47 protein-coding genes (2 of these 47 running past the window's edge) are annotated in these 57,671 nt (G+C 61.5%); 21 read left to right on the plus strand and 26 right to left on the minus strand.

Annotated elements, in window-relative coordinates:
• The 3 genes from ACLK1G_RS15535 to ACLK1G_RS15545 form a co-directional block, all read left to right on the plus strand.
• Positions 1-3,112, plus strand: the 3' portion of a protein-coding gene (locus tag ACLK1G_RS15535; RefSeq protein WP_420766203.1) for a transglutaminase family protein. 182 nt of this gene lie to the left of the window's left edge; 3,112 of the gene's 3,294 nt are visible here — the last part of the coding sequence; the start codon falls outside the window, past its left edge; its stop codon occupies positions 3,110-3,112.
• Positions 3,113-3,254: 142 nt separating this feature from the next.
• Positions 3,255-5,741 carry a circularly permuted type 2 ATP-grasp protein gene (locus ACLK1G_RS15540; RefSeq protein WP_420766204.1) on the plus strand — a complete coding sequence of 829 codons (2,487 nt, stop codon included), beginning with the start codon at positions 3,255-3,257 and terminating at the stop codon, positions 5,739-5,741.
• The gene (locus ACLK1G_RS15545) at positions 5,741-6,634 is read left to right on the plus strand and encodes a transglutaminase family protein (RefSeq protein ID WP_420766205.1); all 894 of its coding nucleotides are present in this window, start codon (positions 5,741-5,743) and stop codon (positions 6,632-6,634) included. The genes ACLK1G_RS15540 and ACLK1G_RS15545 overlap by 1 nt, the downstream gene beginning before the upstream one ends.
• A 121-nt stretch (positions 6,635-6,755) precedes the next feature.
• Here ACLK1G_RS15545 and ACLK1G_RS15550 read toward each other — a convergent pair whose 3' ends face one another.
• Together ACLK1G_RS15550 and ACLK1G_RS15555 are read right to left on the minus strand one after the other, a co-directional pair.
• A complete protein-coding gene (locus ACLK1G_RS15550; protein WP_420766206.1) occupies positions 6,756-6,941 on the minus strand; it encodes a hypothetical protein in 186 nt (61 codons plus the stop codon).
• A gap of 68 nt (positions 6,942-7,009) precedes the next feature.
• On the minus strand, positions 7,010-7,597 hold the full coding sequence (locus ACLK1G_RS15555; protein WP_420766207.1) for a cytokinin riboside 5'-monophosphate phosphoribohydrolase: 588 nt from the start codon (positions 7,595-7,597) through the stop codon (positions 7,010-7,012).
• 339 nt (positions 7,598-7,936) lie between these two features.
• Here ACLK1G_RS15555 and azu point away from each other — a divergent pair, with 339 nt between their 5' ends.
• Positions 7,937-8,383: an azurin gene (gene azu, locus ACLK1G_RS15560; protein ID WP_420766208.1), complete on the plus strand. Its 447-nt coding sequence runs from the start codon at positions 7,937-7,939 to the stop codon at positions 8,381-8,383.
• Positions 8,384-8,495: 112 nt separating this feature from the next.
• On the opposite strand, the gene nadE is transcribed toward azu, so the two are convergent.
• The 3 genes from nadE to ACLK1G_RS15575 all read right to left on the minus strand — a co-directional run bounded on the left by nadE (position 8,496) and on the right by ACLK1G_RS15575 (position 11,602).
• Positions 8,496-9,323, minus strand: a complete 828-nt coding sequence (nadE, locus tag ACLK1G_RS15565; protein WP_420766209.1) for an NAD(+) synthase — start codon at positions 9,321-9,323, stop codon at positions 8,496-8,498.
• Between the two features lie 4 nt (positions 9,324-9,327).
• Complete coding sequence (gene pncB / locus ACLK1G_RS15570) at positions 9,328-10,554, minus strand: nicotinate phosphoribosyltransferase (protein ID WP_420766210.1); 1,227 nt, start codon at positions 10,552-10,554, stop codon at positions 9,328-9,330.
• Positions 10,555-10,690: 136 nt separating this feature from the next.
• Positions 10,691-11,602: a LysR family transcriptional regulator gene (locus ACLK1G_RS15575; RefSeq protein WP_420766211.1), complete on the minus strand. Its 912-nt coding sequence runs from the start codon at positions 11,600-11,602 to the stop codon at positions 10,691-10,693.
• A gap of 191 nt (positions 11,603-11,793) precedes the next feature.
• Here ACLK1G_RS15575 and amaB point away from each other — a divergent pair, with 191 nt between their 5' ends.
• The 8 genes from amaB (at position 11,794) to ACLK1G_RS15615 (ending at position 21,870) form a co-directional block, all read left to right on the plus strand.
• Entirely contained in the window at positions 11,794-13,284 is a 1,491-nt protein-coding gene (amaB, locus tag ACLK1G_RS15580; protein WP_420766212.1) for an L-piperidine-6-carboxylate dehydrogenase, read from the plus strand.
• 147 nt (positions 13,285-13,431) lie between these two features.
• The gene (gene amaA / locus ACLK1G_RS15585) at positions 13,432-14,715 is read left to right on the plus strand and encodes an L-pipecolate oxidase (protein ID WP_420766213.1); all 1,284 of its coding nucleotides are present in this window, start codon (positions 13,432-13,434) and stop codon (positions 14,713-14,715) included.
• 370 nt (positions 14,716-15,085) lie between these two features.
• On the plus strand, positions 15,086-16,222 hold the full coding sequence (locus tag ACLK1G_RS15590) for an ABC transporter substrate-binding protein (RefSeq protein ID WP_420766214.1): 1,137 nt from the start codon (positions 15,086-15,088) through the stop codon (positions 16,220-16,222).
• Positions 16,223-16,475: 253 nt separating this feature from the next.
• Positions 16,476-17,390 (plus strand): ABC transporter permease subunit, encoded by a 915-nt coding sequence (locus ACLK1G_RS15595; protein WP_420766215.1) that lies wholly within the window; start codon positions 16,476-16,478, stop codon positions 17,388-17,390.
• A 2-nt stretch (positions 17,391-17,392) separates the two neighbouring features.
• Positions 17,393-18,673: a high-affinity branched-chain amino acid ABC transporter permease LivM gene (gene livM, locus ACLK1G_RS15600; RefSeq protein WP_420766216.1), complete on the plus strand. Its 1,281-nt coding sequence runs from the start codon at positions 17,393-17,395 to the stop codon at positions 18,671-18,673.
• On the plus strand, positions 18,670-19,542 hold the full coding sequence (locus ACLK1G_RS15605) for an ABC transporter ATP-binding protein (RefSeq protein WP_420766217.1): 873 nt from the start codon (positions 18,670-18,672) through the stop codon (positions 19,540-19,542). The genes livM and ACLK1G_RS15605 overlap by 4 nt, the downstream gene beginning before the upstream one ends.
• Positions 19,539-20,255: an ABC transporter ATP-binding protein gene (locus ACLK1G_RS15610; RefSeq protein ID WP_420766218.1), complete on the plus strand. Its 717-nt coding sequence runs from the start codon at positions 19,539-19,541 to the stop codon at positions 20,253-20,255. Before ACLK1G_RS15605 ends, ACLK1G_RS15610 begins: the two co-directional genes overlap by 4 nt.
• A gap of 850 nt (positions 20,256-21,105) precedes the next feature.
• Positions 21,106-21,870 carry an SDR family oxidoreductase gene (locus tag ACLK1G_RS15615; protein WP_420766219.1) on the plus strand — a complete coding sequence of 255 codons (765 nt, stop codon included), beginning with the start codon at positions 21,106-21,108 and terminating at the stop codon, positions 21,868-21,870.
• An 86-nt stretch (positions 21,871-21,956) separates the two neighbouring features.
• Here the strand turns inward: ACLK1G_RS15615 and ACLK1G_RS15620 are convergent, their stop codons facing one another.
• From ACLK1G_RS15620 to ACLK1G_RS15660, 9 genes are all read right to left on the minus strand, one after another.
• Positions 21,957-23,090, minus strand: coding sequence for an AGE family epimerase/isomerase (locus ACLK1G_RS15620; RefSeq protein WP_420766220.1), 1,134 nt, complete (start codon positions 23,088-23,090; stop codon positions 21,957-21,959).
• Positions 23,091-23,271: 181 nt separating this feature from the next.
• Positions 23,272-23,844: a HupE/UreJ family protein gene (locus ACLK1G_RS15625; RefSeq protein WP_420766221.1), complete on the minus strand. Its 573-nt coding sequence runs from the start codon at positions 23,842-23,844 to the stop codon at positions 23,272-23,274.
• Positions 23,845-23,874: 30 nt separating this feature from the next.
• Positions 23,875-24,489 carry an urease accessory protein UreG gene (gene ureG / locus ACLK1G_RS15630; RefSeq protein ID WP_420766222.1) on the minus strand — a complete coding sequence of 205 codons (615 nt, stop codon included), beginning with the start codon at positions 24,487-24,489 and terminating at the stop codon, positions 23,875-23,877.
• Positions 24,490-24,498: 9 nt separating this feature from the next.
• Positions 24,499-25,173: an urease accessory protein UreF gene (locus ACLK1G_RS15635; RefSeq protein ID WP_420766223.1), complete on the minus strand. Its 675-nt coding sequence runs from the start codon at positions 25,171-25,173 to the stop codon at positions 24,499-24,501.
• Positions 25,170-25,670, minus strand: coding sequence for an urease accessory protein UreE (gene ureE / locus ACLK1G_RS15640; protein ID WP_420766224.1), 501 nt, complete (start codon positions 25,668-25,670; stop codon positions 25,170-25,172). The genes ACLK1G_RS15635 and ureE overlap by 4 nt, the downstream gene beginning before the upstream one ends.
• A 370-nt stretch (positions 25,671-26,040) precedes the next feature.
• Positions 26,041-26,427, minus strand: a complete 387-nt coding sequence (locus tag ACLK1G_RS15645; RefSeq protein ID WP_420766225.1) for a hypothetical protein — start codon at positions 26,425-26,427, stop codon at positions 26,041-26,043.
• Positions 26,424-27,836, minus strand: a complete 1,413-nt coding sequence (locus ACLK1G_RS15650) for a PAAR domain-containing protein (protein ID WP_420766226.1) — start codon at positions 27,834-27,836, stop codon at positions 26,424-26,426. The genes ACLK1G_RS15645 and ACLK1G_RS15650 overlap by 4 nt, the downstream gene beginning before the upstream one ends.
• Positions 27,837-28,193: 357 nt before the next feature.
• Positions 28,194-28,826, minus strand: coding sequence for a TetR family transcriptional regulator (locus ACLK1G_RS15655; RefSeq protein WP_039592574.1), 633 nt, complete (start codon positions 28,824-28,826; stop codon positions 28,194-28,196).
• Positions 28,827-28,978: 152 nt separating this feature from the next.
• A complete protein-coding gene (locus tag ACLK1G_RS15660; RefSeq protein WP_420766227.1) occupies positions 28,979-29,488 on the minus strand; it encodes a hypothetical protein in 510 nt (169 codons plus the stop codon).
• Between the two features lie 389 nt (positions 29,489-29,877).
• Between ACLK1G_RS15660 and ACLK1G_RS15665 the strand changes: the two genes are divergently transcribed.
• Positions 29,878-31,953, plus strand: a complete 2,076-nt coding sequence (locus tag ACLK1G_RS15665) for an AsmA family protein (RefSeq protein ID WP_420766228.1) — start codon at positions 29,878-29,880, stop codon at positions 31,951-31,953.
• A 116-nt stretch (positions 31,954-32,069) separates the two neighbouring features.
• Here ACLK1G_RS15665 and ACLK1G_RS15670 read toward each other — a convergent pair whose 3' ends face one another.
• A complete protein-coding gene (locus ACLK1G_RS15670; protein WP_420766229.1) occupies positions 32,070-32,600 on the minus strand; it encodes a ferritin-like domain-containing protein in 531 nt (176 codons plus the stop codon).
• 56 nt (positions 32,601-32,656) lie between these two features.
• A complete protein-coding gene (locus ACLK1G_RS15675; protein ID WP_420766230.1) occupies positions 32,657-33,598 on the minus strand; it encodes a LysR substrate-binding domain-containing protein in 942 nt (313 codons plus the stop codon).
• Positions 33,599-33,728: 130 nt separating this feature from the next.
• Here ACLK1G_RS15675 and ACLK1G_RS15680 point away from each other — a divergent pair, with 130 nt between their 5' ends.
• From ACLK1G_RS15680 to ACLK1G_RS15695, 4 genes are all read left to right on the plus strand, one after another.
• Positions 33,729-34,367 (plus strand): FMN-dependent NADH-azoreductase, encoded by a 639-nt coding sequence (locus ACLK1G_RS15680; protein WP_420766231.1) that lies wholly within the window; start codon positions 33,729-33,731, stop codon positions 34,365-34,367.
• A 102-nt stretch (positions 34,368-34,469) separates the two neighbouring features.
• On the plus strand, positions 34,470-35,360 hold the full coding sequence (locus ACLK1G_RS15685; protein ID WP_420766232.1) for an alpha/beta fold hydrolase: 891 nt from the start codon (positions 34,470-34,472) through the stop codon (positions 35,358-35,360).
• Between the two features lie 151 nt (positions 35,361-35,511).
• The gene (locus tag ACLK1G_RS15690; RefSeq protein WP_420766233.1) at positions 35,512-35,784 is read left to right on the plus strand and encodes a PsiF family protein; all 273 of its coding nucleotides are present in this window, start codon (positions 35,512-35,514) and stop codon (positions 35,782-35,784) included.
• 110 nt (positions 35,785-35,894) lie between these two features.
• Positions 35,895-36,908, plus strand: a complete 1,014-nt coding sequence (locus tag ACLK1G_RS15695; protein WP_420766234.1) for an AI-2E family transporter — start codon at positions 35,895-35,897, stop codon at positions 36,906-36,908.
• A gap of 120 nt (positions 36,909-37,028) precedes the next feature.
• On the opposite strand, the gene ACLK1G_RS15700 is transcribed toward ACLK1G_RS15695, so the two are convergent.
• Positions 37,029-38,303 (minus strand): Hsp70 family protein, encoded by a 1,275-nt coding sequence (locus ACLK1G_RS15700; RefSeq protein ID WP_420766235.1) that lies wholly within the window; start codon positions 38,301-38,303, stop codon positions 37,029-37,031.
• 296 nt (positions 38,304-38,599) lie between these two features.
• On the opposite strand from ACLK1G_RS15700, the gene ACLK1G_RS15705 reads away from it, so the two are divergent.
• From ACLK1G_RS15705 to ACLK1G_RS15720, 4 genes are all read left to right on the plus strand, one after another.
• Positions 38,600-39,538 carry a DnaJ C-terminal domain-containing protein gene (locus tag ACLK1G_RS15705; RefSeq protein ID WP_420766236.1) on the plus strand — a complete coding sequence of 313 codons (939 nt, stop codon included), beginning with the start codon at positions 38,600-38,602 and terminating at the stop codon, positions 39,536-39,538.
• A 223-nt stretch (positions 39,539-39,761) separates the two neighbouring features.
• A complete protein-coding gene (locus ACLK1G_RS15710) occupies positions 39,762-40,061 on the plus strand; it encodes a chaperone modulator CbpM (RefSeq protein ID WP_420766237.1) in 300 nt (99 codons plus the stop codon).
• A gap of 109 nt (positions 40,062-40,170) precedes the next feature.
• Positions 40,171-45,225, plus strand: a complete 5,055-nt coding sequence (locus tag ACLK1G_RS15715) for an NEL-type E3 ubiquitin ligase domain-containing protein (RefSeq protein ID WP_420766238.1) — start codon at positions 40,171-40,173, stop codon at positions 45,223-45,225.
• A 242-nt stretch (positions 45,226-45,467) separates the two neighbouring features.
• On the plus strand, positions 45,468-50,426 hold the full coding sequence (locus ACLK1G_RS15720; protein WP_420766239.1) for an NEL-type E3 ubiquitin ligase domain-containing protein: 4,959 nt from the start codon (positions 45,468-45,470) through the stop codon (positions 50,424-50,426).
• A gap of 45 nt (positions 50,427-50,471) precedes the next feature.
• Here the strand turns inward: ACLK1G_RS15720 and ureC are convergent, their stop codons facing one another.
• From ureC to urtC, 9 genes are all read right to left on the minus strand, one after another.
• Entirely contained in the window at positions 50,472-52,172 is a 1,701-nt protein-coding gene (ureC, locus tag ACLK1G_RS15725) for an urease subunit alpha (RefSeq protein ID WP_420766240.1), read from the minus strand.
• A 140-nt stretch (positions 52,173-52,312) separates the two neighbouring features.
• A complete protein-coding gene (locus tag ACLK1G_RS15730) occupies positions 52,313-52,618 on the minus strand; it encodes an urease subunit beta (protein WP_420766241.1) in 306 nt (101 codons plus the stop codon).
• On the minus strand, positions 52,615-53,148 hold the full coding sequence (locus tag ACLK1G_RS15735; RefSeq protein ID WP_420766242.1) for a GNAT family N-acetyltransferase: 534 nt from the start codon (positions 53,146-53,148) through the stop codon (positions 52,615-52,617). The genes ACLK1G_RS15730 and ACLK1G_RS15735 overlap by 4 nt, the downstream gene beginning before the upstream one ends.
• Positions 53,149-53,153: 5 nt before the next feature.
• Complete coding sequence (locus tag ACLK1G_RS15740) at positions 53,154-53,687, minus strand: GNAT family N-acetyltransferase (RefSeq protein ID WP_420766243.1); 534 nt, start codon at positions 53,685-53,687, stop codon at positions 53,154-53,156.
• A gap of 9 nt (positions 53,688-53,696) precedes the next feature.
• The gene (gene ureA, locus ACLK1G_RS15745; RefSeq protein ID WP_420766244.1) at positions 53,697-53,999 is read right to left on the minus strand and encodes an urease subunit gamma; all 303 of its coding nucleotides are present in this window, start codon (positions 53,997-53,999) and stop codon (positions 53,697-53,699) included.
• Between the two features lie 154 nt (positions 54,000-54,153).
• A complete protein-coding gene (locus tag ACLK1G_RS15750; RefSeq protein WP_420766245.1) occupies positions 54,154-54,996 on the minus strand; it encodes an urease accessory protein UreD in 843 nt (280 codons plus the stop codon).
• Positions 54,997-55,168: 172 nt separating this feature from the next.
• Complete coding sequence (gene urtE, locus ACLK1G_RS15755; protein WP_420766246.1) at positions 55,169-55,867, minus strand: urea ABC transporter ATP-binding subunit UrtE; 699 nt, start codon at positions 55,865-55,867, stop codon at positions 55,169-55,171.
• A gap of 208 nt (positions 55,868-56,075) precedes the next feature.
• Positions 56,076-56,948 carry an urea ABC transporter ATP-binding protein UrtD gene (urtD, locus tag ACLK1G_RS15760; RefSeq protein ID WP_420766247.1) on the minus strand — a complete coding sequence of 291 codons (873 nt, stop codon included), beginning with the start codon at positions 56,946-56,948 and terminating at the stop codon, positions 56,076-56,078.
• On the minus strand, positions 56,945-57,671 hold the 3' portion of the coding sequence (gene urtC / locus ACLK1G_RS15765; protein ID WP_420766248.1) for an urea ABC transporter permease subunit UrtC. 353 nt of this gene lie beyond the right edge of the window; 727 of the gene's 1,080 nt are visible here — the last part of the coding sequence; its start codon lies beyond the right edge, outside the window; it ends in the stop codon at positions 56,945-56,947. Before urtC ends, urtD begins: the two co-directional genes overlap by 4 nt.

The raw sequence follows: 57,671 nt of genomic DNA on the forward strand, positions 1-57,671 counted from the left end.
TTACCTCGCGCGGCTGGTGTTCCCGGAAAAGACAGATGAGCTGCGGGTGGAGGTCGATCTGGTCGCCGAGATGGCGGTGTTCAATCCGTTCGATTTTTTCCTCGAGCCTTACGCCGAGAAAATCCCGTTCACCTATGCGGCTGACGAAAAACACGAGCTGATGCCCTACCTGGAAAAGCTTCCGCTGACGCCGAAATTCAAGGCGTATCTGGACGGCGTCGACCGCACGCCGTTGCCAGCGGTGGACTTTCTGGTGGCGCTCAACCAGCGCCTGAGCGAAGACATCAACTACCTGATCCGCATGGAGCCGGGCGTGCAGACGCCGGAGCATACGTTGGAGCACGCGTCCGGCTCCTGTCGCGACTCGGCCTGGCTGCTGGTGCAGCTGTTGCGTCACTTGGGCCTGGCGGCGCGTTTTGTCTCCGGTTACTTGATCCAGCTGACCGCCGATGTGAAAAGCCTCGACGGCCCGTCCGGTACGGAAGTGGATTTCACCGACCTGCATGCCTGGTGCGAAGTGTACCTGCCCGGCGCCGGATGGATCGGCCTCGATGCCACGTCCGGGTTGTTCGCCGGCGAAGGGCATATCCCGTTGGCGTGTAGTCCTGATCCGTCCTCGGCGGCGCCCATCAGTGGCCTGGTGGAACCGTGCGAGTGTGAGTTCAGCCACGAGATGTCCGTCGAGCGAATCTGGGAAGCGCCACGGGTCACCAAACCCTACACCGAAGAACAATGGCTGGCGATCCAGGCGTTGGGTCGGCAGATCGATGCGGACCTGCAGGAAGGTGACGTGCGCCTGACCATGGGCGGTGAGCCGACCTTCGTTTCCATCGATGACCCGGACGGCGCCGAGTGGAACACCGCGGCGCTTGGACCGGACAAGCGCCGCCTCAGCGCCGAATTGTTCCAGCGCATGCGCGAACATTACGCGCCGCAGGGGCTGGTGCATTTCGGCCAGGGCAAGTGGTACCCCGGCGAGCAATTGCCGCGGTGGTCGCTCAACTGCTATTGGCGGCGTGACGGGGTGCCGATCTGGCACGACAGCGCGTTGATTGCCGACGAGAAAAAAGACTACGGCGCCGATGGCGAATTGGCTGGGCGTTTTCTGGCGAGTGTCGCTGAACGCTTGAAAATTCCCACGCAATTCGTGTTTCCCGCCTACGAGGATAATTTCCATTATCTCTGGCGCGAAGGCTCGTTGCCTTCGAACGTGACGGCTGAGGATTCCCGTCTGGAAGACCCGTTGGAGCGGGCGCGATTGCGCAAGGTCTTCAGTCAGGGGCTGGGCAAGGTGATCGGTCAGGTCCTGCCGCTGGCACGCACCGCCAAGGGCGACCAATGGCAAAGCGGGCGCTGGTACCTGCGCGACGATCATTGCCGGCTGGTGCCGGGGGATTCGCCACTGGGCTACCGTCTGCCGCTGGCGTCTCAGCCGTGGGTGACGGCGGCCGAATATCCGTTCATCCACCCCACCGACCCGAACCAGGATTTGCCCGAGCTACCCGACACCGAGCAGTTGAAGCATCACGGCGAGCCGGCGCTGGAACAGGAGCGCGTGCCAAAGGTCGACGAATCGGCCGATTGGCTGACCCGCACCGCCTTCTGCGCAGAGGCCAGGGAAGGGCGGCTGTACCTGTTCATGCCACCGCTGGAGCGGGTCGAGGATTACCTGGAGTTGGTCAGCGCCATCGAAGCGACGGCGCAGGAACTGGGTTGCCCTGTTTTGTTGGAGGGCTACGAGCCACCGAGCGATCCGCGCCTGAGCAATTTTCGTATCACGCCAGACCCAGGTGTCATCGAGGTCAACGTGCAGCCTTCGGCAACTTGGGAAGAATTGGTCGAGCGCACCGAGTTTCTTTACGAGCAAGCGCGACTGAACCGGCTGACCACCGAGAAATTCCTGATCGATGGCCGGCACACCGGCACCGGTGGCGGTAACCATTTCGTACTGGGCGGCGCGACACCGGCAGATTCACCGTTCCTGCGGCGCCCGGACTTGCTGCGCAGCCTGATCAGCTACTGGCACAACCACCCGTCATTGTCCTACCTGTTTTCCGGATTGTTCATCGGCCCGACATCCCAGGCACCGCGCGTGGACGAGGCGCGCAACGATGCGTTGTATGAGCTGGAAATAGCCTTCGCGCAAATGCCACAGCCCGGCGACGAATGCCCGCCGTGGTTGGTGGATCGGCTGCTGCGCAACCTGCTGATCGACGTCACCGGCAACACCCATCGCGCCGAGTTTTGCATCGACAAGCTCTATTCGCCGGACGGCGCCACCGGACGGCTCGGCTTGCTGGAGCTGCGCGCTTTCGAAATGCCGCCCCACGCGCGCATGAGCCTGACCCAGCAATTGCTGTTGCGGGCGTTGGTGGCGCGGTTCTGGCGCGAGCCCTATGCACCGGCCAAACTGGCGCGCTGGGGCACCGAGCTGCATGATCGTTTCCTGCTGCCGCACTTCATCGAGCAGGATTTTGCCGAGGTCATCGAAGAGTTGAATGGCGCCGGCTACCCGCTGCGTGCCGAGTGGTTCGCCGCGCACCTGGAGTTTCGCTTTCCCAAAGTGGGCGACTACGCAGTCAACGGTGTCGAGCTGCAGTTGCGCCAGGCGCTGGAGCCTTGGCATGTGCTGGGGGAAGAGGGCTCGGCGGGCGGCACGGTGCGTTATGTGGACTCGTCCCTGGAGCGGTTGCAGATCAAGCTTACGGGGCTGGCGCCACAACGTTACCTGCTGACCTGCAATGGCGTGCCGGTGCCGTTGCAGCCCACCGGCCGGGTGGGGGAGTTTGTCGCCGGGGTACGTTTCCGTGCGTGGCAACCGTTCAACTGCTTGCAGCCGACCATCCCGGTCCATGCGCCGTTGGTCTTCGATGTGCTCGACACCTGGATGCAGCGCTCCCTGGGCGGCTGCCAATACCACGTGGCGCATCCGGGCGGGCGCAACTATGACAGCCTGCCTGTCAACGCCAACGAAGCGGAGAGCCGGCGGATGGCGCGATTCTTCCGTATCGGACATACGCCCGGAAAATTGCCGATACCCAGCCTGGCGGTGGATGACGAGTTTCCCTTCACGCTCGATCTGCGACGCTTTCACCGGACCTCAAAAAGCTAGCTGGACCTTCTGGCGGGGGGATAAATCCCCTCGCCACGATTGCACTCTGAAAACCCAGGTCGGATCCAACACAAACACACCTATCCGGGCGTCATGCGCTTGCGCTAGTCTCACCTATCATCGCTGTCCTGCCGAGCTTTCCATGCCTGACCTGCTTGACCGTTACCCGCTGACGACGGGCACCTATCACGAACTGCTGGACGGCAGCGGTGCGGTGCGTGCGCACTGGCAACGGCTGTTCGACCAGTTGCAGCGCAGCACGCCGGGCCAATTGGTCCAGCGCCAGGCACTGCTGGCAAGGCAGATCCAGGAAAACGGTGTCACCTATAACGTCTATGCCGACCCTAAGGGCGCCGACCGGCCGTGGGAGCTGGACCTTCTGCCCCACGTCATCGACGCCCAGGAATGGAAGCAGTTGTCGGCCGGCATTGCCCAGCGCGCGCGTTTGCTCAATGCGGTACTGGCCGACCTGTACGGACCGCAGCGGCTGATCAGTGAAGGGCTGCTGCCAGCGGAGCTGGTCTTCGGACACAACAATTTCCTCTGGCCTTGCCAGGGCATCGCTCCGCCGGACGGTGATTTCCTGCACTTGTATGCCGTGGATCTGGCGCGTGCGCCCGACGGCCGCTGGTGGGTCACCGCTGATCGGACCCAGGCGCCCTCAGGGGCGGGTTATGCGCTGGAAAACCGCATGATCGTCTCTCGTGCCTTTCCCGATCTCTATCGCGACCTGAAGGTGCGGCATCTGTCCGGTTTCTTCCGCACCTTGCAGGAAACCCTGGCGCGACAGGCCCCCAGCGATGGCGAGCCGCCGCTGGTGGTATTGCTCACGCCGGGACGATTCAACGAAAGCTATTTCGAACATCTCTACCTGGCGCGCCAACTCGGCTATCCCCTTGTGGAGGGCGGTGACCTGACCGTTCGGGACGCCACGGTGTACCTCAAGACCCTCAGCGGCCTGCGCCGGGTTCACGCGATCATGCGTCGGCTCGACGACGATTTCTGCGACCCCCTGGAGTTACGCACCGATTCGGCCCTTGGCGTACCCGGATTGCTGGACGCGGTGCGCCAGGGCCGGGTACTGGTGGCCAATGCCCTGGGCAGTGGCGTGCTGGAGTCGCCAGGTCTGCTGGGCTTCCTGCCGCGGATCAACCAGTATCTGTTCGGCGAAGAACTGCTGCTGCCCTCCATCGCCACCTGGTGGTGCGGCGAGCCGCCGGTGCTGGCCCAGGCGCTGGAGAAATTGCCCCAGTTGTTGATCAAGCCGGCGTTTCCTTCCCAGAGTTTCGCACCGGTGTTCGGCCGCGATCTGAACGAGGAGCAGCGCGGCCAGCTGGCGGCGCGCATGCAGGCGCGGCCCTATGCGTATGTCGCGCAAGAGTTGGCGCAACTATCCCAGGCTCCGGTGTGGCAGGCCGAACACGGTCAGCTCCAGCCCCGGGCGATCGGCATGCGCGTGTATGCCGTAGCGGGAAAAGACGATTATCGGGTCTTGTCCGGCGGCCTGGCCCGAGTGGCCGCCGAGGCCGATGCCGAAGTGGTATCGATGCAGCGCGGCGGTGCCAGCAAGGACACCTGGGTGCTTGGAGAGCAGGCACCCGGCGGCGAGCAATGGAAGGCCCAGCGTACCGTGGGTGTTCACGACCTGGTGCGGCGTGATCCATACCTGCCCTCCCGGGTGGTGGAAAACCTGTTCTGGTTCGGTCGCTACTGCGAGCGTTGCGATGACAGTGCGCGTCTTTTGCGGATCATGTTGGCGCGGTACGTCGATGGCGATGACCCCCAGGCCTTGCAATCGGCGGTGTCTCTGGGCGAAAGCCTGATGTTGTTGCCTGAGGAGGGGGCATTGCCCGAGCGCTTGCTGGCTGCAGTTCTGGGGGATGACTGGTCGTTCAGCCTGCGCTCCAACCTGCAGCGCTTGCAGTGGGCGGCCTCGCAGGTGCGCGGCAAGCTGTCGCGGGAGAACTGGCAGGCACTGGTGGAGTTGCAGCGTGAAGCCATGGAGCTGGAAACCAGCGAGCCGGATTTCGGCGAGCTGTTGGATTTCCTCAACCGCCTGGTGATGTCCCTGGCCGCATTGTCGGGGTTCGCCCTGGACGACATGACGCGCGACGAGGGTTGGCGTTTTCTCATGATCGGCCGACGCCTGGAGCGCTTGCAATTTCTCAGCAGCAGCCTGGCGGCGTTCCTGCGGGGCGAGGCGGTATTCGATCAGGCCGGGCTGGAATGGTTGTTGGAATTGGGCAACAGCAGTATCACGTACCGCTCGCGTTATCTGGCGGTGGCGCAGTTGATTCCGGTGCTCGACCTGTTGTTGCTGGACGAACAGAACCCCCACGCGGTGCTCTTCCAATTGAAACTGGTGGCGCGCACCCTCAAGCGCTTGAACGATGATTTTGCCGCGCCGAGGGAAACCGCCCTGCCGGAGTTGGTGGCGCGCCTTTCGCGGTTCGACTTGCGGTGCCTGGAGAATCCGCTGTTCGGTGAGGCCAGCTTGCGCGCGGCGGTCGATGGCCTGGCCGATCTGTTACAGGAAGTCGCCGACGTCAGCGCCCAGGTCTCCGATCGCCTGGCCTTGCGACACTTCGCCCACGTTGACGATGTCAGCCAACGCACGGTATCCGTCTGATGAGTGCCCGTTACCAGATCCTCCACGACACCCATTATCACTACGACAGCCCGGTGTCCCTCGCGCAGCAACTGGCTCATCTATGGCCGAGACACTGCGAATGGCAGCGCTGTACCGAGCAACAGCTGTCCATCAGCCCGGAGCCGACGACCCGCCGTGACGAACACGATGTATTCGGCAACCCGCTGACCCGCCTGGCTTTCGAGCGGCCTCACGATGAGCTGCTGGTCAACGCCCGGCTGAGCGTCGAGGTGCTGGCGCGGCCCGCGCTGGATTTCAACCTGTCGCCGGCCTGGGAGTCGACCGGTAACGCCCTGACCTACAGTGGCCGGCCCCTGACGGCACAATGGATGGACGCGTGCCGCTACCGTTTCGAATCACCCTACGTGCATCTCAAGCGCAGCTTCGTCGAGTTTTCCGAGAGCTGTTTCCCGGCCGGCCGACCGTTGATGGTCGGTGTGCGGGCGCTGATGGAAAAAATCTTCGAGGAGTTCACCTTCGATGCCGAGGCCACCCAGGTCGCGACACCGCTGGTAGAAGTGCTGGAGCGACGCCGGGGTGTCTGTCAGGACTTCGCCCATCTGATGTTGGCCTGCGTGCGTTCCCGCGGGTTGGCGGCGCGGTATGTCAGTGGCTACCTGCTGACCCAGCCACCGCCCGGCCAGGCCCGGCTGATCGGCGCCGATGCGTCACACGCCTGGGTCTCGGTGTTCTGCCCGGTGCTGGGCTGGGTGGACTTCGACCCGACCAACAACGTGCAGCCGGCGCTGGAACACATCACCTTGGCCTGGGGGCGGGATTTTTCCGATGTGTCGCCGCTGCGCGGGGTGATCCTGGGGGGCGGTACCCATGATCCGGATGTTCGGGTGACGGTGATGCCGCTGGAGTCATAAGAAGATCCATCGTGGGAGCGAGCCTTCTCGCCAAAGCGGCGGTTCAGCCAGCATGGAAGTGCCAGGCAAACCGTCATCGCGAGCAAGCTCGCTTCCACAGGGCATCGGCGGATCGCTGGATTCAGGCGTCGGGTGCCTGGTCTTTCGGCGCATCCACATCGTGTTCGGCCGCCACGTCGCCGTCGCTGTCCGGGTTCAGGGCCGCTTCTTCGGCCGAAGCCTTCTTGCGCTGGAGCTTCTCCTCTTTCTTCTGCTCCTTGGCCAGGTCTCTTTGACGTTTGGCGAAGGAATAATTGGGTTTAGCCATGGGCGATCCTCTGGGGTCGAAGGTGAGGTTGAGCGGCGCGTATTCTGCCCTGTATCGGGACCGAGCCGTTAGCTTGGTTTTTGTTCGGCCCACTTTGGCTGCACGGACGGTTGCCATTCGTCCAGCGCATCGAGCAGTGTGTGCGTAGATTCGCTCACCTGCAGCATGTCACGATGCGGCGCGCGGACGAAGCCTTCGCCGACGATATGATCGAGGAAACCGGTGAGCTTGCTGTAGAAACCGTTCACTTCCAGCAGCCCCAGCGGCTTGCCGTGATAACCGAGCTGACCCCAGGTCCAGACTTCGAACAGTTCCTCCAGGGTGCCGAGCCCGCCGGGCAAGGCGATGAAGGCGTCGCTGAGCTCAGCCATGCGGGCCTTGCGCGCGTGCATGCCGTCTACCACTTCAAGGCGCGTCAGGCCGCTGTGACCGATTTCCTTGTCTTTCAAACTTTGCGGGATGATGCCAATCACTTCGCCGCCAGCGGCGAGGGCTGCATCGGCAACGACACCCATAAGACCGACCGCGCCACCGCCGTAGACCAAGGTGAGTTTTCGTTCGGCCAAAGCACGGCCCAGGGCCTGGGCCGCTTCCAGATAGGCCGGGTGGCTGCCGGTGCTGGCGCCGCAAAATACACAAACAGACGCTATGGACATGCTTCACTCCGCGATTCGATGACCGGACCAGGGTAAAGCCTGCCCTTTGTTGCGCAAAGAATTAAACCTCGCGGCGAGGTTTTTCATAGGTGCCACTGGCACCGCAGGCGTAGGCGGCGAGCAAGCTGAATAACAGGCTGTTGAGGTTCATGACCAGCACTCCAGGGTTGATGGGACAGATCTTAGAGGTGCGTCATACTTCTGGCCGGTTGATTCTGTCCATCAGGCTGATAGTCTTAAGTTGTATACAATCTTTGACTCAGGTCATAGGAACTTGCCAGAAAATCAGGCAGTCTTCCCCTCTGACGGATTTCGTTAACCATGCTTTGGAGATTCATGATGTTCGCCAAACTTGTAGCAGTATCCCTGTTGACGCTGGCCAGCAGCCAACTGATGGCAGCGGAGTGCAAGACCACCATCGATTCCACCGACCAGATGACCTTCAGCACCAAGGCCATCGAAATCGATAAGAGCTGCAAGACGTTCACCGTTGAGCTGACTCACTCGGGTAACCTGCCGAAAAACGTGATGGGTCATAACTGGGTGCTGAGCAAAGAGGCCGACATGCAGCCGATCGCCACCGATGGCCTGGGCGCCGGTATCGACAAGAACTATCTCAAGGAGGGTGACGCCCGCGTTATCGCACACACCAAGGTTATCGGCGCCAAGGAAACCGACTCGGTGACTTTCGATGTCTCTAAGCTGGACGCTGCCGAGAAGTACGGTTTCTTCTGCTCGTTCCCGGGCCACATCTCGATGATGAAAGGCGCGGTTACCCTGAAGTAACAAATTTCAGGCAGAAAAAAGCGCCCCCGTGCAGGGCGCTTTTTTTATACCAGGCAAATAACCTTTGTGGGAGCGAGCTTGCTCCTACATGAGGCTGTCCACCAAATGGTGGTCAAGGAGCGTACGGCATCACTCGCTTGTGCTCGGTCTTGCGGTAGGTGTCGCAAATAATCTTCGCCGCTTCTTCGCGAATCGGTTGGCCATGCAGGAACGCGTCGATCTCGGCGTAGGTCACGCCGTGGGCCGCTTCGTCCGGCTTGCCAGGCGACAGGTCTTCCAGGTCGGCGGTGGGGACTTTTTCCACCAGCGATTCCGGCGCGCCAAAGTCACGGGCGATGGCCCGGACCTGGTTTTTCACCAGCCCGCTCAGCGGCGCCAGGTCGCAGGCGCCGTCACCGAACTTGGTGAAGAACCCCATCACCGCTTCGGCGGCATGATCGGTGCCGATCACCATGCCCTGTTCGGCGCCGGCGATGGTGTATTGCGCCACCATGCGCATCCGCGCCTTGGTATTGCCCAACACGAAATCCCGCGAGCCCGGCGCCTTGCCCTCGAACGCGAGGACTTCCTTGGCCAATGCCTTTACCGCCGGGCCGATATTGACGGTATGGCGCTCGTCTGGCTCGATGAAATCGACACAGGCCTGGGCTTCGTGTTCGTCGAACTGGGTCTCGTACGGTAAGCGCACGGCAACGAACTTGTACGCCGCATTGCCGGTTTTTTCCCGCAACTCGCGCACGGCACGCTGGGCCAACAGGCCGGCGGTCAACGAGTCGACCCCGCCGCTGATGCCCAGTACCAGGCTCTTGAGCCCGGAGTTGACGAGGCAGTCCTGGATGAAGCTCACCCGACGAGCGATTTCGGCCTTGAGGGCGGCGTCATCGGCAAATGGCGGTTGGACCTTGAGCTGTTCAGCAATCTCACGCTGTACGGCTTGCATGAATTCACTCCTTGCTTGATGTGCCAGAAAGGGCGGCAGGTACTTGGAAAACATGTCGCATATAGGCGACGAAATTCGGGTCCTTGCAGTGGGTCTTACCGGGCTCGTCTGAAATCTTGGCCACGGGTTGCCCGTCACAACTGATCATTTTAAGCACGATGCTCATGGGCTCCACGCCTGGAATGTCACAGGTCAGGTTGGTCCCGATACCAAAGCTCACATTAATGCGACCACGCAAGGCGCGGAAAATCTCCAGGCATTTTGGCAATGTCAGGCTGTCGGAGAACACCAGGGTCTTGCTCATCGGGTCGATACCCAGCTTGTGATAGTGGGCAATGGCTTTCTCGGCCCAGATGACCGGGTCACCCGAATCATGGCGCAAGCCGTCAAACAGCTTGGCGAAGAACAGATCGAAATCCTTGAGGAAGGCGTCCATGGTGATGCAATCGGTCAGCGCGATGCCCAGCAGCCCTCGGTATTCGCGCACCCAGCAGTCGAGCGCGGCGATCTGACTGTCGATCAGCCTTGGGCCCAGTTGCTGGTGAGCCATGATCCACTCATGGGCCATGGTGCCCAAGGGTTTCATGTCCAGTTCACGGGACAGATGCACGTTGCTGGTGCCGACGAAGCGTCCCGGAAAGTCGTGCTTGAGCACGTTGACCACTTCTTCCTGGGTTCGGTAGGAGAACCGACGGCGGGTGCCGAAATCGGCCACTTGCAGTTCGGACAATTCCTCGGCACTGGCATTGGCGTTCAGCCAGTCGAACTTGCGATAAAGCTGTTCCCGCGCCTGTTCCAGAACGATTTCACGGTAGCGATAGCGGTTGCGCACTTCGCTGACAATGGCCAGCAAAGGCACTTCGAACAGGATGACGTGCAGCCATGGCCCGCGCAGGCGGATAAACAGCTCGCCGTTTTCGATGCCCGTGTGCACATAGCGCAGGTTGAAACGGAACAGGCCCAGAAAGCGCAGGAAATCCGGTTTCAAGAAGCAGATGCGTTCGAGAAAACCCAACTGGTCGGCGCTCAGGCTCAGCTCGGCCAAGCGTTCGATCTGGAAGCGTATCTCCGCCAGGTAGGGCCGCAGGTCTTCGCTGTTTCGGCAGCGGAACTCCCACTCCACTTCGACGTTGGGGTAGTTATGCAGCACCGCCTGCATCATCGTCAGCTTGTAGAAGTCGGTGTCGAGCAGGTTCTGCACGATGCGATCGGCAAATACACTCTCGCTCATAACGTGAATCTCCAGACAGGTGGCTGCGGCGGGCAGCGGCGTACGGCAGTTCGTAGTGAAAGGGCTAGTGGCGCATAACCGTGGTGGGTTTTGCCAGTGTTTTTTGCCTTACACGCCTTCGTGGCGAGGAGCCCTCTTATTGTTGCGCAATATCAGCACCGTCGATCTGCTCCAACATCCACTCCACGAACATCCGCACTTTAGGCACTTCCGCCGAATGTTCCGGATAAGCCAGATAATAGGCATTGGTGCTGGGCATCGCATGCTGCCAGGGAATGACCAGCTTGCCGTCGGCCAGTTCTTCTTCCACCAGAAACCTGGGCAGCAGGGCCACGCCGCAGCCGACCTGGGCTGCGCGGATGCACATATAGAAGGTTTCGAAGCGCGGCCCGTGGTAGCTGTGTTCGGTGTGATAACCCAGGTCTTCGAACCAGTCGTGCCAAGCCTGTGGGCGCGAGGCGTTTTGCAGCAGGACCAGATCGGTCAGTTGCGTCGGGTCGGTGAAAGGCTGGTCCGGCAGGCTGCCCGGCGCGCAGACTGGCACCAGTTCTTCGCCGAACAGTTTCAAGGATTCAGTTCCGGGTCGTGAGGCTTGGCCAAAATAGAACGCCAGGTCACTGCGACCTTGCTGTAGGTCATCGGCCTCTTGCTCGCTGCACAGGTCCAGATGAATGCTGGGATGGCGCAGGCGCCAGCCTTTGAGCCGTGGGACCAGCCAGCGCGCACCGAACGTTGGTGGCGTAGACACGCGCAGGACTTCGGTGTCACCACCGTAGGAACGCAGGTAATGAGTGGACATCTCAACTTGGGTGAGGATTTTTCGTACTTCCCCCAGGTACAAATCCCCTGCGGGAGTCAATTGCAGGCGTCGACGCACGCGACGGAACAGCAAGTGCTGGAGCAACTCTTCCAACTGCGCGACCTGTTTGCTGACGGCGCTCTGGGTCAGGTTCAATTCTTCGGCGGCGCGGGTGAAGCTCAGGTGACGGGTCACCGCTTCGAAGCACTGCAGCGCGGTGATCGACGGCAAATAGCGTTTATTGAGCATGATGGAGCCTTATTTTTTGTCGCTCTGCTTTTGTGCTGAAGAGTCTGCTTCAGTGGCAGCATGAATAAACGGAATGATATCTCGCTTAAAGGTCGTTTGTTGGCAAGTCTCGGGCCAGCTACAACTACAGGTCTGATCAGCCGTGTTCGTCCGGCTGCCAACTCATTGTCTTTCGCTTGAGGAATTTACCCATGGTTGCTGCATTGCTTGATCGTCTGGGTGTTGACCCGGCCCTGTACCAGAACGGCACACAGCCAGTGCATTCGCCCATCGATGGCAGTCGCATCGGCGCGGTGAACTGGGAAGGCGCCGCCGAGGTCGAGCAGCAGGTCAGCCGGGCCGAGCATGCCTTTGACCTGTGGCGCAAGGTGCCGGCCCCCCGTCGTGGCGAGCTGGTGCGCCAGTTCGGCGATCTGTTGCGTGAATACAAGGCCGACCTCGGTGAACTGGTGTCCTGGGAAGCCGGCAAAATCACCCAGGAAGGCCTGGGCGAAGTGCAAGAGATGATCGACATCTGCGATTTCGCCGTCGGCCTGTCCCGCCAGCTTTACGGCCTGACCATCGCGTCGGAGCGCCCCGGCCATCACATGCGTGAGACCTGGCACCCGCTGGGCGTGGTCGGCGTAATCAGCGCCTTCAACTTCCCTGTTGCAGTCTGGGCCTGGAACACGACGTTGGCCCTGGTCTGCGGCAACCCGGTGATCTGGAAGCCTTCGGAAAAGACTCCGCTGACCGCCCTGGCGTGCCAGGCCTTGTTCGAGCGCGTACTGAAGAACTTCAGCGACGCGCCACCGTACCTGAGCCAGGTGATCATCGGCGGTCGCGATGCCGGCGAAGCCTTGGTGGACGACCCGCGCGTGGCGTTGATCAGCGCCACCGGCAGCACCCGCATGGGGCGTGAAGTGGCGCCAAAAGTCGCGGCGCGCTTCGCCCGCAGCATTCTCGAATTGGGCGGTAACAACGCCATGATTCTGGCCCCGAGCGCCGACCTGGACATGGCGGTGCGCGCGATCCTGTTCAGCGCCGTCGGCACCGCCGGCCAGCGCTGCACCACCTTGCGCCGGCTGATCGCCCATGAGTCGGTGAAGGAAGAAATCGTCACCCGGCTCAAGGCTGCCTACTCGAAAGTGCGCATCGGTCATCCGTTGGAAGGCAATCTGGTGGGCCCGCTGATCGACAAGCAAAGCTTCGAGAACATGCAGGACGCACTGGAGCAGGCCCTGAGCGAAGGCGGGCGGGTGTTTGGCGGCAAGCGCCAGCTCGAAGACCAGTTCCCGAATGCCTATTACGTTTCGCCCGCCATCGTCGAGATGCCGGAGCAAAGCGACGTGGTGCGCCATGAAACGTTCGCACCGATCCTTTATGTGGTCGGCTACAAGGATTTCGCTGAAGCGCTGGACTTGAACAACTCCGTGCCCCAGGGCCTGTCCTCCTGCATTTTCACCACCGACGTGCGTGAAGCCGAGCAATTCATGTCGGCGGTGGGCAGCGACTGCGGCATCGCCAACGTCAACATCGGCCCGAGCGGCGCGGAAATCGGCGGCGCCTTCGGTGGCGAAAAGGAAACCGGCGGCGGTCGCGAATCCGGCTCCGATGCATGGCGCGCCTACATGCGCCGTCAGACAAACACCGTGAATTACTCGCTGGAGTTGCCGTTGGCGCAGGGGATTACGTTCGACTGAGAACCGGTCAAGTGTCCCTGTGGGAGCGAGTCTGCTCGCGATAGCGGTGTGCCAATCACTTCTGATGTGACTGATTCGCCGCCATCGCGAGCAGGCTCGCTCCTACATTGAATTGTGTGTTTGTTGGGTTTCTGTTGGAGTCTGGCAATGCCGTTACGCGAAGAATGTCTGTGGGAAAAACTGACGCCGCAAAGGCCTGAAAACACTGCGCTCATTGGCGAGATCACGGTGGACGTCTGCGTCATCGGCGCAGGTTTTACCGGCCTGTCGGCGGCGGTGCATTTGCTGGAGCAAGGCAAGCGTGTCGCGGTGCTTGAAGCTCATCGGGCCGGGCATGGCGGATCGGGGCGTAACGTTGGGCTGGTGAATGCCGGTCTGTGGATTCCACCGGACGAGATCGAGGCTGGGTTTGGCGCGGCAGTGGGCAGCCAGCTCAACCGTATGCTGGGCGCCGCGCCGGCGTTGGTATTCAGTCTTGTCGACAAGTACGCCATCGATTGCCAGCTGCGCCGCGAAGGTACCTTGCACATGGCCCATAACGCCCGGGGCGAGGCGGACCTGCGCAGCCGCGAAGAACAATGGAAGCGCCGTGGCGCGCCGGTTGAGCTGCTCACCGGCCAAGCCTGTGTCGATGCCACCGGCACCGACAAGATCGCCGCGGCGTTGCTCGATCGCCGGGCCGGCACGCTCAATCCGATGGCCTATGCCAGTGGATTGGCCAAAGCCGCCAAGGATCTTGGCGCCCAGATGTTCGACCATTCGCCGGTGACGCGGTTGGAGCGCCAAGGCCAGCGTTGGTCGGTTCAGACCGCCCAGGGCTCGGTGCTGGCCGAGCAAGTCGTGATCGCCTCCAACGCCTATACCGAGGGCGACTGGACCGAATTGCGGCGCAATTTTTTCCCCGGTTATTACTACCAGGTGGCCTCGGTCCCGCTGGACGACGAGGCGGCCCGACGCATCCTGCCGGGCGGGCAGGGCTCTTGGGATACCCGCCAGGTGTTGAGCAGCATCCGCCGGGACAAGGACGGTCGCCTGCTGCTGGGCAGCCTGGGCAACGGTAACCGCAAGCCAGCCTGGTTCCTCAAGGCCTGGGCTGACCGAGTGCAGCAGCACTATTTCCCTTACCTGAAGCCGGTGGAATGGGAATGCACCTGGACCGGTTGCATCGCTTTCACGCCTGATCATTTGATGCGTCTGTTCGAACCGGCCCCCGGCCTGGTGGCAGTGACCGGTTACAACGGACGGGGCGTGACCACCGGCACTGTCGTGGGCAAGGCATTTGCCGATTACCTGTGCCACGGCGATGCCAAGGCGCTGCCGATCCCCTTCGCGCCGATGCAGCCTTTGGCGGGTGTCGGCCTGCGCAGCTGTCTGTATGAAGCGGGCTTTTCGCTGTACCACGCGGGCCAGTGCTTGCGCATCGTCATCTGATTGTTGAAAAGTGTTTCGGATGGCGGCGTTTTTTAGTTGAACGTCTAGCCTGTTATGGTGCGGGTTGTAGCAGCCGCGCACCGACAGTGTGCAGTTCGGTGACGTAGGTTGTTACACAGTGGTTGCACGCCGTTTCATGCGGCGGTTGCAATGATGGCTCATGGAGGGTTTTACCTACTTTTAAATCAGGTTGCACCTCGTGCGGTTTAGACGGTTGCACGCCCTGTGAAAAAGGGCCCGAAACAGTCGAAATAACAATAAAGCAGCGACTTTTTTAAGAATAAAAAACCGATGGCACGGCCCTTGCTCTGAGCTTTTCAGTGAAGTGAAGTCGCAGTGCCAACTAAAAAAAACCTTGGAGCACCACCTCATGTCCCAGACGTTTTACAAGAAAGGCTTTCTGGCCCTCGCAGTGGCAACTGCGCTGGGTGTTTCTGCGTTTGCTCAAGCTGATGTGAAATTCGGTGTGGCGGGGCCGATGACCGGTGCCAACGCTGCGTTTGGCGAGCAATACATGAAAGGTGCGCAGGCAGCGGCCGATGTCATCAACAAAGCGGGTGGCGTCAACGGCGAGAAAATCGTACTGGTAGCCGGCGACGACGCCTGCGAACCCAAGCAAGCCGTGGCCGTGGCCAACCGTCTGGTTGACCAGGACAAGGTCATCGGTGTGGTCGGGCACTTCTGCTCGTCCAACACCATCCCGGCTTCCGAGGTCTATGACGAAGCCGGCGTCATCGCCATGACCCCCGGTTCGACCAACCCGGCCGTGACCGAGCGTGGCCTGAGCGCGATGTTCCGCATGTGCGGTCGTGACGACCAGCAAGGCATCGTGGCCGGCGACTACATCGTCGATGTCCTCAAGGGCAAGAAAGTCGTCGTGCTGCACGACAAGGACACCTACGGCCAAGGCCTGGCGGATGCCACCAAGGCACAACTGGCCAAGCGTGGTGTGACCCCGGTGTTGTACGAAGGCCTGACCCGTGGTGAAAAAGACTTCAGCGCCGTGGTCACCAAGATCCGTTCGGCCGGTGCCGACGTGGTCTACTTCGGCGGCCTGCACCCGGAAGCCGGCCCGCTGGTTCGCCAGTTGCGCGAGCAAGGCCTCAAGGACGTGAAATTCATGTCCGATGACGGCATCGTCACCGACGAACTGGTCACCACCGCTGGCGGCGCGCAATACGTCGATGGCGTGTACATGACCTTTGGCGCCGACCCACGCCTGCTGCCCGACAGCAAGGCCGTAGTAGACGCTTTCCGTGCCCAGGGCGTCGAGCCTGAAGGCTACACGTTGTACGCCTATGCGTCGGTCCAGGCCTTGGCCGCCGGCTTCAACGGCGCCAAGTCCAACAAGGGCGAAGACGCTGCCAAGTGGCTGAAAGCCAACCCGGTGAAAACCGTCATGGGCGAAAAAACCTGGGATTCCAAGGGTGACCTGAAAGTCTCCGACTACGTGGTCTACCAGTGGGACAAGGATGGCAAATACCACCAGTTGGAAAAACAGAAGTAATTTGAAGGGATGACTAGCCTGTGGCGAGGGAGCTTGCTCCCGCTGGGGCGCGTAGCGGCCCCAAAAAGGGGACTGCTGCGCAGTCCAGCGGGAGCAAGCTCCCTCGCCACGGAGACTGTGCTCACCCTGTCCTGATTGGCATTAGCCAACGGCCCGTCTGTTTTTTTCTACGAGCCGCACATTTTTGGGCGCTGGGCTTCGAACCCGTCGTCGCGTCCCCGGGATGTGCTGTCTCACTGCGTGAGATTGCGTTATGGATGGTATTTTCCTGCAGCAACTGATCAATGGCCTGACCCTCGGGTCGGTCTATGGTCTGATCGCCATCGGCTACACAATGGTCTACGGCATCATCGGCATGATCAACTTCGCCCACGGCGAGGTTTACATGATTTCCGCTTACCTCGCGGCAATCAGTCTGGCTCTGCTGGCTTACTTCGGTATCGAATCCTTTCCGCTGATGATCCTTGGCACCCTTGTGTTCACGGTCGTGGTCACCGGGGTCTACGGCTGGGTCATCGAACGCGTCGCCTACAAACCCCTGCGCAACTCGACCCGGCTGGCACCGCTGATCAGTGCCATCGGCATTTCGCTGATCCTGCAAAACTACGCACAGATCAGCCAGGGCGCCCGCCAACAGGGTGTTCCGACACTGCTTGAAGGCGCCATGCGCGTCGACATCGGTACCGGTTTCGTGCAGCTCACCTACACCAAGATCTTCATTCTGATCGCCGCGTTCGCCGGCATGGCGCTGCTGACCTACATCATCAAGTACACCAAGCTCGGACGCATGTGCCGCGCCACCCAGCAAGACCGCAAGATGGCCTCGATCCTGGGGATCAACACCGACCGGGTGATTTCCTACGTGTTCATCATCGGTGCAGCCATGGCGGCCCTGGCCGGTGTGCTGATCACCATGAACTACGGCACCTTCGACTTCTATGCCGGCTTCATCATCGGCATCAAGGCGTTCACCGCGGCGGTACTCGGCGGCATCGGCTCCCTGCCTGGGGCGATGCTCGGCGGGATCATCCTCGGGATTTCCGAGTCGCTGTTCTCCGGTCTGATCAACTCCGACTACAAAGACGTGTTCAGTTTCTCGCTGCTGGTGCTGATTCTGATCTTCCGTCCCCAAGGCCTGTTGGGTCGCCCACTCGTGGCGAAGGTGTAAGTATGTCTGCTGCCAATAAACCGCTTGATATCAAACAGAGCGTCATCGACGCGATCCTGGCCGGCCTGATCTCGCTGATTGTGTTCGGGCCGATCGTCGGCGTGGTGCTCGATGGCTACAGTTTCAACCTGCAGCCGGCCCGCGTCGGCTGGCTGGTGGCGATCGTGATGGTCGGGCGCTTTGCCCTGAGCCTGTTTCTGCAAACCCCCAAGGGACTCAAGATTCTCCAGGGTTTCGAGAGCACCGGCTCCGGCGTGCATGTGCTGCCTCCGGACTACAAGTCGCGCCTGCGCTGGATCATCCCGGCGCTGATCGTGATCGCCATCGTGTTTCCATTTTTCGCCAACAAGTACGTGCTGACGGTGGTCATCCTCGGGCTGATCTACGTGCTGTTGGGCCTGGGCCTGAACATCGTGGTCGGCCTGGCCGGGCTGCTCGACCTGGGTTATGTGGCGTTCTACGCCATCGGTGCCTATGGGCTGGCGCTGGGCTACCAATACCTGGGGCTGGGTTTCTGGACCGTGTTGCCGCTGGCCGCCATCGCAGCGGCGATGGCGGGGTGCATATTGGGCTTCCCGGTGTTGCGAATGCACGGCGACTACCTGGCCATCGTGACCCTGGGGTTTGGCGAAATCATCCGGTTGGTGCTCAACAACTGGCTGTCGTTCACTGGCGGACCGAATGGCATGCCGGTGCCTTCCCCGACCTTCATGGGCCTGGAATTTGGCAGGCGAGCGAAGGACGGTGGGGTGCCGTTCCATGAGTTCTTCGGCATCGCCTACAACCCCAACGTCAAATTCCTGTTCATATACATCGTGCTGTTCATCACCGTCCTGTTGGTGCTGTATATCAAGCATCGCCTGACCCGCATGCCGGTCGGTCGCGCCTGGGAAGCCTTGCGCGAAGATGAAATTGCCTGCCGCTCCATGGGCCTGAACCATGTGCTGGTCAAGCTCTCGGCCTTCACCATCGGTGCCTCCACCGCGGGCCTGGCGGGTGTGTTTTTCGCCAGCTATCAGGGCTTCGTCAACCCATCCTCGTTCACCTTCTTCGAGTCGGCGCTGATTCTGGCCATCGTCGTTCTGGGTGGCATGGGATCGACGGTGGGTGTGGTGATCGCAGCATTCGTGCTCACCGTGGCACCGGAGCTTCTGCGCAGTTTCTCTGAATACCGGGTGCTGCTGTTCGGCGTGTTGATGGTGCTGATGATGATCTGGCGCCCGCGCGGCCTGATTCGTATCAGCCGTACCGGCGTGACGCCGCGCAAGGGGGTAGCGCCATGAGCGAAGTCGTACTCAAAGTCGAAAACCTGATGATGCAGTTTGGTGGCATCAAAGCCCTCAGCGACGTGAGCCTGCAGGTCGAGCGCAACTCGATCTTCGCCCTGATCGGCCCCAACGGCGCGGGCAAGACCACCGTGTTCAACTGCCTGACCGGCTTCTACAAGGCCTCGGGCGGCAAGATCGAACTCAACGTACGCGGCGAACAGACCAACGTGATCAAGCTGTTGGGCGAAGCGTTTCGTCCTACTGATTTTGTCTCGCCGAAATCCTTCGCCAGCCGGCTGTACTACAAGATGTTCGGCGGCACCCACCTGGTGAACCGCGCCGGCCTGGCGCGCACCTTCCAGAACATTCGCCTGTTCAAGGAAATGTCGGTACTGGAAAACCTGCTGGTGGCCCAGCACATGTGGGTCAACCGCAGCCTGATCGCGGGCATCCTCAACACCAAGGGCTATCGCAAAGCTGAAAGCGACGCCCTGGACCATGCCTTCTATTGGCTGGAAGTGGTGGACCTGGTGGATTGCGCCAACCGCCTGGCCGGCGAGCTTTCCTACGGCCAGCAGCGCCGCCTGGAAATCGCCCGGGCCATGTGCACGCGTCCGCAGATCATCTGCCTCGACGAACCCGCCGCCGGCCTCAACCCCCAGGAAACCGAAGCGCTGAGCGCAATGATTCGGCTGCTGCGCGACGAGCATGATTTGACCGTGGTGCTGATCGAACACGACATGGGCATGGTGATGAGTATTTCCGACCACATCGTGGTGCTGGACCACGGCAACGTGATCGCCGAGGGTGGTCCCGAGGCGATTCGCAACGATCCGAAGGTGATCGCGGCCTACCTGGGTGCCGATGAAGAGGAACTGGTATGACTGGACCTATCCTCGAACTCAAGGAATTGGATGTGTTCTACGGGCCGATCCAGGCCCTGAAGAAAGTCTCGATGCACATTGGCGAAGGCGAGACCGTGAGCCTGATCGGCTCCAACGGTGCCGGCAAGTCCACGCTGTTGATGTCGATCTTCGGCCAGCCCCGCGCGGCGGGCGGGCAGATCATCTACCAGGGCGTGGACATCACCCACAAGTCCTCCCACTACATCGCCTCCAACGGCATCGCCCAGTCGCCGGAAGGGCGGCGGGTTTTCCCCGACATGACGGTCGAGGAAAACCTGCTGATGGGCACCATTCCCATCGGTGACAAATACGCCAGCGAAGACATGCAACGCATGTTCGAGCTGTTCCCGCGGCTCAAGGAGCGCCGCAACCAGCGGGCCATGACCATGTCCGGCGGCGAGCAGCAAATGCTCGCCATCGCCCGGGCATTGATGAGCCGCCCGAAGTTGTTGCTGCTCGATGAGCCGAGCCTGGGGTTGGCGCCGATCGTGGTGAAACAGATCTTCGCCACCCTGCGTGAATTGGCTTCCACCGGGATGACTATTTTCCTGGTGGAACAGAACGCCAACCACGCCCTCAGGCTGTCGGACCGGGCTTACGTGATGGTCAATGGTGAAATCCGCCTGACCGGCACCGGCAAGGAACTGCTCGCCAACGAAGAGGTGCGCAACGCATACCTGGGCGGGCATTGAGGCGGTTGAAGCAATGAAAAAAACCGGCGAGTGAATCGCCGGTTTTTTATTTCCCCAATTCACCTTCGGCCTCTGTGGGAACGAGCCTGCTCGCGAAAGCGGTGGATCAGCTGACATCCACTTATCTGACACGCCGCCATCGCGAGCAGGCTCGCTCCCACAGGGGGAATTTGTATGGTTTCAGGAATTGTGGACAACAATCCTGAGGCCCTGCGAAACCGCGACATAAAGTCGCCGCAAACAGTTGTTTTGTCACGGTTTTGACTTGTCCCCGTTTGCTGTGGAACTGGCTGTGGGTAACGTGGGAGTAGCTGGCTGAAAGCCTTTGAATACGTGGCCTTCAGGGCTGTGATCGTTTTTTGATCAGGCGTTTTTGGTCAAGCGGCACCGGCTGTTGTCAACAGTTTTCTGAGCATTGGAATGGGCCCGGAAGTCTATGGGTAATCCTGTGGATAAGTCTGTGATTAAACTCTGGAAAGACCGCGCTGAGGGCCGTGGTTACTGGCTTGGAGCCATCGCCTCTTGCGCGCTGGCTTATAGCAGATAACTTGCGTTGCACAACCTGAGTTGCAGGGTCAAGCGAAAAAATTTTCCAAATACCCCGCAAAGCCTTATGCACAGCGGCCTGTGGGGTTTGCACTTGCCCCCGATTACTGTGGACGTGCCTGTGGATAAGGTGCGGGCAACCGGCTGCGGGCCTTGCTGGGCAAGGCCTGGCGTGGGTTGGTTGTTTTATGAGCAGCTGCGGTCAAAAGCGCATGTGCAAGTCTTGCTCCTATCGTGCAAGGCCGGGCATGCTGTGGGCCGATTTCCATTCAATGGCTTTAGAAGTTCAAACAAGGAGAACACGATGTCTGACACCCTGTTTATCACCGGCGCGACATCCGGTTTTGGTGAAGCCTGTGCCCGTCGTTTTGCCGAGGCCGGCTGGAAACTGGTGCTGACCGGTCGTCGTGAAGAACGCCTCAATGCCCTCTGCGCCGAGCTGTCGAAGCAGACCGAAGTCCATGGCCTGGTCCTGGACGTGCGCGATCGCAAGGCCATGGAAGAGGCCATCGCCAACTTGCCGCCGTCCTTCGCCACGTTGCGCGGGCTGATCAACAACGCCGGCCTGGCCTTGGGCGTCGACCCGGCGCCCAAGTGCGACCTCGATGACTGGGATACCATGGTCGACACCAATGTCAAAGGGCTGATCTACAGCACCCGCCTGCTGTTGCCGCGCCTGATCGCCCACGGCCGTGGCGCCGGGATCGTCAACCTGGGTTCCATTGCCGGCAATTACCCGTATCCGGGCAGCCATGTGTATGGCGCAAGCAAGGCGTTCGTCAAACAGTTCTCCCTGAACCTGCGTTGCGACCTGCAAGGCACGGGCGTGCGAGTGAGCAACATCGAGCCGGGCCTGTGCGAGAGCGAGTTCTCGCTGGTGCGCTTTGGTGGCGACCAGGCGCGCTACGACGCGACCTACGCCGGCGCCGAGCCGATCCAGCCGCAGGACATCGCCGACACCATTTTCTGGGTGCTCAACACTCCGGCGCACATCAACATCAACAGCCTCGAACTGATGCCGGTGAGCCAGACCTGGGCCGGGTTCGCCATCGAACGCAACAAGGCCTGACCGCTGGCCTTATTGAGCTGGAATTGATGAGCTGGAATTGATGAGCTGTTGTGGCGAGGGTGCAAGCTCCCTCGCCACGAAAAGTGTTACGCCAGGTAGTCGGCCAGACCGCGGTAGCAGGTCAGAAGATGATAAGGGGTGGTCGAAGGCATGTCCCGGCGGCTGACGATGCCGTCGGCGTCAAGACATTCATTCCAGCCCCGGGGATGCAGGAAATGCTGCTGCAGCGCTTGCAGTTGACGCAGCAAGGCATTGTCGCTTCCCGGGCGCAACGTCAATGCCCGCAGGTATTCCGCTTGGGCCCAGATGCGTTGAGTGGCGTCGCGTGGGGTCGATTGCGGCGCCAGGCTCAGCATCGCGCGTACCGCGCTGGAGTCCGGATCGACACCTTGTCGCTCGGTAAAACCAAAGCTGTGCTCCAGCGCCGTGTGCAGCTTGCCACCACGCAACAAGGGCGATGAGGCCAGCAGGAAATACCATTCGAATTGATGGCCTGGCTCGAACCAGTTATCCACAGCCTTGAGTGGTTTCTCCATCATGACCTTCTGTTCCGGGTCCACGAAGTGCCGGTACATCCCATCGCAAAGGCTCAGCAACGCCTGGCGCACGGTGGCATCGTCGCGAACCGAGAGGGTTGCCAGGAACGCTTCGGCCAGGTGCATCAGCGGATTCTGCAACGGGCCGGATTGGCAGGTCGACCAGTCACGCCCCAGGCTGGCTTCGTAGAGACCGTCTCCGGTGGAGAAGCGTCGGCTGATCACTTCCAGCGCGGCATTCAACGTCGATTCCACCAACGGCTCGCGAACCTTGCCCCAGTAATGGGCGCAGGCGAACAGGATAAACGCGTGGGTATAAAGGTCTTTGCCCGTGTCCAGCGGCGCGCCCTGCGGGTCGATGCTGTAGAACCAGCCGCCATGTTCGGCGTCGTGGAAATGCCGCTGCAATGAGCGGAACAACGCGGCGGCGCGCTCCTCGGCCTGCGGCACCTCACCGATCAGGCTGGCGAACACATACAGCTGCCGCGCACAGGCCATGGCCCGGTAACGCTGGGGCGGCAGCGGCTGGTGCTGGCTGTCGAGGGATTCATAGGGCAACGCCAGTTCGGCATTCCAGCCCGGGCCCTGCCACATCGGCACGATCACGTCGTGAAAATGCTGGCGCACCGTGGCGAACAGGGCGGTCAATTCAGGCTGGGGAGCGGGGCGGGAAGCATCAGGCATTGGCGGACGTCGTCACGGCGGGGGCGAATGCGCGACATGGTAGCAGAGTGACCGACTCCAGAGAGATGACGCCTGTAAGTCCGTCATCGCAAGCAAGCTCGCTCCCGCAGGGCGGGGCGTACACCGATCAAAGCGGGGGAGCGAGCTTGCTCGCGATGAGGGCCGGCTGGGCGCTAGAGAATCAACCCGCCAACAGCCAAACCCCGGCCGCCGCCGAAGCCGCCCCAGCCAACCGCACCAATGGCGCCGCCGCTCGCGGCAACACCCGCACCAGCGTAAAACCTGCGCCGTGCAACGCCGCTGTCGCTGCGACAAAGCCTACGGCGTAAGCCCAGGGGCTGGACATGTCCGGCAGCTCCAAGCCATGGGCCACGCCATGGAACAGCGCAAACACCGCAGTCGCAGCGACAGCCAGGCCCAGCGGTGGACGCACGGCCAGTGCCACCGCCAGGCCCAGGGCGAGTACCGAGGCGGCGATCCCGCTTTCCAGCGCCGGAAGGTGCAGGCCTTCAAAACCCAGCACGCCGCCAAGCAGCATTGCGCCGACGAAGGTACACGGCAGTGCCCAGCGCGCAGCGCCTTGTTGTTGTGCGGCCCACAAACCGACCGCGAGCATCGCCAGCAAATGATCGAGCCCGCCGATCGGGTGGCCCAGCCCGGCGATCAGGCCATTATCGCCGTGGCCGGGGTGGGCGAAGGCCAGCGCCGGGGTCAATAGCAGGGCGAGGGCGCCGCAGATACGTTTGCATGTCATGGAGAAGCTTCCTTGTTGGAATGGGAAAGATCACGCGGCCGTCAACAGGCCTTGGCGCTCGATGAAGGCGATGATGTCGTCCAGGCCCTGGCCGGTCTTCTGGTTGCTGAAGACGAACGGCTTGCCGTTGCGCATCCGCTGGGTATCGCTGTTCATCATTTCCAGGGACGCGCCGACCAGTGGCGCCAGGTCGATTTTGTTGATCACCAGCAAATCGGACTTGCAGATACCCGGCCCGCCTTTGCGCGGCAGCTTGTCGCCCGCCGAAACGTCGATGACGTAGATGGTCAGGTCTGACAGTTCGGGGCTGAAGGTAGCCGACAGGTTGTCACCGCCGGACTCCACCAGGATCAGGTCCAGGCCTGGGAAACGCCGGTTCAACTGGTCCACTGCTTCCAGATTGATCGACGCGTCTTCACGGATCGCCGTGTGTGGGCAGCCGCCGGTTTCGACGCCAATGATCCGTTCCGGCGCCAGGGCTTCGTTGCGCACCAGAAAGTCGGCGTCCTCGCGGGTATAGATGTCGTTGGTGACCACCGCGAGGTTGTAGCGCTCGCGCAGGGCCAGGCACAGGGCAAGCGTGAGCGCGGTCTTGCCGGAGCCCACCGGGCCGCCGATACCCACGCGCAGAGGTTGTGTGTTCATGTGTGTCTCCTAGGAACGAAACAGGCGGCTGTACTGGCGCTCATGAGCCATGCACGCCAGGGACAGGCCAAAAGCGGCGCTGCCGTAATGATCGGGATCGATGTTCGAGGCGATGTGCTGGGCTTGTTGCAGCACCGGCAGCAACTCGCTCGTCAGGCGCTGGGCGGCTTGTTGACCCAGGGGCAGGGTTTTCATCAGCACCGCCAATTGGTTTTCCAGCCAGCTCCACAACCACGCGGCGAGGGCGTCCTGCGGGCCGATGTTCCAGGCGCGCGCCGCCAAGGCCCAGCCCAGCGCCAGGTGGGGTTCGCCGCGCTGCTGCAGAAAGTCGCGGGCCGCACTGTCGAGTTCCGGCAGGCCGGCGAGCAGCTGCTGCAACGAGTAACCCATCTGCCGGCTTTCCTGAAACAGCTCGCGGGTTTCCCGGCTGGCGCGGTGTTGCTCGCAAAGTTGCCGCAGCCCGTCCCAATCGTCAGCCGCGGCGGCTGTGCAATGAGCCAGCAGCAGAGGCGCTTCGAAGCGCGCCAGGTTCAGCAGCATTTGGTCGCTGAGCCATTGGCGTGCGTCGTCGGGCGTCCGAACCTGGCCGTTATCCACCGCCATTTCCAATCCCTGGGAATAGCTGTAGCCGCCAATCGGCAGTTGCGGACTGGCCAGGCGCAGCAGCGCCCAGGCCGGGTTCATGTGCGCACACCAAACTGGTGCAGGCGCGGCGCGTAGTTGAAATCTTCATCGCCGTGCCGGGAATGATGGTGGCCGCCGCCGTAGGCGCCGTGTTCTGGCTGGAATGGGGCTTCGATGGATTCGGCGCTGGCGCCCAACTGTTCGAGCATCGCCTTGAGCACGTAGTCGTCCAGCAAGCGCAGCCAGCCATCGCCTACTTGCAGGGCCACGTGGCGATTACCCAAGTGGTAGGCCGCGCGGGTCAACTCGAACGCATTGGCGCAGGTGACATGCAGCAACTGCTCGGGACGCGCGCAGACACGCACGATGCGCCCGTCCTCGGCCTGCAGGCATTCGCCGTCGTACAGCGGTGGCTGGCCTCGTTCGAGGAACAGCCCCACGTCCTCGCCTTCGGCACTGAAACAGCGCAGGCGGCTTTTGCTGCGTGCGTCGAAGGTCAGGTGCAACTCGGCGTCCCAGCCTGGTTGTGTGTCGATTCTGCGGTGAATCACCAGCATCGGAGTGCTTCCAGCAATGAACATTGCTGTGTTTAGAGCAAGGGGCTTGCCAATCGAAGATGGTGTAGGAAATACCTGGGGATGGCGTTTCAGGATGGGGCGGATTGCGTGCCGTTATGGTGCGCTTGGTGGTGTTGCGCACCATCTTGTAGCTTGCACGGCGCACTGTGGAAGCGAGCTTGCTCGCGATAGCGGTAGACCAGCCGACATCAGAGTTGCCTGACCTGCCCCCCATCGCGAGCAAGCTACGCTCCCACACGAAAGCGCTGCCTAGTTCAAGCCTGACAGTGCCTTTCTGGCCATATGATTTGCTGACCTTCGCGATCAGAGTTGAATCACAAGGCACAGGTCGAGCTATGGAACAGGAAGACTAAGCGAGACCAAACTTAACGAGCATGGCAAGAGCAATCATTACCGATAGAAGTGCGATAACACACCACTGCAGTGCTACTAGCTTGCGCTTAAGGCTCGCGGGAAAACTATTTATGTCTTCGACATTAAGTCCGCCTCTTTTGAGGTAGAAATTGGGAAAGGTGATGAGTCCGGAAATACCGCCTACCAGCATCAATTTTCCCCAAGGACCACCATGGCGCAGTGATGCGATCGTCATGACGGCTGAACAATTTTTCAAGTGATCCAATATTAGGTCCATTTTTTTGTAAGCCAAGTACAGACACATTCCAATCCAAATGAAAATTCCTCCCAAATCAATTATCCCGACGACCATAAATAATTTTTCAGAGACGCTCACAGTCATTGGGCAGCCTCATAGATAAGTTCGCCTGTTTTTTCACCCAGTATTCCTCCAAGGACACCCCCGGCAAGCGACCCCGTTCCGACCACCAGAAGACCGCACCCCACCATTGCCAACCCTCCTGTCGGCACACTTAACCCGATACAGATCGCTCCAACCACAGGCCCAGTCAGGGCGGCGCCTGCTGCTACACCACCTGCCACGCCACCAGCGAAGCTGCCAGTCTCAGCGAACTTAACTTTCTTACAAGCCTGCGCACTATCTGCCGTGCAAACATCCTGGACCTTCATATACGAAGCTCCACCACCAATAATCGGGCCAACCCACCCCCCGTACTTGATGATTTTGGCCGCTTTGGAGACACCCTCAATATGTGTCGCATAACCTGGAATCTGAGCTGCGCCACCAGCCTTGGTCCAACGGTGGACCAAACTGCGACTGGAGATGCCCAAGGCGCTTTTCAAGTTTGGATGATCTGGAAGCCCGGTGCCCTTTCGCGTCAGGGTGGTCAGATGAGTGTCGAGCCTAGAGAGCAGTTGTTTGCGCTCTGCAAAAAAATCCGACGACCGTAAGTGCCCATCGCGCCGGAAAGTACGTTGATGCAACGCCTCGATATCCCGCAGAACGGTTTTAACGTCCTCCAGATTTTTGGCGAAGATGGCCTCGCCAACACCGATGGCAGTCGAGCCTTGGGCGAAGAAGGTCTCGATTTCATCTCGATGCCGGGCCATGAAGTCGGCCTCGTCCGCGCTTAGCGGCTCAAGGGCATCGTTGATCCATATTGCTGTTTCCATCAACAGCGCCTCTTCGCGGGTGCATTGATGATTGTTCGGATCGCTCAGCACGATCATCGAACCGGCCTTGACCACATCGCGATAAGGATTGAGCGCGCGGAATTTGCGCATCACCGCCGGGTCGGGTGATTGGAACAGCGTCGCCTCCAGCGCTTCGCGGGTCACGCTTCTGGGCACAACGTAGAAGCCCGGTTCCAGGGGTTCTACACGGGTGGATGTGCGGGGCGGCGGGCTGATTGACGGGGCGAGAAACGATTGGCGTGAAGCACTTGGTGCGTGGGTCGCGGTCGCGGACTGTGGAGCCGGCTGAGCGGCTCGGTTGGCTTGCGGTGCGGAATTCGCACCTTCATAAGTGGCCCAGGATACCGAGGGGATCAGTTGCGCTTTGCAGGGGCAGGTACTGTGACTATCCAACGTGCCGGCCATTCGCTTGCCATGGCTGACCATGTGCGCTATGCCGCCCCTGATCTGATATATTTTTGCGTCCTTTCCACACGAAACCCGGTCCCCTTCGCGGGCGTGCAGCAGGCCGAACATATTGACCCTGCCATCGCCATCCAGCACTTCACCACCACACGTGGTCTTGTCGCCCCGGCCAATGAAATAGCCCCTGTTCATTGGGTGTTCCCCTTCATTTCATTCCGGCGCGCAAGGCGGCCCACGACTGGTCGTACCGTGGGCAAAAAATCTTCTGCGTTCATTTTCATGGCTCCTATACCAGTCCGTCTTACGCAAGGGCGCGTTGACAGTTCTCGGAAGCGATGAATAAGACGATGAGCCGCTGATTGAGCGCAATTCCGGCGCGGGTGGCATTTGCAGCGAATAGGAAAGTTCGCAGGCTCGGATGCGCCTTTTCCTACATCGCGGAACATCTGTCCCGTGGTTTTTCGGGAGGCGGTGTGTCAGGTAAGCAACCAGGGGACCGAGACTCCGCCATCGCGAACAAGCGCCTTCCCACTAAGGAAACATCAGGCGCTATTCGGTACTGCCCAATCCACGCCAATGCTTGAGGCCAATGAAGATGAACCGCAGTTGCTGGGTAATCTTCGCCTGGGGCGTGAGGTGCTCGGGCAGGGCTTCGGCGGGCGGGTCGATGATGTCCGGCAAGGTGGCGAAGACACTCTTGACGATGAGATCGGCCATCACGTTGAGCCCGGCGAGGTCCAGGTGCTGGAGTTTCGGCATCAGCGCCAGGTCGGCGGCCAGGTCCGAGCTGATGTCTTCACGCAGCCTCGCGATGGCTTGTCGGACCGGCTGCGATCCACCGTATTGCTCGCGAGCCAGGAACAGGAACTGGGATCGGTTGGCATGAACCACGTCGAGAAAAATCCGCACTGACGCGTCGATGATGCCGCCCATGACGAACTCGTTGTGACGTACCAGTCGTATGGTTTCGCGAAAGGTCTGGCCGACTTCGCTGACGAGCGCCAGGCCCAATTGGTCCATGTCCTGGAAGTGTCGGTAGAACCCGGTCGGTACGATGCCTGCCGTCTTGGCCACTTCACGCAGGCTCAGGCTGCCGAACCCCCTGCCACACTCCATCAAGTGGCGGGCTGCGTCCATCAGGGCGTTTCGGGTCTGTTGTTTCTGTTCGGCGCGGGGCAGCATCGCAGGACTGACTTCCGAGTCATGGGAGCGACGCACTCTAGCAAATCGGCTTTGCCGTCGTCGAACGGTAGGAGGTAATCGGGGAAAACGAGGTGCTGGAAAATCAAAAGCCCGATTCAAGGAATCGGGCTTTTTTCATAACCACCATGGGCTCAGCTCACTTCGCCGCGGCGTTTGATGACGCGATCGCCGCCGTCCGCAGCAAGGAGTTGGCCTTGTGGAGTGCGACCGGAACCATCGGCAGCCAAGGTCTGGCCTTGTGGGGTGCGGTCGGAACCGTCAGCGGCCAGGGATTCGCCCAGTGGGGTGCGGTCGGAACCGTCAGCGGCCAGGGATTCGCCCAGTGGGGTGCGGTCGGAACCATCGGCAGCCAAGGTCTGGCCTTGTGGAGTACGGTCGGAGCCATCGGCAGCCAAGGTCTGGCCTTGTGGAGTACGGTCGGAACCATCGGCAGCCAAGGTCTGGCCTTGTGGTGTACGGTCCGAGCCACCTTCAACCAGGCCTTTTTCTTCCAGGCGGTCACGGCCACCTTCGGCGACGGTTTGGCTGTAGACAGAGTGGCTGTCCTTGACCTGTGGAGTGGCTTGTTCGGAAGCTGGCAGGGCGAAAGCGGTAGAGGCCAGCAGTGAAAGGGAAAGGCTCATCAGTATTTGGCGTTTCATGATCGTTGCTCCTCGGGAGGGCTGAAAAGTGGGTACGAGGGCAATGCTACTCTCGATAAGTCGATATAAAAGTTCATAAAGACAATGGTAATAATCAACAGAATTGATTGTTCCGCGCAAAGGCTCTAGAACGGGGGTTTCAGGGCGGCAGTTTTGCCCTGAAGTGGGTAGTTTGTACTCACTCGCGCCCCGCAGATGTGCGGGGGCGTAACAGGTAGCTGTCGAGTCGGTCAGGTTCGTGCGTGTTTTTTTAGTGCCGTTCGTCACCCTTGGTGGTAAACCTGTTGGCCGTTTTGCCTGTCCAACGATCATCGCAACGAGCCGGCTACAGGTTCGTGCTGCCCCAGACGTCGCGGTCCGGACGTCCATCTGCCTCAGGAGCCTTGTGCATGACGCGCACCTCAAAAATCTTCGCCTGGGGCTTTGCCTGCCTCGTTGTCCTGCTGACCGTGCTGGTGCTGTTCATCGCGTTCTTCGATTGGAACCGCATCAAGCCTGCGCTCAATGCCAAGGTTTCCGAAGAGCTGCATCGCCCATTCGCAATCAATGGCAACCTGGCGGTGATCTGGCGGCGCGAACCCGGCGAGGGCGGCTGGCGGGCATGGCTGCCATGGCCGCATGTGGTCGCCGAAGACCTGACCCTGGGCAACCCGGATTGGTCGAAGCTCCCGCAGATGGTCACGCTCAAGCGCGTCGAGTTGCGTATCTCCCCCCTGGCGTTGCTGGCGCGGCGGGTGGCCATCCCGCGTATCGACCTGACAGGCCCCGACGCCAGCCTGCAGCGCCTGGCCGATGGACGGGCCAATTGGACTTTCCAGTTCGATCCAAAGGACCCGGACGCCGAACCGTCCAGTTGGGTGGTGGACATCGGCGCCATCGGTTTTGACAAGGGGCATGTCACGCTCGACGACCAGACGCTCAAGACCCGGCTCGACGTGCTGGTCGACCCGTTGGGCAAGCCCATTCCCTTCAGTGATATCGTCGGGGAAAAAACCGCGAAAAGAACCCGGGAACAGGGCTCGTCACCACAAGACTATGCCTTTGCCTTCAAGGTCGACGGGCAATATCACGGGCAGGGTCTCAGCGGATCCGGCAAGGTCGGCGGCCTGCTGGCGTTGCAGGATGCGGCACAACCTTTTCCATTGCAGGCCCAGGCGAAGATCGCCGACACCCGCGTCGAACTGGCCGGCACCCTGACCGACCCAAAGAACCTCGGCGCCCTTGACCTGCGTTTGAAACTATCCGGCAACAGCCTGGCCAATCTTTACCCGCTGACGGGCGTGACCCTGCCGGATTCGCCACCGTATTCCACGGACGGCCGATTGATCGCCAAGCTCCACGAGCCGGACGGCGCACAGTTTCGCTACGAGGCGTTCAACGGCAAGATTGGCGACAGTGACATCCACGGCAACCTGGCCTATGTCGCCAGCCAGCCCCGGCCGAAACTCAGCGGTGCGCTGGTGTCCGACCAGTTGTTGTTCAGTGATTTGGCGCCGCTGATCGGCGCGGACTCCAATGCCGAACAAAAAGTCCGTGGCGGCGCCAGCAAACAACCGTCCGACAAGGTGTTGCCGGTGGAGGAGTTCCGCACCGAACGCTGGAGTGCGATGGACGCCGACGTGGAGTTCACCGGCAAGCGTATCGTTCACAGCGAGCAGTTGCCGTTCACCGATCTCTACACGCACCTGGTGCTCAACGACGGCCAACTGAGCCTGGAACCCCTGCGCTTTGGCGTCGCCGGTGGCCGGCTCGATGCGCAGATCCGCCTCAACGGCCACACCCAGCCCCTCGAAGGCCAGGCGAAATTGACTGCGCGGGGCTTCAAGCTCAAGCAGTTGTTCCCGGGATTCGAGCCAATGAAGACCAGTTTTGGTGAACTCAATGGCGACGCGGATATTTCCGGGCGCGGCAATTCGGTGGCGGCGTTGCTGGGCACCTCCAATGGCACCCTGAAGATGCTCATCAACGACGGCGCCATCAGCCGCGAGCTGATGGAACTGGCGGGGCTCAACGTCGGCAATTACGTGGTGGGAAAAATCTTTGGCGACAAGGAAGTGAAGATCAATTGCGCAGCGGCTGACTTCGATATCAAGACCGGCCTGGCGACCACGCGCCTGTTCGTGTTCGACACCGAGAACGCGATTATCTATATCGACGGTACGGCGAACATGGCCACCGAACAACTGGACCTGACCGTCACGCCCGAGTCCAAGGGCTGGCGGTTGATTTCCCTACGCTCGCCGCTGTACGTGCGTGGCACGTTTGCCAACCCTGCCGCCGGCGTCAAGGCCGTGCCACTGATGTTGCGCGGTGCCGGGATGGTTGCCCTGGGTGTCATCGCCGCACCGGCGGCGGGGCTGTTGGCCCTGGTCGCGCCCAGCGGTGGCGAGCCGAACCAGTGCGCGCCGTTGCTTGAACAGATGAAGGCGGGCAAGGCGCCGGTCACGGTCAAGCCTACTCGGTAGCCGAGTAGTGATGCTACCGGCCTCACCGCGAGCAGGCTCGCTCCCGCCTTCGATCGAGTTTCTTCAAAAGAAAAACGCGATCCCCTGTGGGTGCGAGCCTGCTCGCGAAAGGCGTATCAGAGATCGGCCAGGATATCGGCCATGTCATCAGCGTGCTCTTCTTCCTGGGCCAGGATGTCTTCGAAGATGCGCCGAGTGGTTGGGTCTTTTTCGCCGATGTATTGGACGATTTCCCGATAGCTGTCGATGGCGATACGTTCGGCGACCAAGTCTTCGAACACCATTTCCTTGAGCGTATTGCCTGCCACGTACTGGGCGTGGGAATGCCGGGTCAACAGGTCGGGGTTGAATTCCGGTTCGCCACCCAGTTGCACGATGCGTTCGGCGAGCCTGTCGGCGTGCTCGGATTCCTGGTTGGCGTGTTCGAGAAACTCACTCGCCGCGACACCGGCCTTCAGGCCGGTGGCCATGAAATAGTGACGCTTGTAGCGCAGTGTGCAGACCAGTTCGGTGGCCAATGCTTCGTTGAGCAGGCGGATGATTTCCTGTCGATCGGCGTTGTAGCCTTCGGTGACCGCGCCGTTCTGGACGTTCTGGCGCGCACGTTCGCGCAGGGTCGTGACGTCGGATAAGTGCATGTCGCTCATCTCGTTCTCCTGGAGGCTGATCCGGTTAGGCGTCACGCTCTGCTGGCGCGATCGCTCTAGTTCTGAGTGATGCGATCCTGGAAAAGTTTTACCGGATTTTTCAAGGCGTGCCCGGACAAGCGTGCTTCCTCCTCCACCCATTGGAAAAAAGCCCGCACGGGCGGGTGCCGCTCTCGTCCCGGCACGCAAAGCGCGCTGTAGCCGGCACCGCTGACTTGGACCTTGGGGCGATAACCCACCAGCAACCCGCTGGCGACGCTTTGCGAAGCGAGGATATTGCTCGCCAATACCAGGCCCTGGCCGGCGATGGCCGCTTGCAGGGCATAGTGCTCTTCATCGTATTCACGTATGCAAGGTTGCCGGGTCATCCAGCTTTCCCCCGCCTGGGCGCACCAGGCGTCCCAACCGTGGGCGTACAGCTTGGCGTTATGCCAGCGCACGCTGATCAGCGTCGGCGGCTGCCGGGTGGCCAGTGCGACTTGTTCCGGCGAGCCATACACGCCGAAGCTCTCTTCGAACAGGCACATGCCATAGAGGTTCGAGTAGCCGTCCAGGCTGTAGCGCACCACCAGATCGACGCTGGCGTCCTGAAGCAAGTCGATGACTTCGCAATGGGTGTCCAGGCGTACGTTGATGTTCGGATGGCGCGCGTAAAACCGCCCCAGGCGCGGCACCAGCCACAGGGCGGCAAACGCCGCCGTGGTGGATATCGTCAGGTGCGTGGTGCTGCGTTGCGGGCGCAGGCTGTCGACGCTTTGTGCAACTTCCAGCAATGCCCCGTGCAAGCTGTGGAACAGCCGCTGTCCCGCGTCGGTGAGGCGTACCCGGCGCGGCAAGCGTTCGAACAACTGCGCCCCCAGCCAGGTTTCCAGGGAGCGGATCTGGTGGGAAATCGCTGTCGGGGTGACCGCCAGCTCTTCGGCCGCCGCCTTGAAACTGAGCAGGCGTGCAGCCGCCTCGAAGGCTCGCAAGGCATTGAGGGGCAGGGTGGCAAACATTGGAAATCTCCGTATGGATGAAAACAACTCATCCGGATGAACTAACGCTCATTTGCGATCGAGGGCGACCGGGCTCCAATCTTAAAGCCACAGGCCGTTCCGATTGTAGTCGCATTAGAAGGAGTTACAGATGAGCAGCATTCTTGTCGTACAGGGTAGCCCACGCGGTGAGCGTTCCCATTCCCGACGTCTGACGGAGGCATTCATAGCGGCGTGGCAGGCCGCCAATCCACTTTGCCAATCGACTCGCCGCGAGGTGGGCCGCACCGTCATCCCTGCGGTCAACGAAGCCTTTATTGCGGCGGCGTTTTACTCCGAGCCCCAGGCGCGGCCATTGACCATGCAGGCCGACCTGGCGCTGAGCGATGCGCTGGTTGCCGAACTGCAAGCCCACGATCGCTTGGTAATCTCGGCACCCATGCACAATTTTGGCGTGCCCAGCGGCGTGAAAGCCTGGGTCGACCAGATCGTACGCATCGGCGTGACGTTCAACCACAGCCTCGACAACGGTGTTTCCCAGTACGAGCCGCTGGTGTCGGGCAAAAAGGCGCTGATCGTGACCAGCCGAGGTGATTTCGGCTTCGGCCCCGGTGGCCAATTGGAGGCCATGAACCACGCCGACACCTGGCTGCGGGCGGTGCTGGGCTTCATCGGTATCAACGACGTGACGGTGGTGGCGGCCGAAGGCGAAGAGTCGGCCGAGCACAGCTTCGCGCGTTCCTATGCCGAGGCCGAGCAGCGCTTGCTGGCGCTCGCCCGAACCTTTTGAGGACCTGGGTCTTGCCGCGATCGGGCTGAATTGCCTCGGGTGTCATAGACTGGTCATCATCGGTACTGATGCTGACCACCTCTTGATCGCAAGGATGTCGCCATGTCGCAACGCTGTGCCACTCGCTACCCCTTGGTGCTGGTCCCGGGCATGCTCGGTTTCATTCGCCTGGTGTTGTATCCGTACTGGTATGGCATCGCAGAGGCATTACGCCGGGGCGGGGCCGTGGTGATTCCCGTGAAGGTCTCGCCCTTGCATTCATCCGAGGTTCGCGGCGAGCAGCTGTTGGCCCGGATTGAGGAAGTGCTGCGGCAAACCGGCGCGCAAAAGGTCAACCTGATCGGCCACAGCCAGGGCGCCCTCACTGCCCGCTACGCCGCGGCCAAACGCCCGGACCTGGTGGCGTCGGTCTCTTCGGTGGCCGGCACCAACCACGGTTCCGAGCTAGCCGATTACCTGCAAACCCATTACCCGGCCGACAGCGCCAAGGGCCGGTTGCTCAGTGCCTTGCTGCGGCTGATCAACGCGATCATGAGCCTGCTGGACACCGGTTATCACGGGCCACGGCTGCCAGCCGACCTGAAAGCATCCCATGCTTCGCTCACCACTGCCGGGGTGGCGCTGTTCAACGAACGTTATCCACAGGGGCTGCCCCAAACCTGGGGCGGACACGGGCCGGAAGAGGTCAATGGCGTGCGTTACTACTCCTGGTCGGGGACGTTGCAGCCGGGCAAGACCGACAAGGGTCGCAACCTCTTCGATGGCACCAATCGAAGCTGCCGGTTGTTCGCCCGCACCTTCGTGCGCGAAGCCGGGCAGTGCGATGGTATGGTCGGGCGCTACAGTTCGCACCTGGGCACGGTGATCCGGGATGACTACCCGCTGGACCATTTCGACATCGTCAATCAGTCGCTGGGGCTGGTGGGCAGGGGGGCGGAGCCGATCCGGTTGTTTGTCGAGCATGCCGAGCGGTTGAAGGCGGCAGGCTTGTAGGACGAAGGGCGTCGCGCGTTATCGTTCGTTGCCGACATGCTCCAGACACTGGTAGTTCATGCTCGGGAAATCGAACAGATGAAGGTGTAACAGGCTTTGTCTACACTGCACCCCATCGCCACACCCTCGTGCGGCAACCAGGAGAAACACCATGAAGATGCTCCGTGTCCCTTTGTTGATGATGGGTTTGCTGCTGTGTTCCCAGGGGTTCGCCGCCACGGCCCAACAAACCAAGATGACCACCTGCAACGCCGACGCCACCGCCAAGGCCCTCAAGGGTGACGAACGCAAGGCCTTCATGAGCAACTGCCTCAAGGCGACCCCACAGGACCGCATGAAAAGCTGCAATGCCACTGCCACCGAGCAGGCGTTGAAGGGTGACGCTCGCAAGGCGTTCATGAGTGAGTGCCTGAAGAAAAAATAAGCGCCGGATCTTCTGAGCCCTGGGCCAAATCGGCCGATACAATCCCTAGTGCTGCCAGCGGATCGCTGGCAGACTGCCGATCCTTTCATGCCGTTTTGTCCTGGGGCTGTATGCCAACGTTTTCTCAGCGTCATGTGTTGTTGGTGATCAGTTGGGTGATCATTTTTGGTGGGCTGTTGCTGGTGTTGCCGCTGCGCCTGTTGCCGAGCCTGTTGGCCGGGTTGCTGGTGTTCGAGCTGGTCAACATGCTCACTCCGCAGTTGCAACGATTGATCGAAGGCCGGCGTGCCCGCTGGTTGGCGGTGGCATTGCTCGGCACGTTGGTGGTCAGTGTGCTGACCCTGATCTTTGCCGGCGCCTTCAGTTTCCTGCTGCACGAAGCGGAAAATCCCGGGGCCTCCCTGGACAAGTTCATGACCGTGGTCGATCGCGCCCGTGGGCAACTGCCGCCGTTCATCGATGCCTACCTGCCGGCCAGCGCCGCCGAGTTCCGGGTGGCGATCGGTGATTGGGTGAGCAAGCACTTGAGCGACCTGCAGCTGGTGGGCAAGGACGCGGCCCACATGTTCGTGACGCTGTTGATCGGCATGGTGCTCGGCGCCATCGTCGCCCTGCAGCGCATCCCCGACCTGACCAAGCGCAAGCCCCTGGCCGCTGCGCTGTTCGATCGCCTGAACCTGCTGGTCAAGGCCTTTCGCAACATCGTCTTCGCCCAGATCAAGATTTCCCTGCTCAATACGTTCTTCACCGGGATTTTCCTGGCGGTGGTGCTGCCGCTGTTCGGCATCCAGCTACCCCTGACCAAGACCCTGATCGTGATGACGTTCCTGCTGGGGCTGTTGCCGGTGATCGGCAACCTGATGTCCAACACCCTGATCACTGTGGTCGCCCTGTCATTGTCGATCTGGGTGGCGGTGGCCGCGCTGGGTTACCTGATCGTGATCCACAAGCTCGAATACTTCCTCAACGCCCGTATCGTCGGCGGACAGATCAGCGCCAAGTCGTGGGAATTGCTCATGGCGATGCTGGTGTTCGAAGCGGCATTCGGCCTGCCGGGGGTGGTGGCGGGGCCTATCTACTATGCGTATCTCAAGAGCGAGTTGAAGCAGGTGGGGATGGTTTGATCCGACCGTTGTATCGATTGATCTACCGCTTTCGCGAGCACGCTCGCGCCCACAGTTCGATCGCATTCGGTCAAACTGTGGGAGCGAGCCTGCTCGCGAAGGGGGCGCCTCGGTCCTGAATCAGGCCTGACTCCCATACCGCTTCATCGCCTCGATCGCCAATCCACTGCCGATACTGCCAAAGATATTGCCTTCCACATGCCGCGCCTGGGGAAGCATCGCCGAGACGCTGTTGCGCAGCGCCGGGATGCCGCTGGAGCCGCCGGTGAAGAACACGGTGTCAACCTGGTCCACACCGATACCGGCATCGTTGAGCAGTTGCGTGACGCTGCCGCGTACCCGCTCAAGCAAGCCGTCGATGGCCGACTCGAACAGGGCGCGGCTCAAGTCCACGCTCAGGCCCGGCTCGATCCGATCCAGGGCCACGTGGCGCTGGTCGGCGTGGGTCAGGTGAATCTTGGTTTCTTCCACTTCCATCGCCAGCCAATGCCCGGCGCGCTGTTCGATCAGCTTGAACAGCCGGTCGATGCCCGCGGTGTCTTCGATGTCGTAGCGCATGCTGCCCAGGGCCAGGGTGGATTTCTGCGAATACACCGCGTTGATCGTGTGCCAGGTCGCCAGGTTCATGTGGTGGCTGGTGGGCATGTAGGCGCCGCTTTTCATGCGGCTGCCGTAGCCGAAAAGCGGCATCAGGCCTTGCAGGCTGAGTTGCTTGTCGAAGTCGGTGCCGCCGATGTGCACGCCACCGGTCGCCAGGATGTCGGCGTGACGGTTATCGTGGGTACGACGCTCGGGCGACAGGCGCACCAGGGAGAAGTCCGACGTACCACCGCCGATGTCGACGATCAGCACCAGCTCTTCTTTCTCGATGGTCGATTCATAGTCGAAAGCCGCCGCGATGGGTTCGTACTGGAACGACACTTCCTTGAAACCGATGGCCCGTGCCACATCGACCAAGGTGTTCTCGGCTTCCTGGTCGGCCATTTCGTCGTCATCGACAAAAAACACCGGGCGGCCCAGCACCACTTCTTCGAATTCTCGACCGGCAGTGGCTTCGGCGCGTTTCTTCAACTGGCCGATGAACAGCCCCAGCAGGTCCTTGAACGGCATCGCCGTGCCCAGCACGCTGGTGTCGTGCTTGATCAGCTTGGAGCCCAGCAGGCTCTTGAGCGAACGCATCAGCCGGCCTTCGTAGCCTTCCAGGTATTCGTGCAGCGCCAGGCGACCGTACACCGGACGGCGCTCTTCCTGATTGAAAAAGACCACCGAGGGCAAGGTGATCTTGTCGTCCTCCAGCGCGATCAACGTTTCCATGCCGGGGCGCAGCCAGCCGACAGTGGAGTTGGACGTGCCGAAGTCGATGCCGCAGGCACGGGCCGGGGATGCGTTTTTCATGTCTTTCAGATTCCGGTCGAAAAAACGGCCGCGCAGTGTATGCCAGTGCGGCGCGGATTCGAAGGCCGGTTATCCGCTAATTCGCAAACACGGGCCTTGAAAGACGACGTCACACCCCCAAACTTGCTGGCATGAGCCTGGCAGCCATCGGGCGGACACAAGAACCGCCACCCGCTGCCGATAAACTTCTGATGCGCCGCCCGGTCCCAATCTTGAGGCTGGTCAACCCGCTGTCCGGTCATCCGGGCATGCCGTGCGTGGCGGTGCGACATCGATAACGGATGGTGATGCTTAAGATGGACTTCAAAGACTATTACAAGATCCTGGGTGTCGAGCCGACGGCCGACGATGCCACGATCAAGGCTGCCTATCGAAAGTTGGCGCGCAAGTACCACCCGGACGTGAGCAAAGAGAAGGACGCCGAAACCAAGTTCAAGGACGTCTCCGAAGCCTATGAGGCGTTGAAAAGCGCCGACAAGCGTGCCGAGTACGACGACCTGCGCCGTTATGGTCAGCACGGACAGCCATTCCAGGGACCGCCGGGTTGGCAGAGCCGTGGCGGTTTTGGTGGCCAGGATACGGGTGACTTCTCGGACTTCTTCAGTTCGATCTTTGGCAATCGCGGGCCGGGTTTCGGTGGCCGTCAATCGGGTCGCAGCGCCGGCCGTCGGGGGCAAGACGTGGAAATGGAATTACCGATCTTCCTGGAAGAAACCCTGTCGAACGAGTCGAAGAAGGTCAGTTTCCAGGTGCCGCAATACAACGCGGCGGGCCAGCACGTGAGCAATACCAGCAAGAGCCTGAACGTGAAGATCCCGCTGGGCGTGACCGATGGCGAGCGCATCCGCCTCAAGGGCCAGGGCGCGCCCGGCATCGGCGGTGGCGCCAATGGCGACTTGTACCTGACCATTCGTTTCGCCCCGCACCCCAAGTTCGACGTCGAAGGCCAGGACCTGATCATCACCTTGCCCCTGGCGCCGTGGGAATTGGCCCTGGGGACCGAGGTGGCGGTGCCGACCCTCACCGGCAAGATCAACCTCAAGGTGCCGGCCGGCAGCCAGAACGGCCAGCGCATGCGCGCCAAGGGCCACGGCCTGCGCAACAAGGCCGGCGAGCGCGGCTACCTGTTCGTACAGCTCAAGGCCGTGATGCCCAAGGCCAGCGATGAATCGGTCAAGGCGTTGTGGGCCGAGTTGGCGAAGAAAGCTGCGTTCGATCCTCGGGAGCACTTCTGACCGGTAACCACAGGCCTGGCAACGCACTCCGTGGCGAGGGAGCTTGCTCCCGCTGGGCTGCGAAGCAGTCCCAAAACCATTCGACACGGTGCGCCAGGAAAAACCGGTAGGCAGGTTTTACGACTGCTGCGCAGCCGAGCGGGAGCAAGCTCCCTCGCCACAAAACCGGGTTTTCCACAATCCTGGCTAGACTCGACAGTTGAAGCATTGGGAGAAGCAGACCATGAACGACCCGATCATCGAACTGAACCTGATGGAATTCTGTGAAGCCGCTGCGTTGGCGGATGTCCACGTGATTGAAATCGTCGAGCACGGCATCCTCGAGCCCCACGGCGCGGCCCCGACCGATTGGCGTTTCACCGATTACGAACTGGTCCTGGCCCGCCGGGCCGCCAAGCTGCGCCGTGAGTTGGAACTGGAATGGGAAGGTGTCGCGCTGGCGCTGGATCTGTTGGAGGAGGTCCAGCAGTTGCGATCCGAGAACCGTCGGCTGCGCCAGCAACTGGGCCGTTGGGTGGAGTAAGAACGGCAGGCGTGCTCGCTGGGTCTTGCAGAAAAAACGATAGATAGTTACCGCACTGGCCGGTGATGCACTGGGTAGGCTCGGGTTTCCACTCTCAAGGATGATCCGCATGCCAATACTTATTCCCGCCATTGCCGACCCCGGCATGACGCCGCAGCCTGAAAGTCGCGGCGTCCACTTCGACCTGCTCAAGCAGCGAGTTCCCGATTGGTACATCGGGGCCGTCATGCGGCGCCAGCAGGCGTTGAGCGACCACGACCTGAAACTCCCGGCCTGGTACCCGAAGACTTCCCACGCAACCCGGACCCGCCTCAAGGACCAGCATGCGCGCTACCGCGCCAGCCTGAACCTGATCGACAGCACCTTGGGCAGCATCGAGGACATCCGCGCCTTCGCCAAGCCGCTGCTGACCCAGGCCATACAGAAGGAATTCAAGCGAACCCTGGACGTGGAGGCGGTTTATTACGCGCGCCAGTACGGCCTCAAGACACGCAAGGACCTGGGCAGCACGCTGCTTCACCGTCTGACGGGAGAGGCCTGGGATACCTACGAGTATCGAGGCGCTTCGTTGTTGGAAACCGCACTGGCGAACTTCGAACCCGACGAAGAGCTTAAGCTCGATTGCGACGGCTGCCATGTCATCACCACCACGTCACTGTCCGCCAGTGGTACGCCTAAGCCCACGCTGGAAGCCGTCCGGGCGGGGGCGTTGCCAATCGCCCCGCACGCCTTTGCCAGGCTGTGCCGCAAACTGGACCTCGGACGGCGCTACCAGCAACACATTCGCGCCATTGCCCGACCCGCTGACGACGACGCCCGCAAGCGGCTCGACCAGCAACTGCGTGATCACCACAAACAATCGTTGGCGCTGAGTGTCGAAGTCGCCTGGGCCAAGGCGGACATCAGCCAGGACACGTACCAGATGTTGCGGCAAGTGATCGCCGATCACGACGGGGTCATGCTCGACGGGCGGCCGGTGACGTTCACTTCGCTGAAAGTCTTCGACGTCGAACTGGTCGGCCCGCTGCTGATCGGCCCCGACCGGGAAAAGACCCGGCGCCTGGAGCGAATGGTGGCGTACCTCCCGGGCGATCCCGAGCACCCGCTCAAGGAATACGCGTCCAGTACCGAATTCATGATCGAACTGCGCCGACGCCTTCATGGCATCGCCTACCGACGGTTTTTCAGTCGCTTTATACCGCTGAGCCAGCAAGGGACTTTTTTCAAGCAGTTCGACCAGCTCTACCAACCTTCTCCCCAGGCCGATGCCCAGTCTGACTATCCCCTCAAACCCTCGTTGAACAACTTGCGCATGGCCGCATCGCCCATCACCGGCTCGCTGTGGGAAGCCTTGCGCCGCGAGCAGTTGCAGAAAATCGAGATGGACGCGCGAGCGGTGGCGGTGCCCACCGCCAATGAGGACAAAACCGCCCGCCTGGCGCGCCTGGAAAGTTGGACGAACACGGTGATCGACGTGCTCAACCAGTTGGCGTTCGTGGTGCCCGCGTTGGGGCCGCTGATGCTGACCGTGGCGGCGGTGCAGATGTTCGAAGAGGCGTTCGAAGGTATCGAGGCGTTCGAGCAAGGGGAAACCAAGGAGATGTGGGCGCACTTTTCCAGCGTGGCGCTCAACACCGCGTTTATCGCCGCGGGCGCCAAGGTGTTGCCGAAGATCCAGGCATCGGCCAGTGTGGATCAGTTGGAAGCGGTGGAACGGGCCAACGGGGAATCGCGACTCTGGAATCCCGACCTCACGCCGTACCGCAGTCCTTTGCGTCCACTCGCCGGTGCCGTCCCGGACAGTCTAGGGCTGTATGAGGTCAGTGGCCGCAAGGTCCTGCCGTTGGACGAGCACTACTACGAAGTACAACAGGACCCGATTACCCAGCGCTATCGCATCCGTCATCCTTCCCGGCCGGATGCCTACCAGCCCAAGCTGACGCACAACGGCAGCGGCGCCTGGAACCATGAACTCGAAAGACCACAGGGTTGGAAAGGCACAACCCTGATGCGCAGGCTGGGCCATCGGGTCGAGGGTTTCAGCGACAGCGAACTGGAGCAGATCCGCATCGCCAGTGGCACCAGCGAGGACGTGTTGCGACGCATGCATGTGGACGGCGAGCCGATGCCCGCATTGCTGGCCGATACGGTCAAGCGCTTTGACTTGGCGCGACAAGTCGACAATTTTATCGGGCAACTGCAAAGCGACGATTCGCTGCGACAGGACGAAGCCGATCCAGTGACGCAGTTGCACTTGCTTGCCGGTTATGGCCCCTGGCCAAGCGGGCTGAGATTGAAGGTGGTGGACGGGGCGGGCAAGACGCTCTGGCGGTATGTTCGTCCATCCCAGGGCTCGGCTCCGGTGAGTGATGTGATCATTCCCGAGGCAAAGGTGCGTACCTCTTCGGTGCTGAAGAATCTGATCGAGGCGGTGGACGCGACCGGGAAGGATCTGCTGGCCGACACCCGTCCGGCGATAGCGAAAACGAACATGGATGCTCGGATTCGCCAGCTCAGGAACAACCTCGCGGAAGTGGCGCGGCGTGAAAAAGTCCAGCTGCTCAATGATTACTACGCCAGGAGCCAAGAGCCAGTCGACCCTCGGGTGGCGTTGATCAAATCCCGCTTCCCATCGGTGCCGGCCGCGGCCATCGAGCAGATGATCACCGATGCCAACCGTGCGGAGCTTCAGCAGATGGCCGCGTGGAATGACGCCGATCCCACCCAGACCAAGCCGATTCCGCTGCGCATCGCCGAGGAACTGCGTCATTGCCAGCGAACGGTGCGTTTGAACCGGGCCTATGAAGGCCTGTACCGACCCGCGTTGGCGACGGCGGACACGCCCCGATTGGCGCTGGCAACGCTCAAGACCCTGCCCGGCTGGAGCGACACGGTGCGTATCGAACTGCGAGACGATCATGCCTCCGGCGCCCTGGTCGACAGCATCGGGCCGCAGGAGGCGGCGCAGACCAAGATCGTGGTCAGGGACGGTGCTCGCTACCAGGCCCTTGATGATCGGGGCAATGAATTGAGCCATTGGGGCAGCGTCTTCGACGCGTTGCAACACGCCCTGCCGGACGCCGAGCGTCAGGCGATGGGGCGCCCTTCGATCCACCAGGGTGCCCTGCTGGAAAAGGCCCTCGGTGAAGCGCCATTGCCGCGCAATTCGTTGGCGCGAACCTTGAACCTGCCCGCCATCAAGCCATCGTTCCGCTCACCGATGCGCCTGGCGTCGGGCGCGGTCGGATACCCACTGAGCGGGTTGCGGGCCTTATTGGGGCTGGGGCGCTCGGTGGAAAGTCGAGTCCTGGAGTTGTACCCCAACCATACGAACGAGCAGGTCCGGGCGTTGCTGGCTTCATTGGGCGACGGCGCCGTGGCGGAGCTCAAGCGACGTAAGATCGAGCTGGACATGCTGGATCGAGACCTCGACCGTTGGGTGAATACGACCAGTTGGATTTATTCGGGCGACCGCATGGAGCAGGTGCCACCCGTGCGCAAGCGCGGAGTGGCCGATCAGATCAAGCGTTGCTGGAGGCGCCAGACCGCCGTGGTGACAGCAGCGGATGGCCGCGCGGTGGGCTATCAGCTCGATCTGGGCCAGCTGACAGTCGGTTACCTGCCGGAGCTGTCGGCGGATTTCAGCCACGTGGCCTCGCTGAAAATGGCGGGCATGGACCTGTCACAAGAGGCCTGCGAAGGTTTTCTCTCCGGTTTTTCCTCTCTTCGCTGGCTGGACATGTCTGACAACCGCCTGGTGCAAATCCCCGCAGCCTTGGGGGCAATGGATGGCCTGACCAAGCTGCTGCTCAAAGACAACACCATCACCCTGACCTCTCGTTGTGTTGAAGTCCTGCAGGGTCTTACCCGACTGAAAGTCCTCAATCTGGAAAACAATCCCGTGGGGCAGTTGCCGGATTTCAGTCACATGTCCGACCTGCGCGGCCTGGGCCTCAAGGGCACCGGAATCGACACCTGGCCGGCGGGCCTGCGCGGCTTGCCGCTGGAGTTCGTCGATCTGCGCGACAACCAATTGACCGACGTTCCAGACGCGCTGGTCAACCCGGCGGCGGCCGACGCCCTTGCCACGGCCCGCGTCAACGGCGTGACTTTCCTCCAAGGCAATCCATTGGGCGAAGCGACCCAACAGCGCCTGCGTGACTATTGGGCGGACCTGTGGCGTGAGCATCCCGAGTGGATAACGTTGCGTCAACACGGGGCGTTTGGTCATGTCGCGGTGGGAACGGCGGCCAATGTGCAGCAGTGGGTGCAGAATTTGCCCGACAGCCAATTACCAGGCAAACGCGCGTTGTGGCAAAGCCTGGCGAGTGAGCCGCAATCGGGTGAGTTCTTCGAGCTGTTGAATCGCTTGGCCACCTCCTATCAAGGCGAAGAAAGCTACTCGGACCTGCAGTCGCGTGTCTGGCAAATGGTGGAAGCCGCCGGGGCTAACACCGACCTGCGCCATGAGTTGTTCGAGCTGGCGGGGGCTCCGGCGTGTGAGGACCGCGCAGCGTTATCGTTCAGCTACCTGGAAATCAGATTGATGATTCACGACGCCAAGGCCACGGCCAACGGCGAGGCGGAGGCCGCAACCTTGATCAAGCTGGCCAAGGGATTGTTTCGCGTCGATGAGGTGGAGCGCATCGCCCTGGAAGACATCCAGGCACGACGTGACGTCATCACGGCCCGGTCGGACCTGACAACCGCACAGAGGAATCGGCTACTGGAGCGCATAGAAGAAGTCGAAGTACGCCTGGCCTACCGCGTGGGGCTCCGAGACCGGCTGGCGCTGCCGGGGCAACCCAAAGGTGGGCGTTTTGTTCACATGGGTAACGTCACGCCGGACATGCTCGAGGCAGCCGCCACCCAGGTAGAGGCACTGGACGATTCACCCCGGCAGATGCAATCGCTGCTGGGGCGGGAGTTCTGGATCGACTTCTTGAAACAACAACATGAGGCTGCGTTCCAGTCGCTGACCAACACTCTCATTACCGAGCAACTCGCATTGGATGAGGCCAAAGCGGCCGGAACCCTGGAGGAGGCTGACTATGTGAGCCAGTCCGAGGCGCTGGGCTTGCAACAGCGGGTCAAGGAAGCGGAGCTGATCCAGGCCTTGACCGAGCAAGCGCTGGACGCACAGGAGGAAAGCACTGACTTGTAGGGCAAATCTTCGGAGCCGGAGCAGGGACGAGGCAGCAACGCTTCCCCCTGTCATGCTTTGTGAAGAAAGCGATAAATAGTTACCGCAACCACGGCGCAGGCAATGAGTAGGCTCGGGTTTTCCAACCTCAAGGATGACCCGAGATGCCAGAGCCTACCGCTACGAAAACCACCACGACCCCACCTGCTTCAAAAAAGGGTGAGCACGACGATTTGCTCAGAAGTCGTATTTCGCCCTGCTTCATGAACGCCACCGTGCAGCGCCAGCAAGCGCTGCGCGATCATGACCTGGAGCTTCCAGAGTGGTACGTGAAAACGACCCACCAGACCAGGGCCAGCCTCAAGCGCAGTCACGAGCAGTACTGCCGGATTTTCAACCAGGTCGATTGCGCGCTGGGCAAGGTCCAGGACGTACGGGCCTTTGCCGAACCTTTGCTCAGCCAGGCCATCCAGACCACCTTCAAGCGGACGCTTAACGTCCGGGAGGTTTATTTTGCCCGCAAGTTCGCGGTCAAGACGCGTACCGACCTGGGCTTCAATCTGCTCCATCGCTTGACCGGTGAAGCCTACGACACTTACCAATACCGAGGCGGTTCGCTGCTGGACGTCGCGCTGGCGAATTTCGAACCCGATGAAGAGCACAAGCTCGACTGCGATGATTGCCACCTCATCACCACCACGCCGGTGTCGGCTGACGGCACCTTGAGCCACACCCTCGAGTCCGTGCGCGCCGGCACACTGCCCATTGCCCCCGAAGCCTTTATCAAGCTATGCCGCAAGCTCGACCTGGGGCGCAAGTACCGGGAGCATCTTGTGACGGTCCTGGAACCGAACGACCGTCAGGCCCGCGAACGGTTGGATGAACAGTTGCGCGAGCATCACAAGCAACTCCTCACGATCAGCACCGAGATTGCCCAGGCCAAGGCGGACATTCGCCAGGACACCTACCGAATGTTGCAGCGGGTGGTGGGTGGGCAACCCTCGGCCGAGCTGGACGGTCGCCCGGTGACCTTCGCCACGTTGAAGGTCCTTGACGTCGAACTTGTCGGCCCCCTGCTGATCGGTCCGGAACGCGAGAAAAGTAACCGGTTGGAACGAGTCGTGGCCTACATTCCGGACGATCCTGAGCATCCGGTGAAGGAATACGCCTCAAGCGACGCATTCATGGTCGAACTGCGGCGCCGCCTGCATAACCTCGACTACCGTCGTTTTTTCAGTCGCTTCGTGCCGCTGCATGAGCAAGGGCATTTCTTCGAGCGCTTCAACCGTCTCTTCAAGCCCTCTTCGCAAACCGATGCCAAAGGCGACTTCCCCCTCAAGTCGAACCTGCCCAGGCTGCCGATGAGCGCGTCCGAGCTCAAAGGTTTCTTGTGGGAGACGCTACGGGTCAATCAGGTCCGCAAGATTTACCAGGACGCACGGGTCGCGGCGGTTCCTACGGGCGACGAAGACAAGAAGGCGCGCCTGGCACGCCTGGAAAGTTGGGAAAGCACGGTCCTCAATGTGCTCAACATGGCTGCGTTCGTGGTGCCCGGGCTCGGTCAGGTGATGATGGCGGTGTGGGCCTTGCAGATGCTGTACGAGGCGTTCGAGGCCGTCGAGACGTTCGAGCAAGGGGAAACCAAGGAAATGTGGGGGCATTTTTCCAGCCTGGCGCTCAACGCCGCGTTCATGGCCGCCGGCGCCAAGGTGCTCCCGCGCATCATGCCATCGGCGACCGTGGATCAATTGGAGCCCGTAACATCGCCGACTGGCGAAACACGGCTCTGGCGTCCCGACCTGACGCCTTACCAGAGCGATCTGGAACCGTCCGCGAATTCGCTGCCCGATGCCCTGGGCTTGCACCGCGTCAATGGCCGCGACGTATTGCCATTGGACGACAGTCACTACGAAGTCCAGCAAGACCCGGCCACCCAACGTTATCGCATTCGCCATCCTTCCCGGCCGGATGCCTATCAGCCCGAGCTGACAAACAACGGCAGCGGTGCCTGGAACCATGAGTTGGAACAGCCGCGAAGCTGGGACGGTACGACCCTGATGCGCCGGCTCGGCCATCGGGTCAAGGATTTCAGCGATGCCGAGCTCGAGCACATTCGTACCGCCAGTGGCACCAGCGAGGACGCGCTGCGGCGCATGCACGGCGAGGGAGAACCGGTGCCGGTGTTGCTGGACGACACGATCAAGCGCTTCGACATCGCTCGCAAAGTCGACGCTTTCCTGTTGCACATGCAAAGCGAAGATCCGCTGATCTATGAAAAAGCCGATTCGATGACCCAGCTGCACTTGCTCACGGGCTACGGCCCATGGCCAGAAAACTTGAAGCTGAAGGTGATCGACAGCTCGGGCAAGTTCCTGTGGGAATACGCTCACCCAACGGATGGAACGTCCATGATCCGTGAAGTCATTGTCAGCGATACGGAAGTGGATTCATCGTCATTTCCCAGGAACCTGATCGAGGCCGTGGATGCGACGGGCAATGATTTGCTGGCCGGCACGCGCCCGGCACTTGCGAAAACAGACATGAACGCCCGAATCCAACAGTTCCGCAAGAATCTGCTTGAAGTGGCGGTGCGTGAGAAAGCCCAACTGATCAATGATCATTACGCCAAGGGCGATGTATCGAAGGACCCACGGGTCAAACTGATCAAGTCCCGTTTTCCTTCGGTTCCGGCGGCGGCCATCGAGCAGATCATGGTCCACGCCAGCCCTGCCGAAATCCGGCAAATGGCGGGATGGGATTACACCGATGCCACCCAGACCAAACCTATCCCGCTGCGCATCGCCGAAGAGTTGCGTTACTTTCAGCGCGCGATCCGTTTGAACCGGGCCTACGAGGGTCTATACCAGGAGCGCCTGGCCACGGAGGACACACCCCGCCTGGCGCTGGCGACCCTCAAGACGTTGGCGGGCTGGACCGATACGGTACGCGTCGAGTTAAGGAAAGATTTCACCTCTGGGGACTTGATCGACAGCGTCGGGCCAGCGGATTCGACGCAGGTCAAAATCGTCGTCAAGAGTGACGATCTTTATCAAGCCCATGACGACAGCGGCAACGATCTGAGCAGCGAGGGCAGCCTCTACGCGGCCTTGCAGCATGCTCTCCCGGATTCCGAGCGCCAGGCCATGGGCCGCCCCTCGATTCATCATGGCGCGTTGCTGAAGGCGGCTATCGGCGCGGCGCCGGTGAGCCGGGGTTCATTGGCAAAGGTCTTGAAGGTGCCGGCAGTCAAACCGTTGCTCGTGTCGCCAATGCGCCTGGCCTCGGGCAGATACGGCTATCCACTGGGCGGGCCTTTGGAATGGCTGCGCCTGGGCAGGTCGCCTGAAAGACGGGTGCGAAATTTGTTCCCCGATTATTCGCGCCAGGAAGTCCAGGCCTTTGTGCGGGAATTGGGCGATGGAGCGGCTGCGGAAATCGGGCGCCTTGAAACCGAATACCGTACGTTGCGCAACGAGCTGGACCGTTGGGTGGCTTCCACAGAGACGGACGAAGCGGACAGCAACGCATCGGCGGCGCGACAAAGACTCAAGCGAATCACCGCCGATCGAATTCGTCAGTGTTGGAGACGCCAGTCCCGGGCTGTCAGTGTGGTGGACGGTCGGCGTGTCGGGTATGAGCTGGATCTGGGCTGGATGCATGTGCGGTCGTTGCCGCAGCTGTCGGCTGATTTCAATCACGTAACCTTCTTGAGACTCTACGGGGCGGGGTTGTCGCAACAAACCTGTAACGGTTTTCTCGCGCGTTTCCCTGCCCTTCGTTGGCTGGACATGGCCCATAACAACCTGACTGAACTGCCGGAGGCGTTGGGAGGAATGCCTCATCTGACCAACCTGACGATGGCATCGAACCAGATCGCCCTGACGCCACGTGGCGTTGAAATCCTCGGCGGTTTGTCCGCCATGGAATCCCTGACCCTCCACGACAATCCACTGGGTCGCTTGCCAGACTTCAGTACCCTGCCCGCCCTGACGGAGCTGTTGCTGAGGAACACCCGGATCGACACCTGGCCCACGGGCCTGCTTGCCCAGCCGCTGGCGGAACTGGACTTGCGCTACAACCGACTGACCGATGTGCCGGCACACGTGATCGATCCATCCGCCGAGCGGGCCCGTGCCATGGCCCGGCTCAATGGCGTGACGTTTATCCAGGGCAATCCAATGAACGAGGCGACCGGGCAGCGCCTGCAGGAATATTGGGCGAATCTCCAGCAAGCCCATCCCGAGTGGGCCGCCCCGCGCCGGACGGGAACACTCCAACTGGCGGCCAACGTTGGGGTAAGCATGCGGTCAGACGTACGGCCATGGCTGCGCGATCTGCCGTCCGAACAACGGGAGGGTAAAAAAGCCTTGTGGCGAAGCCTGCAGGCAGATCCGCAATCCGGAGAGTTCTTCCAGCTGTTGAGTCGGTTGATCGGCTCCTATCAGGACGTGGCTGACTATTCGGACCTGCAGGCCCGCGTCTGGCAGATGCTGGAGGCTGCCAGGGATTCTACTGAGTTGCGTCATGAGCTTTTCGAACTGGCCGGCGAACCGGCCTGTGAAGACCGTGCTTCGTTGTCGTTCAGCAATTTGGAAATCAAAATGATGATCCACAACGCCAAGACCCTGTCGGTGGAAGGGGATGAGGCGGCCACGCTGATTCGCTTGGCCAAGGGATTGTTCCGGCTGGACGAAGTGGAACGCATAGCTCTGCAGGACATCCAGGGGCGTCGTGATGCGATCAATGCCCGTGAAGAGCTCACAGTCGCGCAAAAGGCCGAATTGATCAGGCTGATCGAAGAAGTCGAGGTCCGCTTGGCCTATCGTACGGGACTCAGGGACCGGCTGGAACTGCCGGGGCAACCGACAGGGGGACGCTTCACCAACCTGGGGAACGTTTCCAGTGCCATGCTCAATGCCGCAGCCTCCGAGGTCCTGGCTCTGGACGACTCGCCCCGGCAAATGCAATCACTGGTGGGCCGCGATTTCTGGATCGACTATTTGAAGCGGCAACATGCGGTAGATTTCCAGACGTTGACCGACGCCCTCTCCGATGACCTGCTGAAACTGGATACGCAGAAGGCGGACGGAACCCTGGAGGACGCTGACTATGTCAGTCGAACCGAGGCGTTGAGCTTGCAACACAGCGTCAAGGAAGCGGAGCTGATCCAGTCATTGACCCAGGATGAGCTGAACTCGCCGTTGGAAAGTACCGACTTGTAAAGCGAACCTGTGGCGAGAAGCTTGCCACTCGCCACAGGCCTATGCTCAAAACAGGAAATAACGCTGCGCCATCGGCAACACATCAGCCGGTTCACACCACAACAGCACGCCGTCGGCCTTGACCTGGTAGGTCTGCGGGTCGACGTCGATGCTTGGCAGGTAGTCGTTGTGGATCAGGTCGGTTTTCTGCACCTCGCGGCAACCTTTGACCACGGCGATCCGTTTTTTCAAACCCAATTGCTCTGGCAGCCCCGCCTCGGCGGCGGCCTGGCTGATGAAGGTCAGGCTGGTGGCATGCCGCGAGCCGCCGTAGCTGGCGAACATCGGCCGGTAATGCACCGGTTGCGGTGTCGGGATCGAGGCGTTGGCGTCGCCCATCAGGCTGGCGGCGATCGCGCCCCCCTTGAGAATCAACGTCGGCTTGACCCCAAAAAACGCTGGTCGCCACAGCACCAGGTCGGCCCACTTGCCCACTTCGATAGAGCCCACTTCATGGCTGATGCCGTGGGTGATCGCCGGGTTGATGGTGTACTTGGCGATGTAGCGCTTGATGCGGAAGTTGTCGTTGCCTTCGCCGTCGGCGGGGAGGGCGCCACGTTGCTTCTTCATCTTGTCGGCGGTCTGCCAGGTGCGCGTGATGACTTCGCCGACACGGCCCATGGCCTGGCTGTCGGAGCTGATCATCGAGAAGGCGCCGAGGTCGTGGAGGATGTCCTCGGCGGCGATGGTCTCGCGGCGGATGCGGCTTTCGGCGAACGCCACGTCCTCGGCAATGCTCGGGTCGAGGTGATGGCAGACCATCAGCATGTCCAGGTGTTCGTCGATGGTGTTGCGGGTGAACGGCCGGGTCGGGTTGGTGGAACTGGGCAGCACGTTGGGGAAACCGCAGGCCTTGATGATGTCCGGCGCGTGACCGCCACCGGCGCCTTCGGTGTGGTAGGTGTGGATGGTGCGGCCCTTGAACGCGGCCAGGGTGGTCTCGACGAAGCCGGATTCGTTGAGGGTGTCGGTGTGGATCGCGACCTGCACGTCGTACTGGTCGGCCACGCTGAGGCAGTTGTCGATGGCGGCCGGGGTGGTGCCCCAGTCTTCGTGCAGCTTCAGGCCGATGGCGCCGGCCTTGACCTGTTCGACCAGCGGCTCCGGCAGACTGGCGTTGCCCTTGCCGGTGAAGCCCATGTTCATCGGGAAGGCATCGGCGGCCTGGAGCATTCGTGCGAGGTGCCACGGCCCGGACGTGCACGTGGTGGCGTTGGTCCCGGTGGCCGGGCCCGTGCCGCCGCCGATCATGGTGGTGACGCCGCTCATCAGGGCTTCTTCGATCTGCTGCGGGCAGATGAAGTGGATGTGGGTGTCGATGCCACCCGCGGTGAGGATCATGCCTTCGCCGGCAATCACTTCGGTGCTGGCGCCGATGGCGATGCTCACGTCGGGCTGGATGTCCGGGTTACCGGCCTTGCCGATCGCCGCGATGCGCCCGTCCTTGAGGCCGACATCCGCCTTGACGATACCCCAGTGATCGATGATCAGCGCGTTGGTGATCAGCGTGTCAACGACCTCGGCGGCCAACAATTGGCTCTGGCCCATGCCGTCGCGAATCACCTTGCCGCCGCCGAATTTCACTTCTTCGCCGTAGGTGGTGAAGTCCTTCTCCACTTCGATCCACAACTCGGTGTCGGCCAGGCGAACCTTGTCGCCGACGGTGGGGCCGAACATGTCGGCGTAGGCTTGTCTCGAAATCTTCATGTGCTCGCCTTGAGACTCAATTAATAGTAAGGCCGTTCGCTGCGCTCATTTTTCGCGAGCAGGCTCGCTCCCACAATTGATCGCATTCCCTTGTGGGAGCGAGCTTGCTCGCGATGGGGCCAGAGCAGACACCGCATGACCTAAAGGTCGCCCATGATCCGCCCGGCAAACCCGAACACCCGGCGATGCCCGGCCAGGTCCACCAGTTCCACCTCTCGGCTCTGACCCGGCTCGAAGCGAACGGCGGTGCCGGCCGGTATGTTCAGGCGCATGCCACGGCTGGCGGCGCGGTCGAAGGCCAGGGCGTCGTTGGTCTCGAAAAAATGAAAATGCGACCCGACCTGGATCGGCCGGTCGCCGCTGTTGGCGACCTTCAGCGTCACGGTGCGGCGGCCGGCGTTGAGCTCGATATCGCCGGGCTGAACCTGGTATTGGCCTGGAATCATTGCGGTTGTCCCAAAGTCTTGTAGTAGATGGCGGTCGGGGTGTAGGTCCCGTCCGGGCTCTGGCAGTAGTCGGGCAGTTCTCCGACGCGGGTGTAGCCCATGGCGCGGTAGAACGCCTCGGCTTCGGAACCGGCCTCGGTGTCGAGGTACAGCAGCCCACGCTTGTGCTGACGGGTGCCGAGCTCCAGGGCGCTCATCAATTGCTGGCCCAGGCCCCTGCGACGAGCGTCGCCGCGCACCAGCAGTTTTTGTACTTCGGCACGGTTGAGGCCGTTGGGCTTCTGGCACAGGGCGAGCTGGACGCTGGCCTGTACCTGTTCATCCTTGACCACCACCCACAACAGCAGGTGACCCTGATTGAGGCTGGCCTGGACTTCGTCGAAATAAGCCCTGGCCTGTACGGCATCCAGGTCGGCCATGAACCCCACGCTGGCGCCATGACCCACGGCGTCGAGCAACAGGTCGACCAGGCCCTGGCGATAATGCGCAAAGCTTTCAGCGTGGATTCGACGCAACTGGGCGGCGTTCATCGGTATCACTCCTTGTCCATGGCGGGCGGTGGCGCCCCGGGGTCGAGGACCAACTGCATGAAGGTCAGGTCCAGCCAACGGCCGAACTTGGTGCCCACCTGGGGCATCTGCCCGGTGGTGACGAAACCCGCCCGCTCATGGAGGCGAATCGACGCCGCGTTGCCGCTCTCGATAGCGGCGACCATGACGTGCTTGCCGCAGGCCCGGGCGCGCTCGATCAGGTCGCTCATCAGCACAGGGCCAAGGCCCTTGCCGCGCTGGTCCCGGCAGACGTACACCGAATGCTCGACGGTGTGGCGGAAGCCGTCGAACGGCCGCCAGTCGCCGAACGAGGCATACCCAAGCACGTTGTCCTCGGCATCGATGACCACCCGTACCGGGTAGCCCTGGGAGCGCCGGGCACTGAACCAGGCCTGGCGATTGCCCAGGTCCACGGGCTGCTCGTTCCAGATCGCCGTGGTGTTGAGCACGGCATCGTTGTAGATGTCGCGGATCGCCGGCAGGTCGCGGTGCTGGGCGTCTCGGATCTGATAAGTCATGCCGTTGCCTCAGACGATGGGTTGGTGGACGGTGACCAGTTTAGTGCCGTCGGGAAACGTCGCCTCTACCTGGATTTCCGGGATCATTTGCGGGATGCCTTCCATCACCTGCTCGCGGCTCAGCAGGGTGGTGCCGTAGTGCATGAGCTCGGCCACGGTCTGGCCGTCGCGGGCGCCTTCGAGCAACGCGGCGGAAATGTAGGCCATGGCCTCTGGGTAATTGAGCTTCAAGCCCCGGGCCAGTCGCCGCTCGGCGACGAGGCCGGCGGTGAAGATCAGCAGCTTGTCTTTTTCGCGTGGGGTCAGGTCCATGTGCAATCCATAAGGGGCAGATAATTTTTTTCGCAGTAAACACCGATCCCTTGTGGGAGCGAGCTTGCTCGCGATGGCAATCGAACATTCAACATAATGGTTGGCTGATACGCCGCTATCGCGAGCAAGCTCGCTCCCACAGGTAAAAGCAAATTCAGGTGCTCCAAATTCTAGGTGGCACAGCCTCTCGACCCAGCAACGCCGGGCGCAGGAGCCGCCACAACTCAATCAACCACCCCCGCGCCAACAATGCCTCGCTCGCCAGGCAGCGTGCCACGACCAGGCCGGGCAGTTGGGTCAGGTCGCCACGCACGGCATGGTCCAGGGAGCGGCAGCGCTCCAGCAGCTCGCTGTCGATCTCGCCGGTCACCAGCAAGGTGGCAAACACCGGGTCGCCGCCCAGGCCGATGGGGGAATCGAGCAACCCATCGCCACCGGCGATGCGCTGACGCTCGTGCCAGAGCAACTGGCCGTCGCGGCGGATGTCCAGCCACGATTGAAAGTGTCCCACGTCGAACCGCTCGCCGCTGGCCGGCCGACCGAGGGCAACGATGTCCCAGTAGAACAAGCGGGCGTCGCCTTGCAGATCGATGTTCGTGCTGAGTTCGGCCTGGGCCGCGCTGAAGACGATGGTTTCCTGAGGGAGCCATTCCAGGGTCGCGCCAGGGGCCACGCTCAGGCTCAGTTGCTGGTACGCCGGGCCGGCGGCGCGGTACCACTTGGCCGCGCCGGGGCTGGTCAATTGCGCCCAGGCGCCCTGGCCGACCTGGGCCGAAATGTCCAACCGATCCCCACCGGCAATGCCGCCGGGCGGGTGGACGATGATGTGCTGGCACACCTCGGGACCTTCGGCGTACAAGTGCTTCTGCACCCGCAACGGGCCTTTATGCCGGCGCTGGACCGGGCGCGTGCAATCACCGGATCGGGCATAGCCCAAGTCCAGCTCGGCGTGCCAGCTGGGGGTGAACAGGGCGGATGGCGATACAGGTAGATTCATGATTTTCTGATTGTCGTCGGGACGCTAAGCCTAGGGTCTGTATGAAATGTGTTCGTGCGAAGGCCAGACAAGGCGAAACGGGGCGAGGAAGCGGAGTGTACTGGAGTACATGAGCATTCCGAGCCCCGTTTCAACGCAGTATGGGCGAGTGCGGATACATTTCGTACAGAGCCTAGATCGTAACCAATCCGCGCACACCCTCGACTTCCATATTTTCTCCACGGCCCTGCTGCACGATCTCGCCCCGGGACATCACCAGGTACTGATCAGCCAGCTCGGCGGCGAAGTCGTAGAACTGCTCCACCAGCAAAATCGCCATGTCGCCCCGGGCCGCGAGTTTCTTGATCACCGCGCCGATCTCCTTGATCACCGACGGTTGGATGCCCTCGGTGGGCTCATCGAGAATCAACAGGCGCGGCCGACTGGCCAGGGCCCGGCCGATGGCGAGCTGCTGTTGCTGGCCGCCGGACAGGTCACCACCCCGGCGTTGTTTCATCTGCAGCAGCACCGGGAACAATTCGTAGATGAAGGCCGGTACTTCCTTGGCTTCTGAGCCCGGAAAGCGCGACAGGCCCATCAGCAGGTTTTCTTCCACCGTCAGCCGCCCGAAAATTTCCCGACCCTGCGGCACATAGGCGATGCCGGCGTGGACCCGCTGATGCGGCTTGAAGGTGGTGATGGGCTTGCCTTCCCAATTCACCACGCCTTCCTTGGCCGGCAGCAGGCCCATCAAGCATTTGAGCAGGGTGGTCTTGCCCACGCCGTTGCGACCGAGAAGGCACGTCACCTCGCCGACCTTCACGTCGAACGACAGGCCGCGCAGGATGTGGCTACCGCCATAGTATTGGTGCAGCTTGTCGACTTGCAGCATTTTCCAGATTCTCCTCAGGCCCCTTGTGGGAGCGGGGGGGGGGGGGGGGGGGGGGGGGGGGGGGGGCCGGGGGGGGGGGGCCCCACAACCCCCACCCCGCCCCACCCCGCTTGCTCGCGATAGCGGTGGGTCAGTTACATTGCATTCCAGCTGATCCACCGCTATCGCGAGCAAGCTCGCTCCCACATAAAAGCCAATTGCTTTCGCCTCAGCGACCGAGATACACCTCGATCACCCGCTCATCGGCCTGCACCTGTTCCAGCGACCCTTCGGCCAGCACGCTGCCCTGGTGCAGCACGGTGACGTGGTCGGCAATCGCGCCGACGAAGCCCATGTCGTGCTCCACCACCATCAGTGAATGCTTGCCCGCCAGGGATTTGAACAGCTCGGCGGTGAAGTCGGTTTCGGCGTCGGTCATGCCCGCCACCGGCTCGTCAAGCAGCAGCAGTTGCGGGTCCTGCACCAGCAGCATGCCGATCTCCAGGAACTGCTTCTGGCCGTGGGACAGCAGCCCGGCGGCGCGGTTGACCGAAGGGGCGAGGCGGATCGTCTCGAGCACTTCGCTGATGCGGTCGCGTTGCTCGCCGGTCAGCTTCGCCCGCAGGCTGGCCCACACCGATTTGTCGGTCTTGAGCGCCAGTTCCAGGTTCTCGAACACGCTCAGGGCTTCGAACACAGTCGGCTTCTGGAACTTGCGCCCGATGCCGGCTTGGGCAATCTCGACTTCGCTCATGGTCGTCAGGTCGAGGGTTTCGCCGAACCAGGCCTTGCCGTGGCTGGGACGGGTCTTGCCGGTGATGACATCCATCAGCGTGGTCTTGCCGGCGCCGTTGGGGCCGATGATGCAGCGCAGTTCGCCGACGCCGATGTACAGGTTCAGGTCGTTCAGCGCCTTGAAACCGTCGAAGCTGACGCTGATGTCTTCCAGGGTCAAGATGGTGCCGTGGCGGGTGTTCAGGCCTACGCCGGCGGCCCGGCCGAGGCCGATGGCGTCGCGGCTGCTGCCTTGGTCCCGATTGGCATCGAGAGGGGGTTCAATAATCGGTTCGAGCATGAAATCCGCTGTCGGTGTGATTTTCATTGTTCGCCCCTTTTCTTCAACAGCCCGATAACGCCTTTGGGTAGATACAAGGTCACGACGATGAACAGGGCACCGAGGAAGAACAGCCAATATTCCGGAAACGCCACGGTGAACCAGCTCTTCATGCCGTTGACCACGCCGGCGCCCAGCAACGGCCCGATCAGCGTGCCGCGCCCGCCGAGGGCCACCCACACGGCGGCCTCGATGGAGTTGGTCGGCGACATTTCGCTGGGGTTGATGATCCCCACCTGCGGCACGTACAGCGCCCCGGCCAGGCCACACAACACCGCGCTCAGCACCCAGACGAACAGCTTGAAGCCACGGGGATCGTAGCCGCAGAACATCAGGCGGTTTTCCGCGTCGCGCAGGGCGGTCAGCACCCGGCCGAACTTGCTGCGAGCCAGGCGCCAGCCGATGAACAGGCTCGCCACCAACAGCAGCACTGTGGCAAAAAACAGCACCGCGCGGGTGCCCGGCTCGGTGATGCCAAAGCCCAGGATCGAACGGAAATTGGTGAAGCCGTTGTTGCCGCCAAACCCGGTCTCGTTGCGGAAAAACAGCAACATCCCGGCGAAGGTCAGGGCCTGGGTCATGATCGAGAAATACACGCCCTTGATCCGCGAGCGGAAGGCGAAGAAACCGAACACCAGCGCCAGCAAGCCCGGCGCCAGCACCACCAGGCACATCGCCCAGAGGAAGCTGTCGGTGCCGGCCCAGTACCAG

Source organism: Pseudomonas algeriensis, assembly GCF_048847255.1.
GTDB lineage: Bacteria > Pseudomonadota > Gammaproteobacteria > Pseudomonadales > Pseudomonadaceae > Aquipseudomonas.

Excerpts from the sequence above, each read along its gene's own strand:
- ACLK1G_RS15665 (WP_420766228.1), top strand. The coding sequence starts at position 29,878 with ATGACGCGCACCTCAAAAATCTTCGCCTGGGGCTTTGCCTGCCTCGTT.
- ureC (WP_420766240.1), bottom strand. The coding sequence starts at position 52,172 with ATGAAGATTTCGAGACAAGCCTACGCCGACATGTTCGGCCCCACCGTC.
- ACLK1G_RS15655 (WP_039592574.1), bottom strand. The coding sequence starts at position 28,826 with ATGCTGCCCCGCGCCGAACAGAAACAACAGACCCGAAACGCCCTGATG.
- ACLK1G_RS15670 (WP_420766229.1), bottom strand. The coding sequence starts at position 32,600 with ATGAGCGACATGCACTTATCCGACGTCACGACCCTGCGCGAACGTGCG.
- ACLK1G_RS15540 (WP_420766204.1), top strand. The coding sequence starts at position 3,255 with ATGCCTGACCTGCTTGACCGTTACCCGCTGACGACGGGCACCTATCAC.
- ACLK1G_RS15705 (WP_420766236.1), top strand. The coding sequence starts at position 38,600 with ATGGACTTCAAAGACTATTACAAGATCCTGGGTGTCGAGCCGACGGCC.
- ACLK1G_RS15700 (WP_420766235.1), bottom strand. The coding sequence starts at position 38,303 with ATGAAAAACGCATCCCCGGCCCGTGCCTGCGGCATCGACTTCGGCACG.
- ACLK1G_RS15605 (WP_420766217.1), top strand. The coding sequence starts at position 18,670 with ATGAGCGAAGTCGTACTCAAAGTCGAAAACCTGATGATGCAGTTTGGT.
- ACLK1G_RS15625 (WP_420766221.1), bottom strand. The coding sequence starts at position 23,844 with ATGACATGCAAACGTATCTGCGGCGCCCTCGCCCTGCTATTGACCCCG.
- ACLK1G_RS15750 (WP_420766245.1), bottom strand. The coding sequence starts at position 54,996 with ATGAATCTACCTGTATCGCCATCCGCCCTGTTCACCCCCAGCTGGCAC.
- ACLK1G_RS15650 (WP_420766226.1), bottom strand. The coding sequence starts at position 27,836 with ATGAACAGGGGCTATTTCATTGGCCGGGGCGACAAGACCACGTGTGGT.
- ACLK1G_RS15715 (WP_420766238.1), top strand. The coding sequence starts at position 40,171 with ATGCCAATACTTATTCCCGCCATTGCCGACCCCGGCATGACGCCGCAG.
- ACLK1G_RS15735 (WP_420766242.1), bottom strand. The coding sequence starts at position 53,148 with ATGAACGCCGCCCAGTTGCGTCGAATCCACGCTGAAAGCTTTGCGCAT.
- ACLK1G_RS15610 (WP_420766218.1), top strand. The coding sequence starts at position 19,539 with ATGACTGGACCTATCCTCGAACTCAAGGAATTGGATGTGTTCTACGGG.
- urtD (WP_420766247.1), bottom strand. The coding sequence starts at position 56,948 with ATGAAAATCACACCGACAGCGGATTTCATGCTCGAACCGATTATTGAA.
- ACLK1G_RS15710 (WP_420766237.1), top strand. The coding sequence starts at position 39,762 with ATGAACGACCCGATCATCGAACTGAACCTGATGGAATTCTGTGAAGCC.
- ACLK1G_RS15740 (WP_420766243.1), bottom strand. The coding sequence starts at position 53,687 with ATGACTTATCAGATCCGAGACGCCCAGCACCGCGACCTGCCGGCGATC.
- ACLK1G_RS15675 (WP_420766230.1), bottom strand. The coding sequence starts at position 33,598 with ATGTTTGCCACCCTGCCCCTCAATGCCTTGCGAGCCTTCGAGGCGGCT.
- amaA (WP_420766213.1), top strand. The coding sequence starts at position 13,432 with ATGCCGTTACGCGAAGAATGTCTGTGGGAAAAACTGACGCCGCAAAGG.
- ureA (WP_420766244.1), bottom strand. The coding sequence starts at position 53,999 with ATGGACCTGACCCCACGCGAAAAAGACAAGCTGCTGATCTTCACCGCC.
- ACLK1G_RS15690 (WP_420766233.1), top strand. The coding sequence starts at position 35,512 with ATGAAGATGCTCCGTGTCCCTTTGTTGATGATGGGTTTGCTGCTGTGT.
- ACLK1G_RS15730 (WP_420766241.1), bottom strand. The coding sequence starts at position 52,618 with ATGATTCCAGGCCAATACCAGGTTCAGCCCGGCGATATCGAGCTCAAC.
- nadE (WP_420766209.1), bottom strand. The coding sequence starts at position 9,323 with ATGCAAGCCGTACAGCGTGAGATTGCTGAACAGCTCAAGGTCCAACCG.
- urtE (WP_420766246.1), bottom strand. The coding sequence starts at position 55,867 with ATGCTGCAAGTCGACAAGCTGCACCAATACTATGGCGGTAGCCACATC.
- ACLK1G_RS15720 (WP_420766239.1), top strand. The coding sequence starts at position 45,468 with ATGAACGCCACCGTGCAGCGCCAGCAAGCGCTGCGCGATCATGACCTG.
- ACLK1G_RS15680 (WP_420766231.1), top strand. The coding sequence starts at position 33,729 with ATGAGCAGCATTCTTGTCGTACAGGGTAGCCCACGCGGTGAGCGTTCC.
- azu (WP_420766208.1), top strand. The coding sequence starts at position 7,937 with ATGTTCGCCAAACTTGTAGCAGTATCCCTGTTGACGCTGGCCAGCAGC.
- ACLK1G_RS15615 (WP_420766219.1), top strand. The coding sequence starts at position 21,106 with ATGTCTGACACCCTGTTTATCACCGGCGCGACATCCGGTTTTGGTGAA.
- ACLK1G_RS15590 (WP_420766214.1), top strand. The coding sequence starts at position 15,086 with ATGTCCCAGACGTTTTACAAGAAAGGCTTTCTGGCCCTCGCAGTGGCA.
- ACLK1G_RS15685 (WP_420766232.1), top strand. The coding sequence starts at position 34,470 with ATGTCGCAACGCTGTGCCACTCGCTACCCCTTGGTGCTGGTCCCGGGC.
- ACLK1G_RS15635 (WP_420766223.1), bottom strand. The coding sequence starts at position 25,173 with ATGAACCCGGCCTGGGCGCTGCTGCGCCTGGCCAGTCCGCAACTGCCG.
- ACLK1G_RS15550 (WP_420766206.1), bottom strand. The coding sequence starts at position 6,941 with ATGGCTAAACCCAATTATTCCTTCGCCAAACGTCAAAGAGACCTGGCC.
- ACLK1G_RS15695 (WP_420766234.1), top strand. The coding sequence starts at position 35,895 with ATGCCAACGTTTTCTCAGCGTCATGTGTTGTTGGTGATCAGTTGGGTG.
- ACLK1G_RS15545 (WP_420766205.1), top strand. The coding sequence starts at position 5,741 with ATGAGTGCCCGTTACCAGATCCTCCACGACACCCATTATCACTACGAC.
- ureG (WP_420766222.1), bottom strand. The coding sequence starts at position 24,489 with ATGAACACACAACCTCTGCGCGTGGGTATCGGCGGCCCGGTGGGCTCC.
- ureE (WP_420766224.1), bottom strand. The coding sequence starts at position 25,670 with ATGCTGGTGATTCACCGCAGAATCGACACACAACCAGGCTGGGACGCC.
- amaB (WP_420766212.1), top strand. The coding sequence starts at position 11,794 with ATGGTTGCTGCATTGCTTGATCGTCTGGGTGTTGACCCGGCCCTGTAC.
- ACLK1G_RS15555 (WP_420766207.1), bottom strand. The coding sequence starts at position 7,597 with ATGTCCATAGCGTCTGTTTGTGTATTTTGCGGCGCCAGCACCGGCAGC.
- ACLK1G_RS15575 (WP_420766211.1), bottom strand. The coding sequence starts at position 11,602 with ATGCTCAATAAACGCTATTTGCCGTCGATCACCGCGCTGCAGTGCTTC.
- pncB (WP_420766210.1), bottom strand. The coding sequence starts at position 10,554 with ATGAGCGAGAGTGTATTTGCCGATCGCATCGTGCAGAACCTGCTCGAC.
- ACLK1G_RS15620 (WP_420766220.1), bottom strand. The coding sequence starts at position 23,090 with ATGCCTGATGCTTCCCGCCCCGCTCCCCAGCCTGAATTGACCGCCCTG.
- ACLK1G_RS15645 (WP_420766225.1), bottom strand. The coding sequence starts at position 26,427 with ATGACTGTGAGCGTCTCTGAAAAATTATTTATGGTCGTCGGGATAATT.
- livM (WP_420766216.1), top strand. The coding sequence starts at position 17,393 with ATGTCTGCTGCCAATAAACCGCTTGATATCAAACAGAGCGTCATCGAC.
- ACLK1G_RS15660 (WP_420766227.1), bottom strand. The coding sequence starts at position 29,488 with ATGAAACGCCAAATACTGATGAGCCTTTCCCTTTCACTGCTGGCCTCT.
- ACLK1G_RS15595 (WP_420766215.1), top strand. The coding sequence starts at position 16,476 with ATGGATGGTATTTTCCTGCAGCAACTGATCAATGGCCTGACCCTCGGG.